This window comes from Pseudomonas sp. GW821-FHT10C09, from assembly GCF_059415465.1.
In genome coordinates, this window is record NZ_JBWKNG010000020.1 from 1 (window position 1) to 56,790 (window position 56,790).

Here is a 56,790-nt window from a genome sequence, read left to right on the forward strand (position 1 = left end):
TGGCGTACGGTTACCGGGATAGCGAATTCTTTTTCATGAAGATCAAGAGCGTCTTTCCCGGTAATCCGTGAAGAACCGAAAAAAAGCCCCGACTGTCCGGGGCTTTTTTTGTCAGCGCTATTATTTCGACGCCTCGACCACACCGCTCTGACGGTGCTTGAGGTTCTTGTCCGATTTGTACTGCAAGGCAACGGATGGCACTTCTGCGCCCTTGCCGGTTTCGACCCAGTTGCGGATACGGGTGGCGTCGGCAAAGTGGGTGTACTTGCCGTAAGCGTCAAGGATGACCAGCGCAACCTGGCGATTACCCATGCTGGTCACCAGCACCAGGCAGTGGCCCGCTTCGTTGGTGAAGCCGGTTTTCGTCAGCTGGATGTCCCAGTCCGGTTTGCGCACCAAATGGTCGGTATTGCGGAAACCCAAGCTGTAGTTGGGTTTACGGAACGACACGGTTTTTTCCTTGGTGGTACTCAGCTCGGTCAGCAGCGGGTACTTGTGTGCAGCCACCAGCAGTTTGCTCAAGTCGCGGGCGGTGGACACGTTACGCGGGGACAGGCCGGTCGGCTCGACGAAGTGGGTGTTAACCATGCCCAGCGCCTTGGCCTTGGCGTTCATCGCAGCGATGAATGCCGCATAGCCGCCCGGATAGTGGTGGGCCAGGCTCGCGGCTGCGCGGTTTTCCGAAGACATCAGGGCAATCAGCAGCATTTCCTTGCGGGGCATTTCGCTGTTGAGTTTGACTCGGGAGAACACGCCCTTCATTTCCGGGGTGTCGCTGATGTTGATGTTGATGTACTCGTCCATGTTCTGACGGGCTTCAACAATGACCAGGCCGGTCATCAGTTTGCTGACAGACGCAATCGGCACCACCACGTCAGGATTGCTGGCGTAGATGATTTTGTTGGTCTGCATATCCATGACTAACGAGCTGCCCGACGCAAGTTTGAGATGTTGCGCGTCTCGAGGCGCAGCGGTGGTATCGCCAGCGCTGGCGATTGGCGTGATGAAAGTCCCTGTAACTGCAAAAAATAGGCTCAGGATGGAATGACGGATTTTCACGCTGGCAGACTCATTATGTGTTGATACGCCGTTTTGTAACGGGCTATTTCGTAAAAGCGCGACATTCTGGAGTATGGCTGAATAACTGTCGATGGTTGTTCAAGTAACAGGCGAAAGTCCTGTGAAACATGAAAAAAATGTCATTTTCAGGCGGGTGGCAGGGCTTTTTCTTCGGGCAAAAAGAACCCCGCCATGGGGCGGGGTCTTTTGAATCGCTCTTTACGTCTGCTGTGAAACTCAGCTGTGCAGGGTTTCTGCCGCGTACAGCGTGTTTTCCAGCAGGCAGGCACGGGTCATCGGGCCAACGCCGCCCGGCACCGGAGTGATCCAGCCAGCGCGGGGCAGGGCGGTTTCATAAATCACGTCGCCGACCAGTTTGCCGTCTTCCTGGCGGTTGATCCCGACGTCGATCACGATCGCGCCTTCCTTGATCCACTCACCCTTGACCAGGCCTGGTTTGCCAGCGGCCACCACCACCAGATCGGCACGGCCGACATGGCCGGCCAGGTCCTTGGTGAAACGGTGAGTGACGGTCACAGTGCAACCGGCCAGCAACAATTCCATCGCCATCGGGCGGCCGACAATGTTGGACGCCCCGACAATTACTGCATCCATCCCGTAAAGATCGGCACCGGTGCTTTCCAGCAGGGTCATGATGCCTTTAGGGGTGCAGGGGCGCAGCAGCGGAATACGCTGGGCCAGACGACCGACGTTATAAGGATGGAAACCGTCGACGTCTTTGTCCGGACGAATGCGCTCCAGCAATTTGGAGGCGTCCAGATGTTCAGGTAGAGGGAGCTGAAGCAGAACGCCGTCGATTGCCGGGTCGTCGTTCAGACGATCGATCAGGTCGGTCAGCGCTTCTTGAGTGGTTTCGGAAGGCAGGTCATAGGCTTGGGAGATAAAGCCGACCTCTTCACAGTCTTTACGCTTGTGCGAGACATAAACCTGAGAGGCGGGATCGCTGCCGACCAGGATCACCGCGAGGCCGGGTGTACGCAAGCCTTGCTCGCGACGTTCGGCAACTCGTTTGGCGATCTGCTGGCGCAGGCTGGCGGCGATCGATTTGCCGTCGATTAGTTGTGCAGTCATTGCGCGTGATTAACCATCGAGAGGGGAAAAAAAGAGAACGCATTCTCGCATGTCATGAGGTGAGGGCAAAGGCGCTTGGTCTGCAAATTCCCCTAACTCCTTTAATTAAATGAATTTTTTTTAAAAAGGATTTGACGACCCTCAGGGGGCTCTATACTATTCGTCGCACTTGTCGGGCACAGCCTAGCACTGGTTAAGAAGGTCAAGCGTGACTGCGGTTTCGCAAGACTGGAAAGCACTTAGTTTGTAGTCCTCCAAGAGTACAAATTACAAGGCGCCCGTAGCTCAGCTGGATAGAGCATCCGCCTTCTAAGCGGATGGTCGCAGGTTCGAGTCCTGCCGGGTGCGCCATTTAGGCAGCTTTGGCACAAGTAGCGCAATATGGTGGGCGTAGCTCAGTTGGTAGAGCACGGGATTGTGACTCCCGTTGTCGAGGGTTCGATCCCCTTCGTCCACCCCATATTTCGAAAGGCGCCAGATTAACAGTCTGGCGCCTTTGCTTTAACAGCTTCAACCCGCGGATGTGGTGGAATTGGTAGACACACTGGATTTAGGTTCCAGCGCCGCGAGGCGTAAGAGTTCGAGTCTCTTCATCCGCACCAAATAAAGCTTCACTCATGCCGATTGGCTTGGTTGGGGTCAGCAGGGAAGTTGTTTACTTCTTTGTCACGCAATATGGTGGGCGTAGCTCAGTTGGTAGAGCACGGGATTGTGACTCCCGTTGTCGAGGGTTCGATCCCCTTCGTCCACCCCATATTTCGAAAGGCGCCAGATTTAACAGTCTGGCGCCTTTTTTGTTTTGGCGGGTTCAGCGACTGCAGGTTCTGGGTCGCAGGGGCAGGGCGTTTCGTCGTATTTGTTGCTCGATGATGCCGCGCTGCCCGCCGGCCTTGTTCGCAAGATCGGCTGTCAGGGAGATGATTGGCAATCTCTTCTATATATAGAAGGGTTGGCGCAGGGCCCTGGCGTGATCGGTTGTGTTTGCCATTGGAGCGAGGTGTATTCGTGCATTCGCTCCTATAAATTGCCTGCTGCGTTTTTACCCGTTTTCAGTAGGGTGACTTCTTGAGTTTGACCCACTAGAATGCATGCCCTTGATTCTGGGGTCGGAAACGGCCGGCTAACGTCTGTGCAACGAGGAATATCCATGCAAGTTTCTGTTGAAAATACTTCTGCTCTTGAGCGCCGCATGAGCATCACCGTGCCGGCTGAGCGCATCGAGACTCAGGTCAACAAGCGTCTGCAGCAGACCGCCCAAAAGGCCAAGATTGCTGGCTTCCGTCCAGGCAAAGTGCCAATGAGCGAAATCAAGCGCCGTTTCGGTGCTGATGCGCGTCAAGAAGCCGTGGGCGATGTAATCCAGTCTTCTTTCTACGAAGCTGTTGTTGAGCAAAAGCTGAACCCGGCTGGCGCACCTTCGATCGAGCCTAAGTCGATAGAAGCGGGCAAGGACCTGGAATACGTCGCTATTTTCGAAGTGTTCCCTGAGTTCACCGTTGCCGGTTTCGACGGTATCACCGTAGAGCGCCTGAGCGCTGACGTGGCTGATGCCGATCTGGACAAAATGCTGGACATCCTGCGCAAGCAGAACACCCGTTTCGAAGTGGCCGATCGCGCTGCCCAGAACGAAGACCAGCTGAACATCGATTTCGTCGGCAAGGTTGACGGTGAAGTGTTCGCTGGCGGTTCCGCCAAGGGTACTCAGCTGGTGCTGGGTTCCGGCCGCATGATCCCTGGCTTCGAAGACGGTCTGGTTGGCGCTAAAGCCGGCGAAGAGCGTGTTCTGAACCTGACTTTCCCAGAGGACTACCAGAACCTCGACCTGGCCGGCAAGACTGCCGAGTTCACCGTCACCGTGAACACTGTTTCCGAGCCAAAACTGCCAGAGCTGAACGAAGAATTCTTCGCTCAATTCGGCATCAAGGAAACAGGCATTGAAGGCTTCCGCACCGAAGTTCGCAAGAACATGGAGCGCGAACTGCGTCAGGCGATCAAATCCAAGGTCAAGAATCAGGTAATGGACGGTCTGCTGGCCACCAACCCGATCGAAGTGCCTAAGGCTCTGCTGTCCAACGAAGTTGACCGTCTGCGCGTGCAGGCTGTTCAGCAGTTCGGTGGCAACATCAAGCCTGACCAACTGCCGGCCGAGCTGTTCGAAGAACAAGCCAAGCGCCGCGTTGTACTGGGTCTGATCGTGGCTGAAGTGGTCAAGCAATTCGACCTCAAGCCTGACGAAACCCGCGTTCGCGAAATGATTCAGGAAATGGCCTCGGCCTACCAAGAGCCTGAGCAGGTTGTGTCTTGGTACTACAAGAACGACCAGCAACTGAACGAAGTTCGTTCGGTTGTGCTGGAAGAACAAGTTGTGGATACTGTTCTGCAGAAAGCTAGCGTGACCGACAAATCGGTCTCTTACGAAGAAGCAGTCAAGCCGGTAGAAGCTCCACAAGCCGACTGATCGTTTTTGCGGTAAGAAGCACACACCATAAGCCAGCCTTCGTGCTGGCTTATGCGTATTCAAGACATAACTATTTGGGAGTGACTGCAGAGCATGTTCCGTAATTCGTATATTCAGCAGAACTCTGATATCCAGGCCGCAGGCGGCCTGGTCCCGATGGTTGTCGAGCAGTCTGCTCGTGGCGAGCGCGCCTATGACATCTACTCGCGCCTTCTCAAGGAACGAGTGATCTTTCTGGTTGGTCCGGTAGAGGACTACATGGCCAACCTGATCTGTGCGCAATTGCTGTTCCTTGAAGCGGAAAACCCGGACAAGGACATCCATCTCTACATCAACTCGCCGGGCGGTTCGGTGACTGCGGGCATGTCGATCTACGACACCATGCAGTTCATCAAGCCAAACGTGTCGACCACCTGTATCGGTCAAGCGTGCAGCATGGGCGCGTTCCTGCTCACCGCCGGTGCGCAGGGCAAGCGTTACTGCCTGCCGAACTCACGTGTGATGATTCACCAGCCACTGGGCGGTTTCCAGGGCCAGGCTTCGGATATCGAAATCCATGCCAAGGAAATCCTCTTCATTCGTGAGCGTCTGAACACGCTGATGGCCAAGCACAGCGGGCGCACTCTTGAAGAAATCGAGCGTGACACCAACCGCGATAATTTCATGAGTGCAGAAGCTGCGCGTGATTACGGGTTGATCGATGAAGTGATCAGCCAGCGCCCCGCTTAAAATAAGCAGCTCAAAATAAGGTTGGTCGGCGGGTCCGATCACCTGCGGGCTTGAAAAAGCCCGCAATAGCCTTCATCTTGTGTTGCAAGCCTATCGGATTTGGATCGAACGAATGACTGACACCCGCAACGGCGAGGACAACGGCAAGCTGCTCTATTGCTCCTTCTGTGGCAAAAGCCAGCATGAAGTACGCAAATTGATTGCCGGCCCCTCGGTCTTTATCTGCGACGAGTGCGTCGACCTGTGCAATGACATCATCCGAGAGGAGGTGCAGGAAGCCCAGGCCGAAAGCAGCGCGCATAAATTGCCTTCGCCTAAAGAAATCAGCGGCATCCTTGATCAGTACGTGATTGGTCAGGAGCGTGCGAAAAAGGTTCTGGCCGTAGCGGTGTACAACCACTACAAGCGTCTGAACCAGCGTGACAAAAAGAATGACGACGTCGAACTCGGCAAGAGCAACATCCTGCTGATCGGCCCGACAGGCTCGGGTAAAACCCTGCTTGCTGAAACACTGGCTCGTTTGCTGAACGTTCCGTTCACCATCGCCGACGCAACCACCCTCACCGAGGCGGGTTACGTGGGTGAAGATGTCGAGAACATCATTCAGAAGCTGCTGCAGAAGTGCGATTACGACGTAGAAAAAGCCCAGATGGGCATTGTCTACATCGACGAAATCGACAAGATTTCGCGCAAGTCTGACAACCCGTCGATCACCCGGGACGTTTCCGGTGAAGGCGTGCAGCAGGCCTTGCTCAAGTTGATCGAAGGCACGGTCGCTTCCGTTCCACCTCAAGGTGGTCGCAAGCATCCGCAGCAGGAATTCCTTCAGGTCGACACCCGTAACATCCTGTTCATCTGCGGTGGTGCGTTCTCCGGTCTGGAAAAGGTTATTCAAAACCGTTCCACGAAAGGCGGCATCGGTTTCAACGCGGAAGTGCGCAGCAAGGAAGAAGGCAAGAAAGTCGGTGAATCCCTGCGTGAAGTCGAGCCTGACGATCTGGTCAAGTTCGGTCTGATCCCGGAATTCGTCGGTCGTCTGCCGGTACTTGCCACGCTGGACGAGCTTGATGAGGCTGCGTTGATGCAGATTCTCACCGAGCCGAAAAATGCTCTGACCAAGCAGTACGCCAAGTTGTTCGAGATGGAAGGCGTGGACCTGGAATTCCGGGCCGACGCACTGAAATCGGTCGCCAAACGTGCCCTGGAACGCAAGACCGGTGCCCGTGGACTGCGTTCGATTCTCGAAGGTGTATTGCTCGACACTATGTATGAAATCCCCTCGCAATCCGAGGTGAGTAAAGTAGTGATCGACGAAAGCGTTATAGAAGGCAAGTCCAAGCCACTGTATATCTACGAAAACAGTGAGCCTGCTGCCAAGGCCGCGCCAGACGCTTAAGCGTCACGCAGCTGGTACAAAGAAGGGGCCTTCGGGCCCCTTTGCTATTACTGCGTTTTATCACTGTCTTTGCGCTTGTTTTTTTTGAAGGCAGCCCCCATCTTGGTTTCAAGCTTACTTCCATCTGTTTCCGGCCTTATGGCCGCCGTAGAGGCGAAATCATGAAGACAACCATCGAATTGCCTCTCCTGCCATTGCGTGATGTTGTGGTTTATCCGCACATGGTTATCCCGCTGTTCGTGGGGCGCGAGAAATCCATCGAAGCCCTCGAGGCTGCGATGACGGGCGACAAGCAGATCCTTCTGCTGGCTCAGAGAAACCCTGCTGACGATGATCCCGGTGAAGATGCACTTTATCGCGTAGGTACGATTGCGACCGTTCTGCAGTTGCTCAAGCTGCCTGACGGCACTGTAAAGGTTCTGGTCGAAGGCGAGCAGCGGGGCGCCGTGGAGCGCTTCAGCGAAGTGGACGGCCACTGCCGTGCCGAAGTCTCGTTGATCGACGAAGTCGACGCACCAGAGCGCGAGTCGGAAGTATTCGTGCGCAGCCTGCTGGCTCAGTTCGAACAATATGTGCAGCTGGGCAAGAAAGTCCCGGCTGAAGTCCTGTCGTCGCTCAACAGCATCGACGAGCCAGGCCGCCTGGTCGACACCATGGCCGCGCACATGGCCCTGAAGATCGAGCAGAAGCAGGAAATCCTCGAAATCATCGATTTGTCGGCCCGGGTCGAGCACGTCCTGGCGTTGCTGGATGCCGAGATCGACCTGCTGCAAGTCGAAAAACGCATTCGCGGTCGCGTCAAAAAACAAATGGAGCGCAGTCAGCGCGAGTACTACCTGAATGAGCAGATGAAGGCCATTCAGAAGGAGCTCGGCGACAGCGACGAAGGCCACAACGAAATCGAAGAGCTGAAAAAGCGCATCGATGCCGCCGGCCTGCCAAAAGACGCCTTGGCCAAAGCCCAGGGTGAGCTGAACAAGCTGAAACAAATGTCGCCGATGTCCGCGGAAGCGACCGTGGTGCGTTCGTACATCGACTGGCTGGTTCAGGTGCCGTGGAAGGCCCAGAGCAAAGTGCGTCTGGACCTTGCGCGCGCCGAAGACATTCTCGATGCAGACCACTACGGTCTGGAAGAAGTCAAAGAGCGGATCCTCGAATACCTCGCCGTGCAAAAGCGCGTGAAGAAAATTCGTGGCCCGGTGTTGTGCCTGGTCGGTCCTCCTGGCGTGGGTAAAACCTCGCTGGCAGAGTCGATTGCCCATGCCACCAACCGCAAATTCGTGCGCATGGCCCTCGGTGGCGTGCGTGACGAAGCCGAAATCCGTGGTCATCGCCGTACTTACATCGGTTCGATGCCAGGAAGATTGATTCAAAAGATGACAAAGGTGGGCGTTCGCAACCCGCTGTTCCTGCTCGATGAAATCGACAAGATGGGCAGCGACATGCGCGGCGATCCGGCGTCGGCGTTGCTGGAAGTGCTCGATCCCGAGCAGAACCACAACTTCAACGATCACTACCTGGAAGTCGACTACGACCTGTCCGATGTGATGTTCCTGTGCACCTCGAACTCCATGAACATCCCGCCAGCATTGCTGGACCGGATGGAAGTGATTCGCCTGCCGGGCTACACCGAAGACGAGAAGATCAACATCGCTGTCAAATACCTCTCGCCGAAGCAGATCACTGCCAACGGCCTGAAGAAAGGCGAGCTGGAATTCGACGCCGAAGCGATCCGCGACATCATCCGCTACTACACCCGCGAAGCCGGTGTGCGTGGGCTGGAGCGCCAGATTGCCAAGGTCTGCCGCAAGGCAGTCAAAGAGCATGCGATGGAAAAACGCTTCTCGGTGAAGGTCACTGCCGAGATGCTCGAACACTTCCTGGGCGTGCGTAAATTCCGTTACGGCCTGGCTGAATCGCAAGATCAGATCGGTCAGGTGACCGGCTTGGCGTGGACGCAAGTGGGCGGCGAATTGCTGACCATCGAAGCCGCGGTAGTACCGGGCAAGGGCCAGTTGATCAAGACCGGCTCCCTGGGCGATGTGATGGTCGAATCGATCACTGCAGCACTGACCGTTGTCCGCAGCCGAGCGAAGAGCCTGGGGATCCCTCTGGACTTCCACGAGAAGCGCGACACGCATATCCACATGCCGGAAGGGGCGACCCCTAAGGACGGCCCTAGCGCCGGTGTGGGCATGTGCACGGCCCTGGTGTCGGCACTGACCGGGATTCCGGTGCGCGCAGACGTCGCGATGACGGGTGAAATTACCCTGCGTGGTCAAGTGCTCGCCATTGGCGGCTTGAAGGAAAAACTGCTCGCTGCTCACCGTGGCGGGATCAAGACAGTGATCATTCCTGAAGAGAACGTACGCGATCTGAAGGAAATTCCTGACAATATCAAGCAAGATCTGCAGATTAAACCGGTTAAATGGATTGACGAGGTCCTGCAAATTGCGCTGCAATACGCGCCGGAGCCCCTGCCTGATGTGGCTCCAGAGATAGTTGCAAAGGATGAAAAACGCGAGTCTGACTCTAAGGAAAGAATTAGCACGCATTAGTAGCATTTGGCCGGGTGGCTTCCTTGACAGCTTTTTAGAGCCCTTGTTATAAAGCGGCTCTTAAGTGTCTGTAGGCCATTCAGCACTCGTTTTTGTTTTCACCAAAAAAACTTAGAATCATACTCAAATAGATATAAGGGGACTTAGAGTGAACAAGTCGGAACTGATTGATGCTATCGCCGTATCTGCGGACATCTCCAAAGCCAGCGCTGGTAAAGCCCTGGATGCAGTAATCGAATCCGTCACTGGCGCTCTCAAGGCTGGCGACTCCGTTGTTCTGGTTGGTTTCGGTACTTTCTCCGTAACTGATCGTCCAGCTCGCATCGGTCGTAACCCACAGACTGGTAAGACTCTGGAAATCGCAGCAGCCAAAAAACCAGGTTTCAAAGCCGGTAAAGCACTGAAAGAAGCTGTCAACTAAGTTCGATTCAGGTTTTTGCCTATCCGGGTCGGGGTCATGCCTGACCTGGCAGCGGAGCGGTAGTCCAGTCGGCAAGTTGCCGGTCCGAGACACCGAGGGTCGCATGTTCGAACCCTCGGTCCGCTCCGCCAGTTACGAGAAGGCGCATCCCCGGATGCGCCTTTCTTCTATCCGGATTCTACCCACGCTCCACGGTTGCCTAATTTTTGAAGTTCAACCGTTTCTGGGGGACGCATGCTGCAGAATATCAGGGACAATTCACAAGGCTGGATTGCCAAGACCATTATCGGGGTCATCGTTGCACTGATGGCTTTGACCGGTTTCGATGCCATTTTCAAGGCCACTACGCACAGCAATGATGCGGCCAAGGTCAATGGCGAAGAAATCAGCCAGAACGAGCTGAGCCAGGCGGTTGACATGCAACGCCGTCAGCTCATGCAACAGCTGGGCAAGGATTTCGATGCTTCCTTGCTCGATGAAAAAATGCTGCGCGAATCGGCCCTCAAAGGCTTGATCGATCGCAAATTGCTGCTGCAAGGCGCACAGAACTCGAAGTTCGCTTTCTCCGAAGCTGCCCTGGACCAAGTGATCCTGCAGACGCCTGAATTCCAGGTCGACGGCAAGTTCAGCCCGGAGCGTTTCGACCAGGTGATCCGTCAACTCGGCTACAGCCGTATGCAGTTCCGCCAGATGCTGGCTCAGGAAATGCTGATCGGTCAGCTGCGCGCTGGCCTGGCCGGTAGCGGTTTTGTCACTGACGCTCAGGTACTGGCCTTCGCCCGTCTGGAAAAACAGACCCGCGATTTCGCTTCCCTGAACGTCAAGGTTGACCCGGCAGCTGTGAAGCTGACCGACGAAGAAGTCAAAGCCTACTACGACGAACACGCCAAGGAATTCATGACGCCGGATCAGGTGGTCATCGACTATCTGGAATTGAAGAAGGCTTCCTTCTTTGATCAGGTCGCCGTCAAGGACGAAGACCTGCAAGCGGCGTATCAGAAAGAAACCGCGAACCTGTCCGAACAGCGTCGGGCCGCGCACATTCTGATCGAAGTGAACGACAAGGTGACCGAGGCGCAAGCCAAGGCCAAGATCGAAGACGTGCAGGCGCGCCTGGCCAAAGGCGAGAAATTCGAGGCCCTGGCCAAAGAGTTCTCCCAAGACCCGGGTTCGGCCAACAATGGCGGTGACCTTGGTTACGCAGGTCCTGGCGTCTACGACCCGGCCTTCGAAAAAGCCCTGTATTCGCTGGCCAAGGATCAAGTCTCCGAGCCGGTTCGTAGCGACTTCGGTTTCCACCTGATCAAGCTGTTAGGTGTGGAAGCACCTGAAGTGCCGACGTTTGCCAGCCTGAAAGACAAGCTGACCCGCGAGCTGAAAACCCAGCAAGTCGAGCAGCGTTTTGTCGAGGCGACCAAGCAATTGGAAGACGCCTCGTTCGAAGCGTCCGATCTGGCCCAGCCGGCGCAGGACCTGAAACTGACCGTTCACACCTCCAAGCCATTCGGTCGTGAAGGTGGTGAAGGCATTGCAGCCAATCGCGCAGTGGTGACCGCTGCGTTCAGTCCTGAAGTGCTGGATGAGGGTGCCAACAGCACCGCCATCGAACTCGATCCGGAAACCGTGATCGTGTTGCGCGCCAAGGAACACCTGAAACCAGCACAGCTGCCGCTGGAAGCCGTAAACACGGCCATCCGCGCGCAATTGGCCAAGGAGCACGCCAGCGCTGCCGCCAAGACCAAGGCTGAACAGCTGATTGCCAGCCTGCGCGACGGCAAGACTCCGCTGGACAAGGCAATCGACGGCCAAAGCTGGAAAGTGACCGAAGCGGCTACCCGCGCTCAGGAAGGGGTTGACCCAACTGTGTTGCAGGCGCTGTTCCGGATGCCCAAGCCTGTGGCCAAGGACAAGCCGACCTTCAGCAACGTGACCCTGGCCGATGGAAGCCTGGTGATCGTGCGTCTGAACAACGTGAACGAAGCGGCCGCGCCGACCGAAGAAGAGAAGGCTCAATACCGCCGCTTCCTCGCCTCGCGCCTTGGCCAGCAAGACTTCGCGGCTTACCGCAAGCAGCTGGAAAGCGAAGCGGACATCAAGCGTTATTAATGCCTGATTGAGCGTCTCGCTACACAAAAACCCTGGCCGAAAGGCCGGGGTTTTTTATGCCTGAAGGGAAAGTGGAACGGTTATCCGTCGCCGGAGGCGGCTGTGGAGCGACCTTTTCCCGTCAATGGGAGTCTTTACACTTGTATCTGTTTTAAGACACTAATCGATGCTCCGCTAAGCATCGTTCTGTTGCACAATACGCCCCGGACCGTTTTCCTCAGGATGTTCAATGTTTAAATCAATTCCCATGCGTCTCGTCGGGTTGGCACTGGTGCTCGCTGCTGCTGCCGGCTGCTCCTCCAAGAAAGCCGCGATCTATGAGCATGAGAACTTCTCCGACTCCGGCACCTTTTCGCGCAACTACCCGGTGAGTGATGCGCAGACCTGCGAAGCCGCCCGCCGTGCCTTGCTCAGCCAGGGTTACATCATTACCAGCAGCGATCCCAAGCTGATCAGCGGACACAAGAGTTTCCAGCAGACCGGCGACACGCACATGGAGATCAGCTTCAGTGTGGTCTGCGCCGATGACGGCAGCGAAGGGCACCATGCAACCATGTTCGCCAACGCGTTGCAGGACCGCTATGCGCTGAAGAAAACCAACAACTCCGCCAGCCTGGGTGTCGGTGTGTTGGGCTCGGTGTCGATGCCGATCGGCTCGTCCGACGACTCGATGGTCAAGGTCGCCAGCGAAACCGTTTCGTCGGCCAAGTTCTACGAGCGTTTTTTCACCCTGGTCGAATTGTTCCTGCCACCGGAAGCGAAGAAAGCCGCGCACATCGTCGAGAAGCCGAAGACCGACCTGGGTGTGCCTGAAGCCAAAGCGGCGCCTGCAGCACTGGCACCGACTCCTGCGGAGCCGACGCCATCCCCTGCACCGGCTGCTGAGCCTGCACCGGCGCCAACGGCCTCCGAACCGGTTACACCGCCGGCTGAAACCGCTCCAATTACCCCGGCACAAAACAGCGAGCCGGCACCGACTACAGAAGCGGTCACGCCGCCACCCCAGTCGGACCTGCCGCCACCCAGCGAACCGATTCCGGCCATGCCCGTCTCTGGTCAGTAAGCGTTTATCCACGGGATCGGGTCAGACGACACCGATCCCGTAGGCGCTTGACGTTGATCTGCGTCAGCCGGGCCGTAGTCCTACAGCCTGTATCGAAAAAAACCTGTGATAAATTCCTGACCGCCTGCTACGTTTTATTGAGTAGCCGCTGAGCGGTGCACCTGCGTCATTTTTCTTTCATGGGGGCACTTTATGCTCAAGGCGTTGGTCATTTATTCAGGCATTTTTTAAACGAGCGCTGGGGGATTCAAAAATGGACGATTATCAAGAAGAGCTGCTCGAGTACCAAGCGTTTGAACTGGACCCGCTGGAACCCGCCGAAGACGCTACCGAGCTGTAAGCGTCAAGCGGATTGGCGATGGCTGCGGCGAAACTCGCCGGGTGTCTGGCCATTCCAGCGTTTGAAAGCCCGTTGGAAGGCTTCAGCTGAAGCGAAACCCAACAGGTAGGCGATTTCTCCGAACGCCAGTTCGGTATCGCGGATGTAGGTCATGGCCAGGTCGCGACGGGTGTCGTTGAGAATCGCGCGAAATTGCGTGCCCTCTTCGGCCAGTTTGCGGCGCAAGGTCCAGGTGGGCAGCTTCAGGCGTGTCGCCACTTCTTCCAGGTCGGGTTCCCGGCCACCATTGAGCAACGGTCCCAGTAACTGAGTGATGCGTTCACGCAGGCTACGGGTGCGTGTCAGCTGTTCCAGTTCCCGTTCACAAAGTTGCAGCAAATGCCGCCAGGTGCTCGGACAGTGTTCCGGGTTGCGTTGAGCGAGGCTGGCCAGGCTCAGGCGCAGTTGATTGTGCTCGGCAGCAAACTGGATGGGGCAATCACCCAACAGGGCATAGACCTCACGGTAGTCCGGCGCGTCGAATTCGATCTCGATGCGCTCTGCGCGCAGCGGGGCAGGGCTGATGCTCGACAACTGGTGCAACCAGCCGGCGATGATCGAATCCACCACAAAGCGGTTGTAGGCGTTGTAGGGGCTGATCGAATAGAAGCGCAGCCATGCGCCCTGAGCGTCTTCATGAAAGCTCGACTGACCGCGATAGTTGGAGCCGTACAAGGCTTCGAAGCGAATCAGGCAGCGTGCGGCTTCCCGAACCGTCGGTGCCTGCGCGGCGGTCACGCCGGCCAGTCCGGCCTGGCTCAGGCGACTGAGCTGGCCCATGCGCAAACCCAACGCGGGGTCGTCCGTCAGTTGAATCGCCCCATGGCCCAAACGCATATAGCGCGGGATCGACAGCCGGGCGCCGGGCTCCGCCAACCGGGCCGCATCCAGCCCGTATTGATCGAGCAACGGTTGCGGGTCGACACCGTGGCTGTGTACGGCATCGGCCAGGCTATGGACGAAACCCACCGATAAATCCCCGAGGCGCATCGGTAGCGGTTTCATGGGTCACAACCAGAGGTTCAGCAACCGCGCGCCACGGGCGTTGCCGTCGGCGAACTGTTGACCGTTGTTGCTGAGAAAACTTTGCCCGGCGCTACCCTTGTCCCAGAACTGCCCACGCAGGAACACGCTCATGCCGGCAATGGCCTGGCTCGCGGGTGGTTGGGCGGTCAGGGTCAGACGATGCCAGGCCTGACCTTCGCTCAGTTCGCCAGGCTTGAGGCTGACGGCGGCGGGTGTCGGTAATCCACGGTAACCGCGCCACGGTTTATCCCAGGTATCTCGGCCGATGACGTATGCCGGAACGGCCACCAATTGCACGCCCTGATCATCGAGCTTGCGGTAATTGTCCGGGTACCAGCTGTCGCTGCCGATCAACACGCCCAAGCGTCCGGCCGGTGTATCGACGACGGTGAGTGCCTGTTGTTCGTTGGCCTTGATGTCCTCAGGTTCCTCGAACACCGGGTGCATCTGGCGTTGAGGCTGGCCAATCGGCACGCCATCACGACCAAAGATCACACTGCTGTTGTACAGCGCGCCGCGGCCGATTTTCAGTGTGCCGTCGATCACGCTGGGTTCCGGCAACACGATGGTGCCCGCCACCAGCGTTACATGAAATTCTTTCGCCAACCCGCCGAACAGGGCCTGATAATTCTTGGCCATGCCTTTGGCCTTCATCCGCAAATGGGCATCGTCGATCCGACTGTCGCCCTTGGCGCTGATCAGCGCACGAACGAACTGCAATGGATTGCTCGCCGCCAGCCAGTTCATCGCTTCCTGGAGCGTCGTGGCCTGGTAGAGCTCATCTTTCTCGCCGCTGACCATCAGCCAGGTACCGACATGTTCAGGCAGCACGACGATGGTCTTGTCGTTCAGCAGGCCCTGGTCCTGGGCCTTCTGCAAATAGGCCGCAAGTTTGCGGTGCAGGCGTTCGGGGCTTTGATAATCGGTGGGGAAGAGTTCTGGCTGGATGCCCAGGAGGTTGCCGCGATCGGCGGGTGTGCCTTGATCGATGGCCAGGTTGATGCGCAGGTCCGACAGGTAATGGCCCACCGGGCGATCCGCGGCCCACATCGCGTAAGTGGTAAGGGCGGCAATGATCGCCATGGAAAAGGTCAGGTACAAAAGTTTGCGCATGGGGAAGCAGTCAACGGCCGTGTGCAGGGTTCGCGACTAGGGTAGGGCCCATGTCCGCACTTGCCAAGGGGCGCTGCGCATTTTGATCATTAACTTGTCAGTTTCGGTCATTGAGTGACAGCGATGCGACTCTTAGTCTGTCCACCATGACTGACGGGAGCCAAAGAGCTCCTGCACTTTTTCCGTGATCGCTCGATGTGGAGTTACAAATGGCCGCCGCTCACTACCCGCACCTGTTGGCCCCGCTGGACCTGGGTTTTACCACGCTGCGCAACCGCACCCTGATGGGGTCGATGCACACCGGTCTTGAGGAGAAACCCGGCGGTTTCGAACGCATGGCGGCGTACTTTGCCGAACGCGCGCGCGGCGGCGTTGGCCTGATGGTCACCGGCGGCATCGGCCCTAATGACGAGGGCGGGGTGTATTCCGGTGCAGCCAAGCTGACCACCGAGGAAGAAGCGCTCAAGCACCAGATCGTGACGCGCGCCGTGCACGAGGCGGGCGGCAAGATCTGCATGCAGATCCTCCACGCCGGGCGTTATGCCTACAGCCCGAAACAGGTCGCACCGAGCGCCATCCAGGCACCGATCAACCCGTTCAAGCCTAAAGAGCTGGACGAGGAAGGCATCGAGAAACAGATCAGCGATTTCGTCACCTGTTCGGTACTGGCGCAAACCGCCGAATACGACGGCGTCGAGATCATGGGCTCGGAAGGTTATTTCATTAACCAGTTCCTCGCCGCCCACACCAACCACCGCACCGACCGTTGGGGCGGCAGCTACGAAAACCGTATGCGCCTGCCGGTGGAAATTGTCCGTCGCGTGCGCGAAGCAGTAGGTCCGAATTTCATCATCATCTTCCGCCTGTCGATGCTCGACCTCGTGGAAGGCGGCAGCAGCTGGGAAGAAATCGTCACCCTGGCCAAGGCCATCGAACAGGCCGGTGCCACGATCATCAACACCGGTATCGGCTGGCACGAAGCGCGGATCCCGACCATCGCCACCAAAGTGCCGCGCGCGGCGTTCAGCAAAGTCACGGCCAAGCTGCGTGGCTCGGTGAGCATTCCGCTGATCACCACCAACCGCATCAACACCCCGGAAGTGGCCGAGCAGATTCTGGCCGAAGGCGATGCCGACATGGTGTCGATGGCGCGGCCGTTCCTCGCCGACCCGGACTTCGTCAACAAGGCCGCTGAAGGCCGCGCCGATGAAATCAACACCTGCATCGGTTGCAACCAGGCGTGCCTGGATCACACCTTCGGCGGCAAGTTGACCAGTTGCCTGGTCAACCCGCGTGCTTGCCACGAAACCGAGCTCAACTACCTGCCGGTGCAGCAAATCAAGAAAATCGCCGTGGTCGGTGCCGGTCCTGCCGGGCTTTCCGCTGCGACGGTGGCCGCCGAGCGCGGGCATCAGGTGACGCTGTTTGATTCGGCCAGCGAAATCGGCGGTCAGTTCAACGTTGCCAAGCGCGTACCGGGCAAGGAAGAGTTCTACGAAACCATCCGCTATTTCAATCGCAAGCTGCAGACCACCAATGTCGAGGTGTGCCTGAACACCCGCGTCGACGTGGCTCGACTGGTCGAGGGCGGTTACGACGAGATCATTCTCGCCACCGGCATCGCGCCACGGACCCCGGCGATTCCCGGCGTTGAAAACGCCAAGGTGTTGAGCTACCTGGACGTGATCCTGGAGCGCAAACCGGTGGGCAAGCGGGTTGCGGTGATCGGCGCGGGCGGCATCGGTTTCGACGTGTCGGAATTCCTCGTGCACCAGGGCGTAGCCACCAGCCAGGACCGCGACGCGTTCTGGAAGGAGTGGGGCATCGATACTCACCTTGAGGCGCGCGGTGGCGTGGCGGGCATCAAGGCTGAGCCGCATGCACCGGCGCGTGATGTGTTCCTGTTGCAGCGCAAGAAATCCAAGGTCGGCGACGGCCTCGGTAAAACCACGGGCTGGATTCACCGCACGGGGCTCAAGAACAAGCAGGTGCAGATGCTCAACAGCGTCGAGTACCTGAAGATCGACGACGAAGGCCTGCACATTCGTATTGGCGAAACCGGTGAGCCGCAAGTGCTGTCGGTGGACAACATCGTGATCTGCGCCGGGCAGGATCCGCTGCGTGAATTGCAGGACGGGTTGGTCGCGGCCGGGCAGAACGTGCATTTGATTGGTGGTGCGGACGTGGCGGCGGAGCTGGATGCCAAGCGGGCGATCAATCAAGGTTCTCGGTTGGCTGCTGAGTTGTAATCAACCCTGTGGTGAGGGGGCAAGCCTCCTCGCCACAGGTTCGCTGCTAAGATGCTGGGTCTTTACCCAGAGCCGGCATCGATGCTTCTCCCTCCCGACGACTGGCTACCCCAAGCCCCTCTCGACCCCCTCCATCTCGACTGGCTCACCGCCGCCGGCATCGAAGTCGCGATCCTGCGCCTGGACCAAATCGACCCGCTCATCAGCGGCAACAAGTGGTTCAAACTCATCAAACACCTCAACGCCGCCAACCTCGCCGGCGCCAAAGGCATCATCAGCCTCGGCGGTGCCCACTCCAATCACCTGCACGCGTTGGCTGCCGCCGGTAAACGCTTCGGTTTCAACACCGTGGGACTGCTGCGCGGCCATCCACAAGACACCCCGACGGTGAAGGACTTGCAGGCATTCGGCATGCAATTGCACTGGTTGGGCTACGGCGGTTATCGGGCGCGGCATGAACCGGGTTTCTGGCAACCTTGGCAGGCGCAATACCCCGATGTGTATCCGGTGCCCGAAGGGGGCGGCGGTCTGCGTGGCGCGCGAGGGTGCGTGTCGTTGAAGGCAATGGTCGACGATCAATTGAATCGTTTGGGATGGAGCGACTTCGACGGCTGGTGGCTGGCCTGCGGAACCGGCACCACCCTGGCCGGCCTGGTGCTGGCCGAGGCGGGTGAGCGCAAAGTGTATGGCGCGATGGCGGTGCCCGACGATCACGGCGTTGCGCAACAGGTCGAATCGATACTGCAAGAGGCCTTTGAGCCGCAGCGTAACTTCGAACTACTGGATGCGAGCCGTGGCGGCTTTGCCAAAGTCGATCAGTCGTTACTCGACTTCATCGATCAAACCGAACACGCCAGCGTCGTGCCTTTGGAGCCGCTGTACACCGGCAAGGCGTTGCTGATGCTCAAGCAGCACGTCGAGGCAGGGCATATTGAAAAGGGTACACGCTTGATCTTCATCCACACCGGCGGCTTGCAAGGCCGCCGGGGATTTCAATAAGTACAGGCTGTGTTCAACCGCGCTTGGGCATCATCCGCAGCAAGGTGTTATCCCGCACCACGTAATGGTGATAGATCCCGGCCAGTGCGTGCAGGCCGATCAGCCAGTAGCCGATGGTGCCGCCCAGTTCATGCCAGCCCTGAATCTGCTTGGCCAGTTCCTTGTTTTCCGAGACCAGCAGCGGCAGGTCAAAGCCGTAGAACATCACTTGATTACCCTTGGCGCTGGTGACCAGCCACCCGAGAATCGGCATCGCGATCATGAAAATGTACAACGCCCAGTGCATCAATTTCGCCAGTGTGGTTTGCCACTTGGGCGAGGCGGGGAAGATCTGCGGTGCGGGGCCCAGGCTTCGGGCGAACAAGCGCAGCCAGACCAGCACGAACACGGTCAGGCCCAGCATGAAGTGCGATTCAACGATCAGCGCGCGACCGCCACTGCCTTTGGGAAAGATCCCGCGAAACTCGATACAGGCGTAAACCAGCGCCAACAAGACCAGCATCAACCAATGCAGCGTGATCGATACGGTGCTGTAGCGTGATTCGGAATTCTTCCAGGGCATACGGTGTTCCTCACAGGTCTGGTCGAGCCACCGTTCTTGACCGACGGTGTTCCTTAACTGTAATCCGCTTTGGCGGATTTGCCTTGAGTGATTGTGCCGTATAACGCTCTGGTTCAGCTGATTGACATCAAAAAAGCGCCAGTTCCGTAATGGAACTGACGCTTTTTTATGCTCGGAAAACCGCGATCAACTGCTTTGCGGCATTTCGCCTTTTGCCAGGCGCTTGTTGATGTCCGCGATCACCTCAGGCAAGTCGGTGATGGTGTCGATCATGTAGTGCGGACGCGAGCTTTCGAACATTGCGTGGATGCGCTTGCGTTCGCTGTCCAGCTTGTCGCTGCCGAGGGCGCGATAGCCTTCGTAGTCCAGGCCCAGCGCGTTGCCCGAGCAGATCAGCGCGACGGTCCACATGCCGGCACGACGACCTTCGAGAATGCCCGGCACGGTGTCGTCGATCTTCACGCAGGCGGCGACGTCGTCGATGCCCAGCGCGATCACGTTGGCCAGAGCCTGAGCCGGCCACGGGCGACCGTTAGGGACTTCGTCGGTGGCGACCACGTGGTCGGCGACGTAACCGTTGGTGGCGGCCAACTCGACCACTTTGTCCATGACCTGTTTCGGGTAACCGGAGCACGAACCGATCTTGATCCCTTGTTGGCGCAAGTTAGCGATGGTGTCCAGTGCGCCCGGAATCAGCGCCGAGTGTTCGGCGATTTTTTCGATTTGCAGCGGCATGAAGCGTTTGTAGATGGCGGTGACATCATCGTCGGTCGGTGCCCGGCCGAACACGGCGCGATAACGCTCGGCGACTTGTGGCTGATCGCACAGGGTGCGGATGTGGTCCCATTTGCCCATGCCCATCGGCCCACGGGCTTCTTCGATGGAGACCTGGACGTCGAACTCGGCGAAGGCTTCGACGAAAATCTGGGTGGGAGCGAAGGAGCCGAAGTCAACGACGGTACCGGCCCAGTCGAGGATGGCGGCTTGGAGTTTGGTTGGGTTGTTGTAGTTCATGGTGATCAAATCCTGTGGAAAAGAACTATTCGGGAGTCCGGTTTACCTGTGGGAGCGAGCCTGCTCGCGAAGGCGATGGAGCAGCCGACATTAATGTTGAATGTCAGTACGCTTTCGCGAGCAGGCTCGCTCCCACAGGGGAAGGTGGTGTGGTTTAGATCTCTAACACTTCCATCTCGCGCAATACTTCGGCAACCGCCGCCACGGCCGCGTGCATCTCGGCCTGGTTGACGTGACCGATGCAGCCGACGCGGAAGGTTTCAACCTGGGTCAATTTGCCTGGGTAGAGGATGAAACCCTTGGCCTTGACCCGTTCGTAGAACTCCTTGAACTGGTAGCGCGGATCTTTCGGTGCGTGGAACGTGACGATGATCGGCGCCTGAATCGCGGCGGGCAGGAAGCTGCGCAGGCCCAGTTGGGCCATGTCTTCCAGCAACACTCTGCAGTTGTCGGCGTAGCGCTGATGCCGCGCCGGCAAGCCACCTTCTTCGTTGTATTGCAGCAAGGCTTCGTGCAGCGCCGCGACCACGTGGGTCGGCGGGGTGAAGCGCCATTGACCGGTCTTGGCCATGTAGGTGTGCTGGTCGAACAGGTCCATCGCCAGCGAGTGCGAGTTGCCGGCGGCGTTGGCCAACGACTCTTTGCGAGCGAAGACGAAGCCCATGCCCGGTACGCCTTCCAGGCATTTGCCCGACGCGGCGATCAGGGCGTCGAACGGCACCTGTTGCGCATCCACCGGCAGGGCGCCGAACGAACTCATGGCGTCGATGATCAAGCGCTTGCCGTGTTGCGCAATGACGTTGGCGATTTCCGGCAGCGGATTGAGGATGCCGGTGCTGGTTTCGCAGTGAATCAGTGCGACGTGGGTGATGCTGGTGTCGGCGTGCAGCAGGCGGTCGACGTCGGCGGCGGTGGTCGGTTCGTCTTCAGCGGTTTCGAAGGTGCTGAAGGAGCGACCGAGCACTTCGCAGATTTTCGCCAGGCGTTTGCCGTAGGCGCCATTGATCAGCACCAATACTTTGCCATCACGGGGCACCAGTGTGCCGATCGCTGCCTCGACCGCGAAGGTGCCGCTGCCTTGCAGGGGCACGCAGTGGTGGCTGGCGCCGCCGTTGATGATCGCCAGCAGTTGCTCGCAGAGGCTGGCGGTCAGTTGATTGAAGCGGTCATCCCATGAACCCCAGTCGACCATCATCGCCTGACGGGTGCGGGCCGATGTGGTCAGTGGGCCGGGGGTGAGCAGGATGGGTTCGGCAGTACTCATTCTCGTGTCCTCGCATTCGATGGGATGAAGCTACGGGACATAAATTGCAATTTGCCGTGCTATCAATCAAATTGTTTGTTGTTATGCCAGCCATCAGTGAGAGTTATTCATGAACCTGTTCCAGCTTCGGGCCTTTGATGCCGTGGCCCGCGAGGGCAGCTTCACCCGCGCCGCGGAGCGGTTGTTCATCAGTCAGCCGGCAGTGACCGGGCACATCAAGGCCCTGGAAGAGCATTACCAGATCACCTTGTTGCGCCGTACCGCACGACGGGTGGAGCTGACTGAGGAGGGCACCAAACTGGCGGCGATTACCCGGGCCATGTTCGGCCTGGCGGAAGAGGCGCAGGTGATGCTCGAAGCGAACCGGCAGTTGCTGACCGGGCGCCTGGAGGTGGCGGCAGACGGGCCGCACATGGTCATGCCGATGTTGGCCAGCCTGCGCGCGCGTTATCCGGGGATCACCGTGAACCTGCGGCTGGGCAATGCCCAGGAAACCCTGGCAGCGTTGTTGTCCGAGCACGCCGACGTGGCGGTGTTGACCGAGGTTGAACCGCGCAAGGGCCTGCATTTGCAGGCGCTGAGCGAATCACGGATTTGCGCGTTGGTGCCGCAAAGTCATCTTTGGGCGAAGGCATCCCGCGTGAAGCTCAAGGAACTGGATCAGGTGATCATGGTGTTGCGTGAGCCGAGCTCGATCACCCGACGCACGTTCGATCAGGCCTGCGATCAGGCGAAGGTCAGTCCACGGGTGTTGCTGGAGCTGGACAGTCGTGAAGCGGTGACCGAGGCGGTGGCGGCGGAGTTGGGGGTGGGCGTGGTGTCGTCGGTGGAAGTCAGCCATGACCCTCGGGTGGCGGCGGTGCCGATTGTGGGTGAGGGGCTGGTGAACCGGCACATGATCGGGTGCATGGAGCGGCGGCGGGATTTGAGGTTGATTCAGGCGTTTTTTCAGTTGGCGCCGGTCAGTTAGACCGAGGTGCGGCCTTCGCGAGCAGGCTCGCTCCCACACTGGATTTGTGGCGTTCACCTAACCCCTGTGGGAGCGAGCCTGCTCGCGAAGGGGCCAGACTCGCCTACACCAGACTCTCGCGAACCATCGCCAGAAACGTCGCCACCACCCGTCGCGAACTCTGCTCGCGCAAGCACACCAGCGTCTCCGTCAGCCGCCGTGTGCAATCAGTAATCGGCAACGCGCAAACCCTTGAGTCGGCACCGAACTCGGCGGCTGAAACTACGCCAACCCCAATCCCGACCACCACCGCTTCCCGCGCCGCTTCCCGTCCTTCCACCTGAATCGCCGGGCGAATGCGAAACCCGGCCCGGGCCATTTCCTCTTCCAGTGTCTGGCGTGTCACCGAACCGATTTCCCGCAATACCAACGGCGTGTCATCCAGGTCCGCAAGACAGATCGATTCGCGATCCGCCCACGGATGATGGCGTGAAACAAACGCCACCATCGGGTCATTGCGCAGGGGTAGCGAGATCAGCCGTTCATCACTGACATCCCGGCCCAGCAACGCGAGGTCGGCCTGATAGTTGAACAGACGAAACAACGACTCATCGGTGTTGCCGGTTTCAATCTTCACGCTGATGCCCGGATAACGTTCGCAGAACCGCGCGATCTGCGGCAGCACATGCACCGGCGCATCCACCGCGAGGATCAGGCTGCCGGTCTGCAAGGCCTGGGAGTCCTGCAGCAGCTCCTGAGCTTCGGCCTCGATCACGAACAGCCGCTGCGTGATGGCGAGCAAGCGCTCGCCCAGATCCGTCAGGCGCACCGAGCGTTTGTTGCGATGGAACAGCAACACGCCGAAGCGTTCTTCGAGTTTGCGCACCTGGTCGGAAATCGCCGGTTGCGTGAGGAATAGCCGCTCGGCGGCTTTGGTAAAGCTTCCGTGAACGGCCACGGCGTGGAAGGCTTTGAGTTGGGCGTGGGAAACCGACATCGAAACCTCCAGTAACAAGCTGAGCTTATTTTGGAAATACGATAAATCGATTTCACTTATTAATCAGTAATTGTTTTTATCCACCTCAGCCCCGGTGACTGCTCAGTCGAACAGCAGCGGTGGCCATGAGCCTGTGCGTGCAACAGCAGGACTCATCTGACCGGTATCGCCACAGGGAATCCGCGATACCGCAGTGCTCAACAATAAAAACACAGGCGTTTTCTACCAATTCTGCCGGCACACTCACACCCTGAGGTCAGAACCACAATGAACAATCCCATCGGCACCATCAAGCGCTGGCGCGTGCAGATCTTCGCGATCACCTGGCTCGCCTACGCCGCTTTCTACTTCACCCGCAAAGCGTTTTCCGTGGCGAAACTGGGGATCGCCGAAGACCCCACCTTCATGCTCGACAAAATGGCCATGGCCAACCTCGACGCGATCTACCTGGCGGCGTACGCCCTCGGGCAGTTCACCTGGGGCATGCTCGCCGACCGCTTTGGCCCACGGGTCGTGGTGCTCGGCGGGTTACTGATTTCGGCGGCAGCGGCGCTGGTGATGGGCACTTACGCGACACTGCCGATCTTCGCGACCTGCATGTTGATTCAAGGGTTGGCGCAGTCCACCGGCTGGTCCGGACTGTGCAAAAACCTCGGCAGTTTCTTCCCTGCGCAACAGCGCGGCAGAGTGCTGGGGTTATGGAGTTCCTGCTATGCCTTTGGTGGGCTGGTGGCATCGCCGTTTGCAGGCTGGTGGGCGTATACGCTGATCGGTACCTGGCATGCGGCGTTCATTTCCAGTGCGGCGGTGGTTGGGCTGGTCGCCGTGCTGTTTTTTATTTTTCAACGCAACACACCGCAAGACGTCGGCCTGCCGGCGGTGGACATCGAACCCGAGTTGACCGCTGAAGAGGCTGACGCCCAAAGCAAGATCAGCATTCTGGAACCCTTGAAGGAAATCCTGCGCAACCGCACGGTGCTGGTGCTGGGCCTGGCGTACTTTCTGCTGAAACCGGCGCGTTACGCAATTCTGCTGTGGGGCCCGGTGATCGTGTTCGAGCAAATGCCGACGGTGGGCAAGGTTGGCGCAGCGATCATCCCGACCGCGTTTGAACTGGCCGGGCTGCTCGGGCCGATCCTGCTCGGTCTGGCCTCGGACAAAGTGTTCGGGGCCCGCCGCATGCCGGCCTGCGTCCTCAGCCTGTTGGCGCTGACCGTGACCCTGGCCTTGTTCATGGGCGCCCTGCACACCGGCAGCGTCTTGCTGGTGGTCGTGCTGTTGTTTGTCATGGGCCTGACCTTGTACGGGCCGGATTCGATGATCAGCGGCGCGGCAGCGATTGATTTCGGCACCGCCAAGGCCGGTGCGACGGCGGCGGGTTTCGTCAACGGTTGCGGTTCGGTCGGGGCGATTCTCGGCGGATTGCTGCCGGGCTACTTCGACTCGGTCACCGTGTTCATCGTCTTCGCCGGCTGCGCCTTGTTCTCGGCCCTGGTGTTGATCCCCCACTGGAACAGCCGCCCGGCTGGCCTACGTGTTAACTACCCCTTCGTGCCCAATCGGGCGATGGCGATCAAACCCCTGCGTACCTGACCCCTGTCCCTCGCAGCCTGCTGCATTGGCGGCGGGCTTGCGTGTGGGCTTCTGACTGGAGATTTCCCCATGAGACCCTTTTGGCTGGACCAGGCCTTAAAGGCTGATACGTCCGACGCCTGTCCGGCGCTGGACGGCGATGCCCGTGCAGACGTGTGCATCGTCGGTGGCGGCTACACCGGTTTGTGGACGGCGATCATGCTCAAGGAGCAGAACCCGGAACTGGATGTGGTGCTGATCGAGGCCGACATCTGCGGTGCTGGCGCCAGTGGCCGCAACGGCGGTTGTGCGTTGTCGTGGTCGGCCAAGTATTTCACTCTGGAGCGGTTGTTCGGCGTCGAAGAAGCCGTGCGCCTGGTCAAGGAATCCGAGCGCAGCATTTACGCGATTGGCACCTTCTGCGAACAGTACGGCGTTGAGGCCGATTACCGTCTCGATGGCACGCTCTACACCGCGACCAATCAGGCCCAGTGCGGCTCGACCGATGCGGTGATTGCCGCACTGGAGCGCAACGGCATCAACTCGTTTACCCAGCGCCCGGTCGCTGACGTGCAACGCATGGCCGGTTCCAGCAAGCATCTTGAGGGCTGGTTTTCCCCGGCGGCGGCCAGTGTGCAGCCCGGAAAACTGGTGCGCGGCTTGCGGCAAGTGGCGTTGCAGTTGGGCGTGAAGATTTACGAAAACACCGCGATGACCGGGCTGGAGGGGGGCAAGCCAGCGGGCATTCAAACCCGCCACGGCACCGTTCGCGCAGACCGCGTGGTGTTGGCGATGAACGCCTGGATGGCCCGGGCGTTCCCGCAGTTCGAACGCAGCGTGGCGATTGTTTCCAGCGACATGCTGATCACCGAACCGCGGCCTGATCTGCTCAACGAAATCGGCCTGACCAGCGGCGTCACGGTGCTCGATTCGCGGATTTTCGTGCACTACTACCACAACACCCCGGACGGGCGAATCATGCTCGGCAAGGGCGGCAACACCTTCGCCTATGGCGGGCGGATGTTGCCGGTGTTTGATCAGCCGTCGCCATACGCCGGGTTGTTGAAAGACAGCCTGAACGCATTCTTTCCTGCATTTGCCGACGCCAAGGTCGAGGCGACCTGGAATGGTCCGTCGGATCGCTCGGTCACCGGTCTGCCGTTCTTTGGCCAGATGAGCGCCAGCGGGAATGTGTTCTACGGGTTCGGTTATTCCGGCAGCGGTGTTGGCCCGTGCCACATGGGCGGTCAGATTCTGGCCTCGATGGTGCTGGGGCTGGACAACGCCTGGACCCGTTCGCCGCTGGTGAACGGTCCCTTGGGTTTCTTTCCACCGGAGCCGATTCGTTACCTCGGCTCCCTGATGGTGCGCAACGCCATCCGCCGCAAGGAGCGCGCCGAAGATCACGGCCGCCGGCCACGGCACCTGGACGTGCGCCTGGCCAAATTTGCCGCAGCGGCCGGCAAGGCGGACAAGGGCTAGCGATTGATCAGCCAGTCGAGCAGCAACCGGCCATCGCTGCGGGGTCGATAGGCGGCGCGAGGCTTGGTCGGGTTGAAGACAGTGGCGCACAACACCGGGCGATCCGGGTCGCTGTCGAGAAAGCTGATCAGCACTTCGGAGCCTGCGAGGGGCAGGCTGGAGGGATCAATCCCGCGCTCTGGTGTGGCGAAGGCTACGGGAAGCCACAGGCCGCTGGGTTCATCCGCATCCTCTTGCAGTGCTGGCCACAACCGTACGTGGATTCGATGTTGCTCATCCAGCACTGCCGGTTGCCCGGCGACGCCCAGCACCAATGCCGTCTGATAGCCCGGAATGCTCGGCCGGGGTTGCGCGAGCGCGGGCCTGAACTCCGTTGACCAGGGGATGGCGGTGAACTGATTGCTGTAGCGACGCGGACGTTGCTCGGCGAGGATTGAAGGCTGTTGCCCGCCGTGCTGGACGTCGGTGATCAGCCACTGATCGTTGAAACCGGACAGCGGATGTTCCATCACTTGCACGATGCTGCCGCTGCGCAAGCCGGCGTGATTGCTTTGCCCTTCAATCTGTCGATGCTGGCAGCGCAGGCGCTCCAGTGACCGCCGACTGAGCTGTTCGCAGTGCGCCTGCTCGGGGGCGGGGCGACCGGTGAAGGGGGATGTCTTGGCGAAGGCATGGTTGGCGGCGCCGTCACCCGATGCCTGAAATCCGCGATGGTTGGCAGCGCGGCGGGCGGGCAGGGCGCGCGCATTGTGACGTTGGGACAGCTCGCTGATCACCGGTAAAGAAGTCTCGCTGAGCGCATCCTCTTGAAAGGGCAGCACGAGAGGCTCCTGGGGGAATGCCTGACTGTCATCCGCCAGCACCAGCACATGCCCGTCACACCGCTGCTCGAAGTGATAGTGGATGCCTTCTTCTTCGCAGAGTCGCTGCATCAGTGTCAGGTCGGACTCTTCGTATTGAATGCAAAACGGCCGGGGCGGGTAGTGCACGGTGGCCAGTTCCAGGCGATAGCTGTCCTCGGGCAGCGCATGCTCCAGGAACAATTGACGCAGGATGGCCGGCACGCTGAGGTGATGAAACACCCGACGACAGCGGTGACGGTCGAGGGTTTGCAGGTAAGGCACCAACACCAGGTGATAGCCGATGCAATGCGGGCCGCGGTGTTCACGGCTGGCGCTGTGAAGAATGCCGTGAACGGCAATGCCATCGCCCATCGTCAGAAGGGCCGGTTGCTGCAGCAACGGATCGAGGTTCATCGCCGGTGCCAGGCCAATCACTTCAATGTCGAACCGGTAGGGCCGGTTCAGGCCTTCGGTACCACTGAATCGCAACACCTGCAGGCTTAAACCGCTGTCGAGGAGGGTCAGGGTGGAGAGACTTTCCTTGTCGTTGTGCATCGAGTGCGCTTCTGCCATGGATTCCGGAAGCGAAGGGTACGAAACCGCGCCCCTCAATGGTCACCGCAAATCGCTGTTTCAGAATCGCCCTACGAGTGCTGGCGAAAATGTCGATGCGTGAAGCCGGTGGATCCGTCCGCATTTTTTGGTCGATTGCCAACTTTAGGCCGTATAAACTTGCGCAATGCGTCGGCCAATAGATGTCTCGGCGCCACAGATCAAGAGAGTGAGTAATGGGCGCACAGTGGAAGGTTAAACACAAAGAAGCGGCATCCAACGCCAAGGGCAAGATTTTCGGCAAACTGGTGAAAGAAATCACCATTGCTGCGCGCAACGGCGCCGATACCGCCACCAACGCACACCTGCGACTTGTGGTTGAACAGGCCAAGAAAGCCTCGATGCCCAAGGAAACCCTTGATCGCGCGATCAAGAAGGGCGCGGGCCTGCTGGGCGAAACCGTGCAATACCATCGCGTGACTTACGAAGGCTTCGCCCCGCATCAAGTGCCGCTGATCGTTGAATGCGTGACCGACAACATCAACCGCACCGTGGCAGAAATCCGCGTGGCGTTCCGTAAGGGCCAATTGGGCGCTTCCGGTTCCGTGGCATGGGACTTCAACCATGTCGGCATGATCGAAGCGTCCCCGGACAGCCCGGACGCCGACCCGGAAATGGCGGCGATTGAAGCCGGTGCCCAGGATTTTGAACCGGGTGAAGAAGAGGGCACGACCCTGTTCCTGACCGAACCTGCGGACCTGGACGCGGTGCAAAAAGCACTGCCGGAGCAAGGTTTCACGGTGTTGGCGGCGAAACTGGGCTACCAGCCGAAGAACCCGGTCAGCGGTTTGAGCGATGAGCAGATGGCTGAGGTGGAAGCGTTCCTGGAAGGGCTCGACAACCATGATGATGTGCAGGATATGTTTGTCGGTCTGGCTGGGTAATTTGTTTCTTTAGTGACACCGCTATCGCGAGCAAGCTCGCTCCTACATTGGATCTCCGTCATACACAGATCCAATGTGGGAGCGAGCCTGTCTCCGGGCGGCGTTCCGACGATTGACCGCGCAGCGGTCACCTATCTTGAAGTTCCCGCAAAATCTCGCCAAACCCCGGCCGCTTCAGCACCTCAGCGTGACAGCAGCGCTCCTGCAAAACCTCCAGCTCCTCGCGCGCCACATCGCTCAACCCCGAGTCGATGCGCTCCAGCAATTCCCCCAGCAACACCCCAAACGCCCGCACCTCGATGCGTTGCAGCGCCCGGCTTTCTGGGCTGTCGCAGGTCGAGTGGAAAGACGCCGCGCCAAAATCCCCCAGCAGGCAATCACCGTCCTCGTTCCACAAGATGTTGTGGCCGTAGAGGTCGCCGTGGGTGATGCCGTGCTGGTGCAAATGCCTGGCCACCGAGGCGACGCCATGGGCGATGCGCAATGCGACGCCGGCGCTGAAGCGGGTGTCATCGGTGTAGACGTCCCGCGTGCACGACGCCAGGCTCGGCAGCGCGGCGAGGTTGCGGTAACTCGGATCGATCAGTTGCATGACCAGCCCGGCCTGCTGCTCGGGATGATCGACGATTCGGCCTTCGACGCGGATCAGGTTCGGGTGAAGGCCGGCGGTGATGCAGGCGTTCATTTCGTGCAGGGGTGAACCATCGCTGGTCATTTCACCCTTGTAGAGCTTGACCGCGACCTGCGTGGCCGGTTGCCCCGGTTGCGTCCAGGTGGCCCGATGAATCACCCCCGAAGCGCCTTCGCCCAACTGCTGCTCCAGGTGCAATTGCTCCCAGGGAATCCGCGGAGTGGCTTCCAGTGCGGCGGCATCCGCTTCGGTTTCCAGCGGATTACCGGCATACGCCAGCCACGTCAGGCTGGGCAGGGCCAGCAGCCATTCGGGCAGTTCCTTGAACTGATTGGCGGCGATGCGGATCAGCTCGAGTCGATGGCACTGGCTCAGGCTGCGAGGCAGGCGCTGCAAGCGGTTGCCGGCGAGCATGAGTTTTTGCAGGTTCGGGCGGTCGCCCAGTTCGCTGGGCAGCTCAGCGATGTGGTTGTCAGTCAGGATCAACCAGCGCAGCAACGGCGGCAGCGCCGCGGCGGGGACCGTTTCGATGGCATTGGACCGGAAGCCGATCATCGTCAGCGCGGCGCATTGGCCCAGGCACGCTGGCAGTTCGGTGAACAGATTGTCCGAACAGAACAGCACGCGTAAACGGGTCAGGCGATGCAGGTCATCCGGCAGGCTGCGCAAGGCGTTGCCGCTGAGGTTGAGCACTTCCAGCGAGTCCGCGAGGTCGAAAATTTCCCGCGGGAATTCTGTCAGGCCGCAGGCCAGGTCCAGGCGAGTGATACCAGTCAATTGGCCGGCGCGCAGTTGGGCGAGGGTATCCATGGGCGGGTTCGCTATTGATCAGGGGAAGGCGCGGAGGCCTGGAAATGGGCGACATGATAACGGTAAAGGTGGCTTGCCTGTCAGGTCGGTGCGCGCACTTCGAGCAACTGGCCCAAGCGGCTGCGCGTACGTGCCAGATCGATGGCATCGCCGCCCAGGCTTTCGCGCAACGATTGCTGGCCGAGCAGCGTCAGTTGTTTGTCCTGATCGTATAGAACGTCGATCAGGTTGATAAACCGCTGCTGTGCGGCAATCGAACAGTCGGCGAGGTTGGGCAGTTCGTCGATGATCCAGTGATCGAAGCGCCGGCACAGCTCCAGGTAATCCATGACGGCCGTGGGGTGTTCGCACAGATCGTCAAAGGTGAAGCCGATAGTCCGTTCTGCGCAGTGTTGCGCTTGAAGGTGCCGAGTGCCGACCGCCAGTTGCAAGGGTGGGCAGACGCGTTCGGGCAGGTTCAGCGCCTGACGTTGCGCCGTGCTGCCCGGCCAGACATACCGGCCTTGGGTAAACACCTGCTGCGCGTGGGTCCTGGCCTGACTGCGGTAGTCATGCGGGCCACCGACTTCCATCACTTGCATGCGCGCGTGGATCAGGTCGATGACCGGCTTGAAACGCGCGTGGTAGAGCGGGTTGGGCAGCAAACCTTCCGGCGGATAATTGGACGTCACCAGCAGCAGGATGCCGCGACGGAATAGCGCCTTGAACAGCCGCGTGATGAGCATCGCATCGCCGATGTCATGGACGTGAAACTCGTCGAAACACAGCACCCGGCAATCGCTCAGCAGGTCGTCGAGGGTGGCTGCCAGCGCATCGGGCTGATCGCGGTGGGTGAACATGCCCTGATGCAAGCGGGCAAAAAATTCGTGGAAGTGCAGTCGCTGCTTTTGCTCGACAGCAATCGCCTGGAAAAAGCCGTCGAGCAACCAGCTTTTGCCGCGTCCGACTGCGCCATGCAGGTAAAGACCGGGGAGCGTTTTCGTCGACGCGCCGAGCAGGGCCGTGGCGTGTTGCGCCATGCAGTCGATCACGCGTTGCTGGCTGTGACTGAGGGTGTAGCCCTGGGCATGGGCTTTCTGGCGGAAGTAATCGTGGACGGCTTTACCCGCGGCCATTCCGTTGGCAGGCGCGGCAAGTGCCTTGCCGAAAAGGCTGCGCAAGGAAAGAAAGCGTGGTGTCAGTCGCGAACGGTTGGGCGGTCGAGCAGCCATTGTCATGTCACCCCGAAGTCGTCAGCCGGCTCCCCGAGCAGCGGCGGCGTAGTGTAACCAGATGGGTAATTGCCCATCCAGTCATGTCGACGGGTGAAACGGATTCAACGGGATGTCAGAGTCGGCAGGGCTGTTGTGGCGAGGGAGCAAGCTCCCTCGCCACAGTGGTTTCGTTAGTTATCTAGCGTTCAATGCTGCGATTCCAGCGTGCGTTCCACGCCGGACGCTGTTCGTTGACCTGGTCCCAATCGATGGCAATCGCTGTTTCCAGGTACTGCTTCATCGCCTCGACCTGGCCGCGCGTCTTGTCGGTGGTCGGGGTGTTCGGGTTGGACGGGATCTGGTCGCCGTCTTCCAGTGCAGCGGCTTGCGCTTCAGGTGTCAGCAAGAACGCGGCGAGTTTTTGTGCCAGTTCCGGCTGGGTGTTGTTGGCGATGGCGCACTCCGCGACGTTGAGCACCACGGCGCCTTCCTTCGGTTGTGCGTATTCGACCGGCATGCCTTTGAGTTTCAGCGCAGTGACCTGAGTCGGGGTCAACGGGAACAGCGCGGCTTCGTCGGTCTGGAGCATTTCGGAAATTTTCGCCGAGCTCGGAATGTATTCCAGCACGTTGCGTCCGACGGTGTTTGGCCAGGCCTTGAAACCCGGCTCGACGTCGGTTTCGCTGCCGCCCTGAATGCGGTTGAACATCAGGAAACCGTGCAGGCCGAAGGTCGACGAGGCCATCGACTGGAACACCAGTTTGTCCTTGAAACGCGGGTCGGCCATGTCCATCCACGACGTCGGTGCGCTCCAGCCTTTCTCCTTGAACAACCGGGTGTTGTACGCCAGCCCGGTGACGCCGAGGCTGACTGCCACGGCCTGATCCTTGATCCGGCCCTTGGCGGGAATCTGCGCCAGGGTCGGGCTGTCCTCAAGCTTGTCGCACAGGCCCATGGCGATGGCGCGGTACATGATGCCGTCATCCAGGAACATCACGTGCAATTGCGGGTTGCCTTTGCTGGCCTGGACCTTGGCCAGGATGTCGGCAGAGGTACCGGGCACGATGACCACTTTGACGTTGTTGGCTTTTTCGAAAACCGGCAACACCTTGTCGGCGTACAGCCGCTCCATGGTCCCGCCGTTCATGCCCAGGTAAAGCGTCGGCTCGGCGTGAGCCTGGGTCACCGTGAACAGGGCGCTCAGGCATGAAAATCCGAGCAGTGCAGTGCGTTTGAACTGGTTCATTGGCGCGACCTTCCTCTATCAAGCTACGGAAACGGAGTGAAACCGGGTGATGGAAAACGCATCCAGCGACGTCGACGGGGCGCCGTTGCAGATGATCTCGGTGAGCGCCTGGCCCACCGCGGGCCCGATCTGGAAACCCGCGCCGGCAAAGCCGAACGCGTGCAACAGACCGGGTTGAGTGCTGCTGTGCCCGATCACCGGCTGGCGGTCGGGCAGATAACCTTCGGTGCCGCTCCAGGTGCGAATCGCCTGGGCGCCTTCAAGAAACGGATAGAGCTCGACGGCCTGGCGCAGGATTTCGATCACCGCCTGCTGACCGGGCCGTGCGCGGGCCGCGTCGAGGGCAAACCCCTGGCCACCGCCGAGCACGCAATTACCGCGGGCGACCTGACGGGCATAAATGCCACCGCCTTCGACGCCGGTGCTGGCGTTCATCACCAGCGGTAACGGTTCGGTGACCAGCATCGCCGGGTGCCCGGCGTGCATGGGCACCGCTTCGCCGAACTGTTCGGCGAGGCGGCCGGCCCAGGCGCCAGCGCAGTTCAGCAGCCACGGCGCGTGCAGTTCCAAGCCGTTTTGAGTGTTGACGCGAAAGCGCTGGCCGTCGTGCTCCACCGCAGTCACGGCGCACTGTTCATGCACCTGTGCGCCGTGGCGCCGCGCGGCGTGGGCGAAGGCGGGGGAAACCAATCGCGGGTTGGCGTGGCCATCGTCGGGGCAATATGAAGCACCGACGGCGACATCGCCGACCCAAGGGAAACGTGCGCGTAATTCAGTGCGATCCAGCACCTGCAAGTCGAGGCCGAAACCCTGGCTGCTGGCGGCGTAATCCTGCAAGGCGCGCAAGTCGTCGAGGCTGCGGGCGAGCTTCAAATGGCCGCTGCGTTGATATTCGCCGTCAATGCCAATCAACTGTGGCAGTTGTCCCCAGATCTCGTGCGCCCGTTGTGACAAGGGCAGTTGTGACAGCGGCCGACCCTGTCGTCGCACGCCGCCATAGTTCACGCCGCTGGAGTGTGAACCGCAAAAGTCCCGCTCCAGCAACGCCACGCGACGTCCGGCTTTGCTCAGAAACAGGGCGGCCGAGGCACCGACAATGCCGCCGCCGATGATGATGGCGTCGACTTCGATCACGATTCGACCTCCAGGCCAAACGGCAGCGGCTTGACTGGCGCCTGTGCACGTAGCCGACCGATCTGCGACACGCCACGCCGGCTCTCGCTGGCAATGATTTCTGCGGTGGCCGCGCCGCACATCCGCCCCTGGCAGCGGCCCATGCCGGCGCGGCAATGGGCTTTGACCCGGTTGATTTCCCAGTGGCCTTCGCGCACGACCTGACGGATGTCACCGGCGCGCACTTCTTCGCAGCGGCAGATCATCACGTCGTCAGCGGTTTCGGTGGCCCAGTGTTCGGGGAAAATGAAGGCCTGTTCCAAGCCTTTGCGAAAGGTGTTTATCCGGGTGAGCGATTGCTCCAGCTGGACGCAGCGCTGTGGCGCAATCAGGTGGCCGCTGTCTTCCAGCACGGCCAAGGCTGCGCGTTCTCCGGCCATTTCCGCGGCATCGGCGCCCATGATCCCGGCACCGTCACCGGCCAGGTACACCTCGGCGACACTGCTGCGTCCAGTGCTGTCACGTTGTGGCAGCCAGGCGCGGTTGAGCGGGTTCCAGGCAAATTCGCAGCCGAGCAAATCGGCGAGTTGGGTTTCGCTGCGCAAGCCATGGGCGAATGCGACGGCGTCACACACCAGTGGGTGTTCGCCCTTTGCGTCGGACCAGTTCAGCGATCGCACACGGTGTTCGCCATCGATGCCTCGCAAGGTGGCGCCCTGATGCACCGGGATGCCGTGAGCGGTCAGCCAGCTGCGGTAATAAATGCCCTTGGCCAGCGTCGCCGGTTGTGAGAGCAAGCCGGGCAGGGCGCGGACCTGGGCACTGAACGGCGAACTGTCGAGCACCGCGACCACCTTCGCACCGGCCTTGGCGTATTGGTATGCAACCAGGTAGAGCAATGGGCCGCTGCCGGCGAACACCACGCGTTCGCCGATGGCGCAGCCCTGGAATTTCAGGGCAATCTGCGCGGCGCCGAGGCTGTAGACGCCTGGCAGTGTCCAGCCTTGCACCGGCAGAATCCGGTCGGTGGCGCCTGTGGCGACAATCACGCGGGAGAACTCGATCCGTGCGGCGCGACCTTCATGCAGTGTGTCGAGCGCATCCGCTTCGGCGTTCCACACCAGGGTGTCGGGCCGATAGTCGAGCTGTTCGCGCAGGGTATCGAGGGTCTGATGCAGCGCCTTGGCCTTGCGCGCTTCGAAGCCATACAACTTGACCGCCGAACGCTTGAAGTTGGCCGGCTGACGCCGATAAATCTGCCCGCCACCGCGCGCGGCTTCATCCAGCAACACCGGGCGAACGCCATGCGCGACCAGCGTCTGCGCCGCCCGAATCCCGGCGGGGCCGGCACCAATGATGACTACCGGCTTCATACCCACCACCCATTAGATGACTGCTGCAAAACCCCTGTGGGAGCGAGCCTGCTCGCGATGGCGGTTGTACATTCAAAATGAATGTTGGCTGACACTCCGCTATCGCGAGCAGGCTCACTCCTACAGGGGATTCGGTTGCGGCAGATTGGCAAGGTGTTCATAACGAGCGCCCCGGTTCGCGGGTGATGTGGTGGTCGGTCTCAAGTAGCGTCGAGCACGCGCGTACGCGTCGGCCGTCGCCCAGGCGGACCCAGCAGTCCTGGCACGCGCCCATCAGGCAGAACCCGGCGCGGGGTTCGGCGCTGAAGTCGCTGCCGCGCAGGTGCTCGCTGCAGGTCAGCACCGCCGTCAGCACGGTGTCGCCGAGCAGGGCGCTGGCCGGTTGGCCGTCGAGGGTAAAGTTCACGGCCGGGCGGTCGCCCTCGGCCAGTCGTTTCAGCAAAGCCATGGCGCCCTCATTGTTTACCCACCAGCACCCGATCAAGGCCGTAGACCCGATCAAGCAGAATCATCGTCAGCGCAGTCAGCGCGATCACCAGGGCCGACACCGCCGCCATCATCGGATCGATGGATTCGGTGGCGTACACGTACATGCGCACTGGCAAGGTTTGCGTGGCCGGCGAGGTGACGAAAATCGACAGCGTGACCTCATCAAAGCTGTTGATGAACGCCAGCAACCAGCCCCCCGCAACGCCCGGCAGAATCATCGGCAAGGTGATTTCCCGGAACAGCGTGAAGCGCCCGGCACCGAGGGATTGCGCGGCATGTTCGGCGCTGCGGTCCAGGCCAATGGCCGACGCCAGCACCAGTCGCAGTACGTATGGCGTGATCACCAGCACGTGGGCGAAAATCAACCACGCAAAGCTGCCGTTGACCCCCATCAGCGCAAACAGACGCAGCAAGGCAACGCCCAATACCAGATGCGGAATGATGATCGGTGACAGGAACAGCCCGTTGAAAAAGTCCCGTCCCGGAAACTCGAAACGGGTGATTGCCAACGCCGCCGGCACCGCAATCAGGGTCGCCAGGCTGGCGGCGCAGAACGCCAGGATCAAACTGTTGTAGAACGCATCGACAAAGTCGGCGCGCTCGAACACCGCGCGAAACCAGCGCAGGGAAAACTCGGTGGTCGGCAGGCTCAGGGTGTTTTCCGGGGTGAACGCGACGAGGCAGACCACCACCAGCGGCGCGAGCATGAACAGCACCACCAGGGCATGAAACAGCAGGGCGAAAGGACCGTTCTTGGACATGACGAGTTATCCCAATGACTTCTTGTAGCGGCCTTCGATCATCCGGTTCCACGACAGCATGATCAGCAGGTTGAGCACCAACAGCGCCACGGCAATCGCCGCGCCCATCGGCCAGTTCAGCTCCGACAGGTACTGATCGTAGATCAGTGTCGCGACCATTTTCAGGCGACGCCCGCCGAGCAGGCCGGGGATGGCAAATGAGCTGGCGGCCAGGCCGAACACGATTAAGGTGCCGGAAAGAACGCCGGGCATGATCTGCGGCAGAACCACCTGGCGCATCACCGTGAAGTGACTGGCGCCGAGGGACATCGCGGCTTGTTCGGCGGCCGGGTCGAGTTTTTGCAGCGAGGTCCAGACCGGAATAATCATGAACGGCAACATCACGTGGACCAGCGCAATTACCACCGCAAACGGCGTGTACAACAGCTTCATCGGCGAACCGCCGAAAGCCTGCAGGGTTTGATTGACCAGGCCGTCGGCGCCGAGCAACAGGCTCCAGCCGAACGCCCGCACCACCACCGAAATCAGCAGCGGCGTGAGGATCAGGATCAGAAAGATCGAACGCCACGGCGCGCCCATGCGGCTGAGGATGTAGGCCTCGGGCACGCCGATCACCACACACAGCAGGGTGGTCAGGGCGCTGATCCACATCGTGCGCAGAAAGATTTCGTAGAAGTACGGGTCGCCCAGCAGGCTGCTGTAGTGACTGAGGGTGTAGGCGTCGCCCTTGATCCCCGAGCTGTAGTCGAAGACGTTGAACGACAACACCAGCGTCAGTAGTAGCGGAATGGCCAACAGGCTGATGTACAACGCCAGGGCCGGTGCCGACAACAAATAACCCTGGCGTCCCTGGCGAACGGCGGCCAACGCACTCATGCCGACACCTCGTCGACCGTCAGCACTCGCAGGAGTTTGGCATCCCAATCAAGGCCGACCGCCGTGCCTTCGTTCAGCGGCGTCGAACCGTCGTTGCGGCGCACCACGCTGATGTCGCCCAGGGCCGTTGAGACGCCGTACAACCATTGGCTGCCGAGGAAGAAGCGGCTGGCGATCTTGCCTTGCAAACGCCCGTGATCTTGTTCGCGCAGGTCGATTTTTTCCGGGCGCAGGCTCAGGGTCAGGTCGCCGCCACTGCGCACCTGTACCACGCCGGCGCTGTCACGCTCGCCGGGCAGCAGGTTGGCTTTGCCGACGAAACCGGAAATGAACTCGGTGCGCGGATGTTCGTAGAGGGTGTAAGGCGCGTCGATTTGCGTGATGCGTCCGGCCTGCATCACCACCACGCGGTCGCTGATGGACAGCGCTTCGGATTGGTCGTGGGTGACCATCAACGTGGTGATCCCGACTTCGCGCTGGATGCGGCGGATTTCGAACTGCATTTCTTCGCGCAGGTTGGCGTCGAGGTTGGACAGCGGTTCGTCGAGCAGCAGCACCGGCGGCTCGATCACCAAGGCCCGTGCCAGTGCCACACGCTGGCGCTGGCCACCGGAAAGCTCGCGGGGATAGCGCTCGGCGTGTTGATCCAGGCGCACCAGTTTCAGCACCCGGGCCACGCGCTGCTGCAACTCGGCGGCGGGCACTTTGCGCATCCGCAGGCCGAAGGCGACGTTGTCCTTGACGGTCATGTGCGGGAACAGCGCGTAACTCTGGAACACCACGCCCAGGCCACGGCTGGCGGGTTTGGCGTGGGTGATGTCGCGGCCGTCGAGCAGGATGCGACCGCTGGTGACTTCGACGAAGCCGGCGATCATTTGCAGGGTGGTGGTCTTGCCGCACCCGGACGGACCGAGCAGCGACACGAACTCGCCTTTTTCCACCGAGAGGTGGGTGGCCACGACGGCGTCGATCTCGCCGTAACGTTTGCCGAGTCCTTCAAGTTGCACAAAAGCCATGACTGCGCTCCACCTGAGATTGTTATGCGTCACCCGAAGGCGCGCTTTTTTGTATGGGCAGATACGAAAAGGTCTTGCTGGGTGCGTTGGCGCTCGACTGGAGTCGGCTGCCGCTGTTGTTCGAATCGCCCCTGTGGACGCAGATTAGGACGAAGACTAGGATGGGCTCAATGGCCTATTTCACTGAAGCGAAGACTATTTTCGATTTCATTCAGTGAGTAAATTTATTGTCGAGAAACCACATGTCAGATTCCACTGATCGGAATGAAAACAAAAATGAAGTCGGTGTCGGTGCGGTCTCCCGATTGTTTGCGGTGCTGCGCAGCCTCGGTGACTCCGTCGAGGGCGGGGAACGTGTGACGCAACTGGCGCAGCGCATCGGTTTGTCGCAACCGACCACGCACCGTTTGTTGCGCAGCCTGATGGACGAGGGCATGGTCGAGCAGGATGTGCGCAGCAAACGCTACCGCCTGAGCCTGGATTTTTTTGCCTTGGCGGCGCGTGCGGGCAATACCGGCAACCTGCGCGAACTGGTGCGACCGTCGCTGCTGCGGCTCTCGGCGTCGTTGGGGGATTCGTTGTTTTTACTGGCGCGCAGCGGTTTCGACGCGATTTGTCTGGACCGCAGTGAAGGGCCGTTTCCGATCCGCACGTTCACCGGCGATATCGGCGGGCGCGTGGCGCTGGGCGTGGGGCAGGGCAGCCTGGCGATTCTGGCTTTTCTGCCGGAGGAGGAGCGCGACACGGTGATCCATTACAACTTGCCGCGACTCAAGGATTTCCATCTGTACGACGAAGTGTTCCTGCGCTCGGAGGTCGAGAACGTGCGCGCGCTGGGGTATGCGGGGCGTAATACCGGGGTGCTGCAAGGCATGGCCGGGGTGGCGGTGCCGATTCTGGATCGAGAGGGGCGGGCGGTGGCGGCGTTGAGTGTGGCGACGGTGAGTGATCGGTTGGGTCCGGATCGATTGCCTACGGTGGTGGAAATGCTCAAGCGCGAAGCGGCGATGATCGGGCCGCGGATCAATCCGTTCGATCCGCTGCTGCGACGGCCTTCGCAGGTTTTTGGACAGGGCTGAACACCATCTCCAGATAACCGCTGACCCACCTGTGGGAGCGAGCCTGCTCGCGAAAGCGGAGTGTCAGTCGACATCAATGTTGGATGTGCTGGCCTCTTCGCGAGCAGGCTCGCTCCCACAGTTGATCGGTGGTGTGGTCAGAACTGCTCCGTCTGCCTGAGCATCTGCGCCGCCGGTGTGTCGCTCGGGCTGACCATCGCGTAGTTGTAGCCGCTGCCGGACCAGTATTCGGCCTGCAACTCGCCATCGCTGCGACTGCCCCGCGGCAGGAAAATGTTTTTCGGCCCTGGTGGGCGCACGTAGAAGCTGATCTTGTGCCCGCCCTGATCCTCGTAAACCACCATCGCCGCCGGCCCTTGCTCGGTGCTGAGCAAACGGCCGCTGACCGGTTTGAAGCCTGCATTCGACAGGTCCGGCAGGCGATTGGCACGGGTGAAATAACGATCGAGCCAGCCCTGCATGTCGCCATCGTCGCTGACTTTGTAGTCCGCTGGCAGGATGCCTTGCTGGGCGAACAGGCGATAAGCCTGCAGCGCATCGGTCATCGGCAGCGGGGGACTGGGCAGGGTCATCTGGCGCGCTTGCCAGCCGCTCAATCCTCCCACGCTGACGGCAATCAACAGCACGGCCGCGCTGGCCAGATGACGACGTGACTGGCGTTTGAGGCGCTGGCGAATCAGCGCCGGGTCGAGGTCCGGGTTGACGGTGTCGTGCAGGGCGCCGCTCATGGCTGCGCGCAGTTGTTGGGCGTCGTGTTGCCAGGCGCGCACTTGCGCCGCCATTGGCGGGTTGCTGGCCAGATACGTTTCCACCAGACGTCGGTCGGCGTCGTTGAGTTGGTGATCGACGTAGGCGTGCAGGTCACGCTCGCTCGGGGGCATGCTGATCATTTGAGTATCCGCAAAGAAGGGCTGGTGATTTCGCCGTCGCTGAGCTGGCGCAAGGCCTGGCGGGCGCGGGACAGACGAGACATCACGGTGCCGGTGGGGACGTCGAGAATCTCGGCGACCTCTTTATAACTCAACCCTTCCACCGACACCCAGAGCAGCAACGCGCGCTGTTCGGTGCTGAGTCGGTCGAAGGCTTGCAGCGTCGATTGAGCAATCACCGTGCGTTCAACCGAGGGCTGTGCGTCATCACGCCCGGTAAAGAATTCGAGCATCCGCGCATAGCGCCGGGAACGGCGGTGGGCATCCAGAAACTGCCGGTACAGTATCGAAAACAGCCAGGCGCGCAAGTCGCCTTCGGGGCGTTTGTCCGCCCAACTCGACAGCGCTCGCTCCAGGCTCGACTGCACCAGATCGTCGGCGCTGCTGGGATTGCGCGTCAGCGACACGGCGAAACGCCGGAGCCTGGGAATGATTTCTCTGAGTTGTTCGTCGATATCGTTCATGGGAAAGGGCGGGTTCTGAGTCAGTGAAGGGCGGCAGTGACAAGGAAGACGCCGTCTAACGCAGGTTATTCCCTCTGCCGTAAAAGAAAATCCCACCGCCTGTTTTTTGTAGGACCTTTCCTCTTTGGTTGTAATCCATGTAATGGCATCAAACGTCGTCGCTCAACCCTCGTAGCAAGCGCAAGCGGCATTGCGTCCAGCCACTCAATTGGCTCGGCGCAACCGTCCGGTCTTGAGCTTAAACATTGAGCCCGATGAGATTTTTGACATGCAAGAGCACGCAATCACCCTCAAACCTGCATTGGCCTATTCGTCGATGCCTGCGCCTGCGGTTGATCAGGACCTTTGGCAGACAATGGGTCGTGGGCCGACGGTCCAGCCCGCGTTCTCCTTGATTCATCACGCCATCGAAGCGCACGCCGTGACCCACCCTCAAGGTGTTGCGGCCCTTTGGCAAGGTGAATCCATCACCTACAACGAATTGAACAGGCAGGCCAATCGACTGGCTGCCGTGTTGATCAGCCAGGGCGTCAAGCCCGGTGATCACGTTGCCCTGTTCGTGGAACGCTCGATCCCCATGCTGGTGGGCATGTTGGCCGTATTGAAGGCGGGCGCGGCCTACATTCCCCAGCACGTGGGGATCACCCCCGCGACGCAATTGCGCCACATCATGGAGGTTGCCGCCACGCGTCTTGTGCTGACGCTGTCGAACCTCGAGTCGCAGATTCCCCTGACAGCGGCGCAGCACTGCATTTGCCTTGATGATTTCATGGCAGTGCCGACCACCTCATCGGACGAATTGAACGTGGCCGGTACGCCGTCAACGACCGCGGATCAACTGTGCTTCCTGTTGTTCACCTCCGGCACCACCGGGCAACCCAACGGGGTTCGGGTTACCCACCGCAATGTCTGCAATATTCTGCTGACGGAGCCGGGCAACCTCGGCATGAAGCCCGGGCTCAAGGTCGGGCAGATTCTGAACATCGCCTTCGATATGGCCGCGTGGGAGATTCTGGGTTGCCTGGCTCATGGCGCGACGTTGATGATCCGGGGCAAAGACATTGGCCAGACCGCCGAGCAATGCGACGTGCTGATCGCCACGCCGTCGATTCTCGGCACACTCGATCCCGCGCGTTGCCATCAGGCCAAGGTCGTGGCCGTTGCCGGCGAGCCGTGTCCCCAGCCACTGGCCGATCGCTGGTCGTCGTTTTGCATTTTTTACAATGCCTGCGGCCCGACCGAGACCACCATCGTCAACACCATGCAGCGGTATCAGGCCGGAAGGCCCCTGACCATCGGCAAACCCACGCCCAATAACACGGTGTACGTACTTGATGAAGAGGGTCGACCGTGTGCCATCGGGGTGCAAGGGGAGATGTGGGCAGGCGGGGATTGCGTAACAGCGGGTTACCTGGGGAATGCGGCACTCACCGCGGAACGTTATCGACCCGATCCGTTTCTTGGTCAGGACCGGATGATGTTTCGTACTCGCGACTTGGGGCGCTGGACGGAGGAGGGCGAGCTCGAACACTTGGGGCGCGTCGATGATCAGGTCAAGGTGCGGGGTTTTCGGGTTGAACTCGACAGTGTGTCGGCGGTGCTGGAGTCGTGCGACGCCTGCGAGCGAGCGGTTACGCTGAAACTCGATAGTCGTCATCTGGTGGCTTTCGTCAGTCCTGCGTCCACCGACATCGAAGCGGCGCGACGTCGCTGTGAGGCGCGCCTCGCCTACTATTGCGTCCCGTCGTTGATCATCGCTGTGGACCACATTCCCCTGACTTCACGGGGCAAAGTCGATAAGCGGCTGCTGCTGGCCCAGGCGCAACAGGCCAACCTTGATGTCAACGCTGTACCGAAGGTGAGCGCATGAGCGCCGCCAGCGGCTTACCCGCCAAGCGTGCGCTGTGGCGACGCCTTGGAACGCTGCCGTGGTTTTCCCATTACAACCGTCTTGTGGCACTGGTCCTGGTACTGAATGGTGCCGCGCTGGCGCACGGGTTGAACGCCGGGCAATGGTGGACATCCTCCGGTATTGAGCTGGAAACGCTGGCGGGACTGGTAGTGGCGAATCTGTCGATGGCGATTTTGATTCGCCAGCAATACGTTATCAATCTGCTGTTCTGGCTGGCCACCCGCGCCCCCACCCATTGGCCGCTGATGATTCGTCGCTCATTGGCCAAGGTCTATCACTTGGGGGGCCTGCACAGTGGCGGCGCCTTGGCCGCCATTGGTTGGTTCGTGGCATTGCTGGGCTCATCGGGTTGGCACTGGATTGACGGCAAAGGAGGCGTTTCGACCGCGCTGCTTTGGGTGAATGCAGGGCTGTTGGGGGTGTTGCTGCTGGTGGCGACCATGGCGCATCCCTGGGTTCGTTCCCGTTTTCACAACGGGTTCGAGCGCACTCACCGCTTCGGTGGCTGGACGGCACTCGCATTGTTTTGGGTCTCGACCCTGCTGTTTGCCCGTGATCAGAACCCGCAAGCGCCGCTGCAGGAAGTACTGGCCACCTCGGTGCCCTTCTGGATGCTGATGGTGCTGACGTTCAGCATTGCGTTGCCATGGTTGCGTTTGCGCAAAGTACCGGTGCAGTTACTCAGGACTTCATCCCACGCCGTCATTGCCCGGTTCGGGCATGTCACGCCGTTTGCCGGTTCGTCCAACGCCATCAGTCTCAACCCGCTGTTGGAATGGCATTCGTTTGCCAACATTCCCACGCCGGGGCAGGCCGGTTTTCGACTGATCATTTCCCGGGCCGGGGACTGGACCGGCGAATTCATCGAACAAATGCCGACTCACGTCTGGGTCAAAGGCATTACCACCGCCGGCGTGGCGCACATCGAAACCCTGTTCAAGTCAGTGGTGTATATCGCAACCGGTAGCGGTATCGGCCCGGTACTGCCTCATCTGCTTGCCAGGCAGGTGCCGATCCATCTGATCTGGTCGACCCGCAACCCACGAAAAACCTACGGTGACGAGTTGGTGGAGGAGATTCTCCAGGCCGAGCCCGATGCGTTGATCTGGGACACCGATGTGCTGGGCAAACCCGATCTGGTGCAACTGGCCTATGACGCGGTTCAAGCGACCGGTGCAGAGGCCGTGATCTGCATTTCCAACCAGACACTGACTCAGCGAGTGGTCGAGGAAATGGAAAGTCGCGGCATTCCGGCCTATGGCGCGATCTGGGATTCCTGACGTGAGCGCTGGCTATTAACCCTTCAACCATTTTTCAAAGAGGTCACCATGCACACATTGATCGAACGTCATGATCGCGTCGTCTTGATTCGTCTCAACCGCCCGCAAGCCCGGAACGCCCTGAGCGATGAGGTCATGCGCGAACTGCTGGACATCCTGCAACGGTTGGATCGGGATCCAGGCGTGGGGTGTTTCGTCCTGACCGGTACCGTGGATTATTTCGCGGCCGGTGCCGATATCAAGGAAATGAGCCAAAAGTCCCATCTGGACATGGTCCACGAGGATTATTTTGCCGGGTGGGACGCCTTTGCCACGTTACGGACCCCCACGCTGGCCGCGGTCGCCGGTTATGCGTTTGGCGGCGGCTGTGAGTTGGCCATGATGTGCGATTTGATTTTCGCTGCCGATACAGCGCGATTTGCTCAACCGGAAATCAAACTGGGCGTGATGCCCGGCATGGGCGCCACCCAGCGCCTCACGCACCTGATCGGCAAATCGAAAGCCATGGACATGATCCTGACCGGTCGCCCGATGTCTGCCCAGGAGGCCGAACGGGCAGGGCTGGTGTCGAGAGTGATTGCCGCCGCCGACCTGCTGGAGGAGTCCATGGCGGCGGCGCAGACCATCGCCGGTTTCGCCAAAACCGCCACGATGGCAGCGCGCGAAGCGGTTGATCGTGCGCTGGAGCACGGATTACGCGAAGGCCTGTTGTACGAGAGAAGGGCGTTCCATGGGTTGTTTGCAACCCCCGGGCAAAAAGAAGGCATGCAGGCTTTTCTCGATAAACGTGAGGCGTGTTTCAACCCCGTGTGATGGGGGGTTGAGCATTCGTCGCTCGCGGTGCGATGAAAGAAACTACAGTTCAGGGGGAATAATCCTACGTGACGTTCGTCTCATAGCTCCTTCCCCCTGTGGCCGATGGCCCTGGAGTCTTTCATGGTTGATCGCTCAACACCGCCAACCGGGCCCACCCGGCCACCGCTGAGTGGCGCAAGCCTGACGTTACGCCTGGCCGGCATTGCCGTGGTGGTCGCCGCGCTGGCCGGGGCCTTTGCCTACGTCAACGGCACCTTTGACCCACAACGACTAACGCCGAACAAACTGATCAATGTGCTGGAAACCAACAACGGCGTGCACCCGGGTTTCCGGCGCAATCACGCCAAGGGCGTGTGCGTGATCGGCCATTTCGAAAGCACGGCCCAAGCACGCACCTATTCCAGTGCCCAAGTGTTCAGCGAAGCCCAGACCCCGGTGGTTGGACGTTTTGCGTTGCCCGCGGGCAATCCTTACGCGCCGGACAGTGCCGTACCGATTCGTAGCATGGCGTTGCGCTTCACCCAGGCCAACGGCCAGCAGTGGCGTACCGGGATGAACAGCATGCCGGTGTTCCCCGTGGGCACGCCAGAAGCGTTCTATCAATTGCAGCAAGCCCAGTCGCCGCTTCCTGCCACCGGTAAACCTGACCCTGCGGCAGTTCCGGCATTTTTCGGTTCTCATCCGGAAACGGCGCCGTTCCTGGCCTGGATCAAAACCGCCAAGCCGTCGGCCAGTTATGCGACCGAGACGTACAACAGCGTCAACGCGTTCTACCTGGTGAATGCGGCCGGTCAACGCCAGGCGGTGCGTTGGAACATGGTGCCGGTGGCACAGGACGCGGCGGGAGCCACAGCGCCCGAGGGCAGTGATTTTCTGGAGAAGGATCTGGTTCAGCGCTTGTCGGCCGGACCGTTGCGTTGGCAGTTGATGATGACGCTGGCCAACGCGGGGGATCCGGTCAACGACGCCAGCAAGGCCTGGCCCGACGGTCGCAAAGTGCTGAACGCCGGCACCCTGGTCCTTGAACGCACCCAGCCGCAACTCAATGGAGAGTGCCGCGACATCAACTACGATCCGCTCGTATTACCCAACGGCATCGAAGGTTCCGACGACCCGTTGCTCGCGGCTCGTTCAGCCGGTTACGCCAGTTCCTACTTGCGCCGCACCAGTGAAGTCAGTCAGTTGCCCGCCGCTAAACAGGAGGCTCAACAATGAGCGCCCAACCGAACCATTTCGCGCCGTTGGCGCGGCTGCTGCATTGGCTGATGGCGCTGATGATCATTGCGATGCTGTTTATCGGCGCGGGGATGGTGGCCTCGGTGTCCGAGCGCCATGAGTGGCTGATCCATCTGCACAAGCCGTTGGGCATTGCGATTCTGCTGCTGGTGATCGTGCGTTTGTTCGTGCGTTTCTCCACGCAACAACCGCCGTTGCCGGCAGACTTGCCGAGCTGGCAGGCGCTGGCGGCCAAGGCCTCGCACGTCTTGCTGTACGCCTTGATGTTCGTCTTGCCGTTGCTCGGCTGGGCAATGATTTCGGCGGCGGGTGATCCGGTGATGCTCAGCAACTCGTTCCAGTTGCCATCGATCCTGCCGGCCAATGCGCAGGTGTTTGCGTTTTTGCGCAAGGCGCATGGGTATCTGGCGTATCTGCTGTTTTTGACCGTGCTGCTGCATTTGGCGGCAGCGTTGTTTCACGGTTGGGTGCGACGCGATGATGTGCTGGACAGCATGTTGCGGGGCAAGGATCGCGGCTGATCTGTTGTAGCCGCTGGCGCAGTCAGCGCCAACGGCTACATGAACCGAGTAATCAGCGCAAAGTATCGATCATGTCGGCGACGGTGGTCAGCACGTCTTTGCCCAATTGCTTGGAGCGCTTGCCGGACCAGCCTGTCAGCGCGTTCGGAGCATCGTCGTTGTCCTTGAACGGCATCTCCAGGGTCAATGACAGGCAGTCGAATTTCTGACCGACGCTGTTGCAGGCCAGGGTCATGTTGGCTTTCCCCGGCTCGTCGCGGGTGTAGCCGTGCTTGGTCTGGAAATCCTTGGTCAGGTGTTTCAGATGGCTGCGGAAATGCTCTTCGAGTTTTTCGATGCGCGGCGTAAAGCCCGGGTTGCCTTCGCAACCAGCGGTGAACACGTATGGGATTTCTTCATCGCCATGGATGTCGAGGAACAGGTCGACGCCATATTTTTCCATCTGCTGTTGCGCGAACAGCACTTCCGGGCTGATCTCCTGACTGGCGCTCTGCCAGGCACGGTTCAGGTCCTGGCCCATGGCGTTGGTGCGCAGGTGACCGTGGAAGGCGCCGTCCGGGTTCATGTTCGGTATCAGGTACAGGTCGGCGCTGGCCAGCAGTTTGTTCATCACCGGGTCGTCGTGTTTTTCCAGGCGCTCGATTACGCCTTCCATGAACCATTCGGCCATGTGTTCGCCAGGGTGTTGCTGCGCGATCATCCAGACCTTGCGTCGGCCTTCGGCACCGGTGCCTTTGCGCAGCAATTGAATGTCACGTCCTTCAACACTCTTGCCGGTGGCCAGTAGCTCGGTGCCGGCCTTGGTCAGTGCCTGCTCGATCAGCCAGTCATGACGACCACGGCTGTAAGGTTCGAAATAGGCGAACCAGGCGTGGGTGGCGGTAGCTTCGAGGCTGAAGCGCAGGCAGTCGCCTTCGAAAATGGTCGGTACGCGGAACCAGTTGACGTGGTCGTACGACGCAACAGCCTGGTAACCATCCCAGGCTTTGTTGTACGAGGACTTGCTGGCGTTGTTCAGACGGAACCAATGCTCCTGACCCACGTGCAGACCGCTGGCCTTGAAGTGGAACCATTGAAAGTGTGGGCTGCGAGTGTCGGGCTTGATGGCCAGCAGCGCTTGAAGCGGGTTGCTGATGTCCAGCACTTCAATGTTGCCGCTGTCGAAGTTTGCACTGATGTCGAAGGAAGATTTGGCCACGGTCATAGTCGGTTCCTGAATATGATTTTATGGCGGCTACTTTACACGCAAGGCAGGGGGGAAACCGAGGGAAATTGCGGGGTGCAGAGGGGGCGTCCTCCATGACGCCGACGCAGCTTAGTGACTGTGCGATTGATTCTCAAGTGCTATTTTTACATTCGTTTGGCCCAATGATGCCGGGCTTCTCTTGCCAATCGATATTCTTTTGATATTATCCGCGCCATCGAATTTGCAGCACCCAAAGACTTCATTAGCCTGAAGGTAAAAGCCAGAATAACTGGCAAAAAAAAACCCGGCAAAAAGCCGGGTTAAAAACCGTGATTAGCCTGATGAGGAGATAGTCCAGGAGACCGACCTAAGGTCACTTGGACAATCGACTGATCTCGCGACCAGCTGCATGCAATAATAATCATTCTCGTTTGCAAGTCAAATGATTTTATCTGTTCGATAGGAAAACTCTTTCCTGTCCTCCCAAAACGCTCGCCCGTTTCATGCGTTCCGATGCTCTTGCAAAGACCGATCGATCATCGCCTTGGCCATGTCGATCATGTGCACCGTCGAATAGGCCAGGTCGCGGCTCGGACCGTTCAGGTTGCTGGCCGATTCATGTGCAGTCGCCGCGGCGCATCGCAACAAATCCGAGGCATGAACCAGCGCTTCTTCTGCGCTGATACCCGGGTTCACATCGAAGAACCGCTCCGTTGCAGCGGGTTCGGACACAGTTGGTTTCAAGTAATAATCCAGCGCTCGCTGTGCGGCGGCATTGCCTTTGGGCGAGGTCAGCGTGGTATCGATTTGCATATCTGGCAGGTCATTGCTGGGTAACGTCATGACGATGGCAAGCTCCGTGATAGATTCAGATCCGTGAATCCATCCTAGTACGAACTGTATTTGTGACTGGAATTTAAATACTACAAGTTGTGTTTTGTTGGTCGGAGTACCCCACGTATCGTGCCGCACATGGATAAATGGATTGAGTTGGTCAAAGCCAAGATGAGTGACCTCAAAGTCACTCAAGAAGTACTCGCCGACCGCCTGGAGATGTCCCAGGGTGGCGTGGGTCACTGGCTGAATAAACGCCGTCAGCCGAGCATTCAAGACATGAATCGTGTCTTGCGCGCGCTCGGGATGGATTTTCTGGAAGTGGCGATGGTGATTCGCGAGGTCTTGCAGGACGACGAGCCTTGCCTTACGCACAAGTACAACCCGTACTTCCGTTACCCGGTCAGTGAATGGCGCGAGCCGATGCAGGTGCGTGACGGTGAGCTGGCCGTCTACGGCAAGCCGCGCTTCGAACTGACGGATTACCATGCCCAGGGCGCGGCGTTCTGGCTGGTGGTCGTGGGCGATGCGATGACGGCGCCCACGGGCGTGAGCATCGCCGAGGGCATGATGATCCTGGTGGATCCGGCCATCGTGCCCGAGCCCGGAAAGCTGGTGATCGCGCAGTGGTCGGACAGCACCGAGGCGACGTTTCGCAAGCTGATCGAAGAGGGCGGGCAGCGTTACCTGGTCCCGCTCAATCCGACGTATCCGAAGGCCCTTTACACCGATGAATGTCGAATTCTCGGTGTAGTGGTTCAGGCAACGGCCAAATTCTAATCAGATCGGTCCTCGTAGAACGTAGGACCGATCTTCATTTCACGCTTCTTCCAGTTCGACCAATGCACTGCCTTCGCTGACCATCTCGCCTTCCTGGCAATACAAGGCCTTGATCACACCCGCGTGGGGCGCACGAATGCTGTGCTCCATTTTCATCGCCTCCAGCACCACCAATTGCGCCCCGGCTTCGACCGTTTGCCCGGCCTCCACCAGCACACGCACGATGCTGCCGTTCATTGGGGCGGTGAGCCCACCCTGATGGCTGTGGCTGGCCTCGACGGCGCTGATCGGGTCGTAGGATTCGATGCGGCGCAGTTCACCTTCCCATTGCAGATAAACCGAGTCACCACGGCGGATCGCCCGGTGCTGGCGGCGTACGCCGTGGAGCTCGGTCAGCAATTGCTCGCCTTTAAGCTGAGCCGTGCAGACATCGCCCAGGGTCAACGCGCGATCCTGGCCTTCGCAGCTCAAGTGCAAAGTGATTTCTTTCGGCAATCCAGCCCGGAAACCATTGCTGATGGCCCATGGCGAACTGACGTCATCTGCACGCGGTGAAGCGACCTTGCTCTGAGCAACCGCTTGGGCGGCCGCTTGCCAGAATGCATCGCTGAGGTCCGACGGCGCGGGCAACAATTGCTCCTGGAAGCGCGGGATAAACCCGGTGTCCAGTTCTGCCGCGGCAAACGCCGGGTGCGCGATGATCCGGCGCAGGAAGTTGATGTTGGTCTTGAGTCCGCCAATCGCAAACTCATCAAGCATGCTCAACAGGCGCAACCGCGCCTGTTCGCGATCCTCACCCCAGGCAATCAGCTTGCCGAGCATTGGGTCGTAGAACGGCGAAATCTCATCGCCTTCTTCAACACCGCTGTCGACCCGACGTCCCGGGCCTTCGGCCGATTCACGGTACAGTTCCAGACGCCCGGTGGCCGGCAGGAAATCATTGGCCGGGTCCTCGGCGTATAGCCGCACTTCAATCGCGTGACCGATCAGCGGCACTTCGTCCTGGGTCATCGGCAACGCTTCACCACGGGCCACGCGAATTTGCCAGGCCACCAGGTCGAGGCCGGTGATGGCTTCGGTGACCGGGTGCTCTACCTGCAGTCGCGTGTTCATTTCCATGAAGAAAAACTCGCCGCGCGAATCCAGCAAAAACTCCACGGTGCCGGCGCCGACATAACCAATGGCTTGCGCCGAACGCACGGCCGCTTCGCCCATGGCGCGACGCAGCTCTGGGCTTAAGCCTGGCGCAGGTGCTTCTTCGACGACTTTCTGGTGGCGACGCTGGATCGAGCAGTCGCGCTCATTCAAGTACAGGCAGTTGCCATGCTGGTCGGCGAAAACCTGTATTTCCACATGGCGCGGTTTGAGCAGGTACTTCTCCACCAGCATCCGTGAGTCGCCGAAGGAGGATTTTGCTTCACGCTGCGCCGAGGCCAGGGCTTCCGCCAACTGGCTGACGTCCTCGACCACTTTCATGCCCTTGCCACCACCGCCGGCGGTGGCCTTGAGCAGCACCGGATAACCGATGCGCTCACACGCGTCGCGGAAGGTGTCGAAGTCCTGCGCTTCGCCGTGATAACCCGGTACCAATGGCACGCCGGCAGTTTCCATCAGCGCTTTGGCGGCGGATTTGCTGCCCATGGCGTCGATGGCCGAGGCGGGTGGGCCGAGGAAGATCAGGCCGGCGTCTTCAATCGCACGGGCAAACCCGGCGTTCTCCGACAAAAAGCCGTAACCCGGATGGATCGCCTGAGCGCCGCTGGCCTTGGCTGCCGCAATCAGCTTGTCGATTTGCAGGTAACTGTCGGCGGCTTTGCTGCCGCCGAGGTCGACGCGGATATCCGCTTCACGGCTGTGTCGCGCTTCACGGTCAGTGGCGCTGTGCACGGCCACGGTGGTCAGGCCCAGGGCCTTGGCGGTGCGCATGACCCGGCAGGCGATTTCGCCACGGTTGGCCACCAGCAAGGTGGTGAGAACAGGTGCGCTCATCAACGCGGCTCCTTGGTGGTGGGGGCTTGCCAGCTCGGCGGACGCTTTTGCAAAAAGGCACGCAGGCCTTCCTGACCTTCAGGGCTGACGCGGATGCGGGCGATGGCATTTTCGGTGTAACGGCGCAGGGCCGGGGTCAGCGCGCCGTGCCCGACTTCACGCAACAAGTCTTTGCTGGTGCGCATGGCGGCGGGGCTGTTGAGCAGCAGGTTGTCGATCCACTGTTCGACTTTTTGCTCAAGCTCGGTAGCCGGATAGCTTTCCGACAACAAACCGATTTCCCGCGCCCGTTGCCCGCCGAAGCGTTCAGCGGTCAGCGCATAACGGCGGGCCGCGCGCTCGCCGATGGCTTGCACCACGAACGGGCTGATCACCGCTGGCGCCAGGCCGATGCGCACTTCCGACAGGCAGAACTGCGCGTCGTCGGTGCCAATCGCCATGTCGCAGCAACTGATCAGGCCCAGCGCACCGCCGAACGCGGCGCCTTGCACCACGGCCAGGGTCGGGATTTTCAGTTTGGCGAGGTTGTACATCAACTCCGCCAGTTCCCGGGCGTCGTCGAGGTTGGTGTGGTAATCGAGCTCGGCCGATTGCTGCATCCACGCCAGGTCCGCGCCGGCGCTGAAATGCTTGCCGCGTCCACGCACCAGCAAAAAGCGCAGGCTGGCGTCGCTGGAAACGGTGTCCAACGCGAGGATCAGTTCGCGGATCATTTCAGCATTGAATGCGTTGTTCTTTTCTTCACGGCTGAGCCACAGGGTGGCGAAACCCCGTGGGTCGGTCAGCAGTTCGAGGGTCTTGAAGTCGCTCATGGTTTTCTCCCGATCACATCCGGAACACGCCGAAGCGGCTCGGTTCGATAGGCGCGTTCAACGACGCGGACAAGGCCAGGGCCAGCACATCACGGGTCTGAGCGGGGTCGATGACGCCGTCGTCCCACAGCCGTGCGCTGGAGTAGTAGGGGTGACCCTGTTCTTCGTATTGATCGAGGATCGGTTGCTTGATCTCGGCTTCCTGCTCGGCGCTGAAGCCTTGGCCACTGCGCTCGGCCTGCTCGCGTTTGACCTGCACCAACACGCCCGCGGCTTGCTCGGCGCCCATCACGCCGATGCGTGCGTTCGGCCACATCCACAGGAAGCGCGGGTCATAGGCCCGACCGCACATGCCGTAGTTACCTGCACCAAAGCTGCCGCCGATGATCACGGTGAATTTCGGCACCTTGGCGCACGCCACGGCGGTCACCAGTTTCGCGCCATGCTTGGCGATGCCGCCGGCCTCGTACTTCTGGCCGACCATGAAGCCGGTGATGTTTTGCAGGAACAGCAACGGGATGCCGCGCTGACAGGCCAGTTCGATAAAGTGCGCGCCTTTCTGCGCGGCTTCGGCGAACAGGATGCCGTTGTTGGCGAGGATCGCGATCGGGTAACCGTGCAGGTGGGCAAAACCGCACACCAGTGTGGTCCCGAACAGTGCCTTGAATTCATCGAACACCGAACCGTCGACCAGACGCGCGATCACTTCGCGCACATCGAACGGCTGCTTGGCGTCCGCCGAGACTACGCCATATAGCTCGTCGCTGGCGTAGAGCGGGGCAATCGGGGCGCGTTGTTGCAGCTCACCGAGCTTGCGCCAGTTGAGGTTGGCAACGCTGCGTCGGGCAATGGCCAAGGCGTGTTCATCGCTTTCGGCGTAATGGTCGGCGACTCCGGAAATCTTGCAGTGCACATCGGCCCCGCCGAGGTCTTCGGCGCTGACCACTTCACCGGTCGCCGCTTTCACCAGCGGCGGGCCGGCGAGGAAAATCGTCGCTTGCTGGCGCACCATGATCGCTTCGTCCGCCATCGCGGGTACATAAGCACCGCCGGCGGTGCACGAGCCCATCACCACGGCAATCTGCGGAATGCCCATGGCGCTCATGTTGGCCTGGTTGAAGAAGATCCGCCCGAAGTGCTCGCGGTCCGGGAACACTTCATCCTGACGCGGCAGGTTGGCGCCGCCGGAGTCCACCAGATAGATGCACGGCAGGCGATTCTGCTGGGCGATGGTCTGGGCGCGCAGGTGTTTTTTCACGGTCAGCGGGTAGTACGAACCGCCTTTCACCGTGGCATCGTTGGCGACGATCATGCACTCGACGCCTTCCACGCGGCCGATCCCGGCAATCACGCCCGCGGCTGGAACGTCTTCACCGTACACCTCGTAGGCCGCCAGTTGGCTGATCTCAAGGAACGGCGAGCCCGGATCGAGCAAGCGATTGATGCGCTCGCGGGGCAGCAATTTGCCCCGCGAGGTGTGGCGTTCTTGGGCCTTCGGGCCACCACCGAGCTGCACTTGGGCGAGCAGGGTGTGCAGGGCGTCGACCTGTTTGAGCATCGCCGCGCTGTTGGCGGCGAACTCCGCCGAACGGGGGTTGAGCTGGGTATGCAGGATAGCCATGGACAACTCCGTTTAGCGGGTTTCGTTGAACAGTTCGCGACCGATCAGCATGCGACGGATCTCACTGGTGCCGGCGCCGATTTCGTACAGCTTGGCGTCACGCAGCAGACGACCGGCCGGGAATTCGTTGATGTAGCCGTTGCCACCGAGAATCTGGATCGCGTCGAGGGCCATTTGCGTGGCGCGTTCGGCGCTGTAGAGGATCACGCCGGCAGCGTCCTTGCGCGTGGTTTCGCCACGTTCGCAGGCCTGGGCCACCGCGTAGAGGTAAGCGCGGCTGGCGTTGAGCTGGGTGTACATGTCGGCGACTTTGCCCTGGATCAGCTGGAATTCGCCGATGCTTTGGCCGAACTGCTTGCGGTCGTGGATGTACGGAACAATCAGGTCCATGCACGCCTGCATGATCCCGGTCGGGCCACCCGAAAGGACGACGCGCTCGTAGTCGAGGCCGCTCATCAGCACTTTCACGCCGCCATTGAGCACGCCGAGGATGTTTTCTTCCGGCACTTCAACGTCATCGAAGAACAGCTCGCAGGTGTTGGAGCCGCGCATGCCGAGCTTGTCGAACTTGTTGCTGCGGCTGAAACCTTTCCAGTCGCGTTCGACGATGAACGCAGTGATGCCGTGCGGACCTTTTTCCAGGTCGGTCTTGGCGTAGATCACGTAGGTGTTGGCATCAGGCCCGTTGGTGATCCAGGTCTTGCTGCCGTTGAGCACGTACTTGTCGCCGCGTTTGTCGGCGCGCAGTTTCATCGAGACCACGTCGGAACCGGCATTCGGTTCGCTCATGGCCAGGGCGCCGATGTGTTCGCCGCTGATCAGCTTCGGCAGGTACTTGGATTTTTGCTCGTGGTTGCCGTTGCGGTTGATCTGGTTGACGCAGAGGTTGGAGTGGGCGCCGTAGGACAGGGCAACCGACGCCGAGCCGCGGCTGATTTCTTCCATGATCACCACGTGGGCCAGGTAACCCAGGCCAGCGCCGCCGTACTCTTCCGGAACGGTCACGCCGAGCAGGCCCATGTCGCCGAATTTGCGCCACAGGTCAGCGGGGAACAGGTTGTCGATGTCGATCTGAGCGGCGCGCGGGGCGATCTCTTTGGCGACGAAGGACTGAACCTGATCGCGCAGCATGTCGATGGTTTCACCGAGGGCAAAATTCAGGGATGGGTAGCTCATGGGGCACCTTTTGGCTTTTTTGTAGGGTGGGGAGGGCAGTGATTCGGCTCTCACCTTTACGTTAACGTAAGCCTGTGACGAATGGCTGTCAATCACCCTTTACGTTAACGTCAACTTGAGCGAGAGTAGAGCCAGTTCAAGATAGAACGCGGACACCCTGTGGGAACGAGCCTGCTCGCGAAAGCGTCGGATCAGTCGACATCATTGTTGAATGTGCCGAACTCTTCGCGAGCAGGCTCGCTCCCACAGGTGACCGTCGCCAACCCACTAAATAAAGACAATAGGGGTCGTCATGGATCAACCCAGTGCAAGCCCGCAGCGCAGCTATACCCGTGGTTCCCAGGACAAAGCCTTGCTGGCGATGACCATCGGCCAGGCGTTCGATCACACCGTCGCGCAGCATGCGACCGGGGAGGCGCTGGTCGTGCGCCATCAACAGCTGCGCTACACCTGGCAGCAACTGGCCGAGGTCGTTGACCTGCATGCCAGAGCGTTGCTCGCGCTGGGCTTGCAGGCCGGTGATCGTCTCGGCATCTGGGCGCCGAACTGCGCGCAGTGGTGCATCAGCCAGTTTGCCAGCGCGAAAATCGGCGTAATTCTGGTCAACATCAACCCGGCGTACCGCAGTTCCGAACTCGAATACGTGTTGAAGCAATCCGGTTGCCAATGGCTGGTCTGCGCCGGCGCCTTCAAAACTTCCAACTATCACGCGATGCTGCAAGGCCTGGTTCCCGAGCTGGCCGAGCAATCCATCGGACAGTTACACAGTGAACGCCTGCCTGATCTGCGCGGCGTCATCAGCCTGGATGCGCAGCCACCGTCAGGTTTTCTGCCGTGGTCGCAATTGGCTGATCTGGCCGCCAGCGTTTCGATTGAACAGCTGCGCGAACGCCAAGACAGCCTGCATTTCGATCAGCCGGTGAACATCCAGTACACCTCCGGCACCACCGGGTTCCCGAAAGGCGCGACCCTCAGTCACTACAACATTCTCAATAACGGTTACATGGTCGGCGAAAGCCTTGGCTTGACTGCTAACGATCGCCTGGTGATTCCGGTGCCGCTGTATCACTGCTTCGGCATGGTCATGGGTAACCTGGGCTGCATCACCCACGGCAGCACCATGATTTACCCGAACGATGCCTTCGATCCCTTGCTGACCCTGACCACTGTCGCTGAAGAAAAAGCCACGGCGCTGTATGGCGTACCAACGATGTTCATCGCCATGCTCGATCAACCCAAACGTGCCGAATTTGATCTGTCGAGCCTGCGTACCGGGATCATGGCCGGTGCCACATGCCCGATCGAAGTGATGCGCCGGGTCATCAATGAAATGCACATGAACGAAGTGCAGATTGCCTATGGCATGACGGAAACCAGCCCCGTGTCTTTGCAGACCGGACCGTCAGACGAATTGGAATTACGCGTGACCACCGTCGGCCGCACCCAGCCGCAGCTGGAAAGCAAAATCATCGACGAGGCCGGTAATCTCGTGCCGCGCGGCACCATTGGCGAACTGTGTACCCGTGGCTACAGCGTGATGCTCGGCTACTGGAACAACCCGCAAGGCACCGCAGAAGCCATCGATCAGGCCGGCTGGATGCACACCGGCGACCTGGCGAGCATGAACGACGAAGGCTACGTGTGCATTGCCGGACGCAACAAGGACATGATCATCCGTGGCGGCGAGAACGTTTACCCACGGGAGCTGGAAGAGTTTTTCTTTACCCACCCGGCGGTGGCGGACGTGCAGGTGATCGGCATTCCGTGCTCGCGCTATGGCGAAGAGATTGTTGCCTGGATCAAGTTCCACCCGGGCCACAG

At 60.1% G+C, this 56,790-nt stretch carries 47 protein-coding genes and 4 tRNA genes (1 of these 51 only partly in view); 25 read left to right on the top strand and 26 right to left on the bottom strand.

Annotated elements, in window-relative coordinates:
* Nucleotides 1-120: 120 nt before the first annotated feature.
* Together pbpG and folD are read right to left on the bottom strand one after the other, a co-directional pair.
* Entirely contained in the window at nt 121-1,059 is a 939-nt protein-coding gene (pbpG, locus tag AC07N8_RS20710; RefSeq protein ID WP_483842692.1) for a D-alanyl-D-alanine endopeptidase, read from the bottom strand.
* A gap of 237 nt (nt 1,060-1,296) precedes the next feature.
* Nucleotides 1,297-2,151 (bottom strand): bifunctional methylenetetrahydrofolate dehydrogenase/methenyltetrahydrofolate cyclohydrolase FolD, encoded by an 855-nt coding sequence (gene folD, locus AC07N8_RS20715; RefSeq protein ID WP_027925381.1) that lies wholly within the window; start codon nt 2,149-2,151, stop codon nt 1,297-1,299.
* A gap of 274 nt (nt 2,152-2,425) precedes the next feature.
* Between folD and AC07N8_RS20720 the strand changes: the two genes are divergently transcribed.
* From AC07N8_RS20720 to AC07N8_RS20770, 11 genes are all read left to right on the top strand, one after another.
* Nucleotides 2,426-2,502: transfer RNA gene (locus tag AC07N8_RS20720), tRNA-Arg, on the top strand.
* A 33-nt stretch (nt 2,503-2,535) separates the two neighbouring features.
* Nucleotides 2,536-2,611, top strand: a tRNA-His gene (locus tag AC07N8_RS20725).
* Nucleotides 2,612-2,668: 57 nt separating this feature from the next.
* A tRNA-Leu gene (locus AC07N8_RS20730) sits at nt 2,669-2,753 on the top strand.
* Between the two features lie 76 nt (nt 2,754-2,829).
* Nucleotides 2,830-2,905: transfer RNA gene (locus AC07N8_RS20735), tRNA-His, on the top strand.
* A gap of 393 nt (nt 2,906-3,298) precedes the next feature.
* Nucleotides 3,299-4,609 (top strand): trigger factor, encoded by a 1,311-nt coding sequence (gene tig / locus AC07N8_RS20740; RefSeq protein WP_483842693.1) that lies wholly within the window; start codon nt 3,299-3,301, stop codon nt 4,607-4,609.
* Between the two features lie 93 nt (nt 4,610-4,702).
* Entirely contained in the window at nt 4,703-5,338 is a 636-nt protein-coding gene (gene clpP / locus AC07N8_RS20745) for an ATP-dependent Clp endopeptidase proteolytic subunit ClpP (protein WP_027926070.1), read from the top strand.
* 112 nt (nt 5,339-5,450) lie between these two features.
* Entirely contained in the window at nt 5,451-6,734 is a 1,284-nt protein-coding gene (gene clpX / locus AC07N8_RS20750) for an ATP-dependent Clp protease ATP-binding subunit ClpX (RefSeq protein WP_007946893.1), read from the top strand.
* Nucleotides 6,735-6,895: 161 nt separating this feature from the next.
* Nucleotides 6,896-9,292, top strand: a complete 2,397-nt coding sequence (gene lon / locus AC07N8_RS20755) for an endopeptidase La (protein ID WP_027926069.1) — start codon at nt 6,896-6,898, stop codon at nt 9,290-9,292.
* A gap of 148 nt (nt 9,293-9,440) precedes the next feature.
* Entirely contained in the window at nt 9,441-9,713 is a 273-nt protein-coding gene (locus AC07N8_RS20760) for an HU family DNA-binding protein (protein ID WP_027926068.1), read from the top strand.
* 234 nt (nt 9,714-9,947) lie between these two features.
* A complete protein-coding gene (locus AC07N8_RS20765) occupies nt 9,948-11,819 on the top strand; it encodes a SurA N-terminal domain-containing protein (RefSeq protein ID WP_493145300.1) in 1,872 nt (623 codons plus the stop codon).
* Nucleotides 11,820-12,048: 229 nt separating this feature from the next.
* Entirely contained in the window at nt 12,049-12,882 is an 834-nt protein-coding gene (locus AC07N8_RS20770) for a DUF2242 domain-containing protein (protein ID WP_493145302.1), read from the top strand.
* Between the two features lie 343 nt (nt 12,883-13,225).
* Here AC07N8_RS20770 and AC07N8_RS20775 read toward each other — a convergent pair whose 3' ends face one another.
* Both AC07N8_RS20775 and AC07N8_RS20780 read right to left on the bottom strand, forming a co-directional pair.
* Entirely contained in the window at nt 13,226-14,266 is a 1,041-nt protein-coding gene (locus AC07N8_RS20775) for an AraC family transcriptional regulator (protein WP_493145304.1), read from the bottom strand.
* 3 nt (nt 14,267-14,269) lie between these two features.
* A complete protein-coding gene (locus AC07N8_RS20780; protein WP_483842697.1) occupies nt 14,270-15,400 on the bottom strand; it encodes a carbon-nitrogen hydrolase family protein in 1,131 nt (376 codons plus the stop codon).
* Nucleotides 15,401-15,609: 209 nt separating this feature from the next.
* Here AC07N8_RS20780 and AC07N8_RS20785 point away from each other — a divergent pair, with 209 nt between their 5' ends.
* The gene (locus AC07N8_RS20785) at nt 15,610-17,649 is read left to right on the top strand and encodes an oxidoreductase (RefSeq protein WP_493145308.1); all 2,040 of its coding nucleotides are present in this window, start codon (nt 15,610-15,612) and stop codon (nt 17,647-17,649) included.
* Between the two features lie 81 nt (nt 17,650-17,730).
* Nucleotides 17,731-18,648 carry a 1-aminocyclopropane-1-carboxylate deaminase/D-cysteine desulfhydrase gene (locus AC07N8_RS20790; RefSeq protein ID WP_493145311.1) on the top strand — a complete coding sequence of 306 codons (918 nt, stop codon included), beginning with the start codon at nt 17,731-17,733 and terminating at the stop codon, nt 18,646-18,648.
* A 13-nt stretch (nt 18,649-18,661) separates the two neighbouring features.
* Here AC07N8_RS20790 and AC07N8_RS20795 read toward each other — a convergent pair whose 3' ends face one another.
* The 3 genes from AC07N8_RS20795 to AC07N8_RS20805 all read right to left on the bottom strand — a co-directional run bounded on the left by AC07N8_RS20795 (nt 18,662) and on the right by AC07N8_RS20805 (nt 21,488).
* Nucleotides 18,662-19,210 carry a cytochrome b gene (locus AC07N8_RS20795; protein WP_483842700.1) on the bottom strand — a complete coding sequence of 183 codons (549 nt, stop codon included), beginning with the start codon at nt 19,208-19,210 and terminating at the stop codon, nt 18,662-18,664.
* Nucleotides 19,211-19,396: 186 nt separating this feature from the next.
* Nucleotides 19,397-20,224 carry a phosphonoacetaldehyde hydrolase gene (phnX, locus tag AC07N8_RS20800; RefSeq protein WP_483842701.1) on the bottom strand — a complete coding sequence of 276 codons (828 nt, stop codon included), beginning with the start codon at nt 20,222-20,224 and terminating at the stop codon, nt 19,397-19,399.
* Between the two features lie 154 nt (nt 20,225-20,378).
* The gene (locus AC07N8_RS20805; RefSeq protein ID WP_493145314.1) at nt 20,379-21,488 is read right to left on the bottom strand and encodes a 2-aminoethylphosphonate--pyruvate transaminase; all 1,110 of its coding nucleotides are present in this window, start codon (nt 21,486-21,488) and stop codon (nt 20,379-20,381) included.
* A gap of 109 nt (nt 21,489-21,597) precedes the next feature.
* Here AC07N8_RS20805 and AC07N8_RS20810 point away from each other — a divergent pair, with 109 nt between their 5' ends.
* Nucleotides 21,598-22,458: a LysR substrate-binding domain-containing protein gene (locus AC07N8_RS20810; protein ID WP_493145315.1), complete on the top strand. Its 861-nt coding sequence runs from the start codon at nt 21,598-21,600 to the stop codon at nt 22,456-22,458.
* A gap of 103 nt (nt 22,459-22,561) precedes the next feature.
* On the opposite strand, the gene AC07N8_RS20815 is transcribed toward AC07N8_RS20810, so the two are convergent.
* Nucleotides 22,562-23,434, bottom strand: coding sequence for a LysR family transcriptional regulator (locus tag AC07N8_RS20815; protein WP_483842704.1), 873 nt, complete (start codon nt 23,432-23,434; stop codon nt 22,562-22,564).
* Nucleotides 23,435-23,701: 267 nt separating this feature from the next.
* Between AC07N8_RS20815 and AC07N8_RS20820 the strand changes: the two genes are divergently transcribed.
* Together AC07N8_RS20820 and AC07N8_RS20825 are read left to right on the top strand one after the other, a co-directional pair.
* Entirely contained in the window at nt 23,702-25,027 is a 1,326-nt protein-coding gene (locus tag AC07N8_RS20820; RefSeq protein WP_493145316.1) for an MFS transporter, read from the top strand.
* Nucleotides 25,028-25,096: 69 nt separating this feature from the next.
* Nucleotides 25,097-26,488, top strand: a complete 1,392-nt coding sequence (locus tag AC07N8_RS20825; RefSeq protein WP_493145318.1) for an FAD-dependent oxidoreductase — start codon at nt 25,097-25,099, stop codon at nt 26,486-26,488.
* Here the strand turns inward: AC07N8_RS20825 and AC07N8_RS20830 are convergent.
* Nucleotides 26,485-27,885 carry a type VI secretion system Vgr family protein gene (locus AC07N8_RS20830; RefSeq protein WP_493145496.1) on the bottom strand — a complete coding sequence of 467 codons (1,401 nt, stop codon included), beginning with the start codon at nt 27,883-27,885 and terminating at the stop codon, nt 26,485-26,487. The genes AC07N8_RS20825 and AC07N8_RS20830 overlap by 4 nt on opposite strands.
* 233 nt (nt 27,886-28,118) lie before the next feature.
* Here AC07N8_RS20830 and AC07N8_RS20835 point away from each other — a divergent pair, with 233 nt between their 5' ends.
* The gene (locus tag AC07N8_RS20835; RefSeq protein WP_123432313.1) at nt 28,119-28,826 is read left to right on the top strand and encodes a YebC/PmpR family DNA-binding transcriptional regulator; all 708 of its coding nucleotides are present in this window, start codon (nt 28,119-28,121) and stop codon (nt 28,824-28,826) included.
* A gap of 127 nt (nt 28,827-28,953) precedes the next feature.
* Here AC07N8_RS20835 and AC07N8_RS20840 read toward each other — a convergent pair whose 3' ends face one another.
* The 9 genes from AC07N8_RS20840 to AC07N8_RS20880 form a co-directional block, all read right to left on the bottom strand.
* On the bottom strand, nt 28,954-30,267 hold the full coding sequence (locus AC07N8_RS20840) for a leucine-rich repeat-containing protein kinase family protein (protein WP_493145320.1): 1,314 nt from the start codon (nt 30,265-30,267) through the stop codon (nt 28,954-28,956).
* Between the two features lie 80 nt (nt 30,268-30,347).
* Complete coding sequence (gene zapE, locus AC07N8_RS20845) at nt 30,348-31,478, bottom strand: cell division protein ZapE (RefSeq protein ID WP_493145322.1); 1,131 nt, start codon at nt 31,476-31,478, stop codon at nt 30,348-30,350.
* 181 nt (nt 31,479-31,659) lie between these two features.
* Nucleotides 31,660-32,706 (bottom strand): ABC transporter substrate-binding protein, encoded by a 1,047-nt coding sequence (locus tag AC07N8_RS20850; protein WP_483842709.1) that lies wholly within the window; start codon nt 32,704-32,706, stop codon nt 31,660-31,662.
* Between the two features lie 18 nt (nt 32,707-32,724).
* Nucleotides 32,725-33,840 carry an NAD(P)/FAD-dependent oxidoreductase gene (locus tag AC07N8_RS20855; protein WP_483842710.1) on the bottom strand — a complete coding sequence of 372 codons (1,116 nt, stop codon included), beginning with the start codon at nt 33,838-33,840 and terminating at the stop codon, nt 32,725-32,727.
* Nucleotides 33,837-35,192, bottom strand: coding sequence for an FAD/NAD(P)-dependent oxidoreductase (locus tag AC07N8_RS20860; RefSeq protein WP_493145324.1), 1,356 nt, complete (start codon nt 35,190-35,192; stop codon nt 33,837-33,839). Before AC07N8_RS20860 ends, AC07N8_RS20855 begins: the two co-directional genes overlap by 4 nt.
* Nucleotides 35,193-35,349: 157 nt before the next feature.
* Nucleotides 35,350-35,640: a (2Fe-2S)-binding protein gene (locus AC07N8_RS20865; RefSeq protein ID WP_027925044.1), complete on the bottom strand. Its 291-nt coding sequence runs from the start codon at nt 35,638-35,640 to the stop codon at nt 35,350-35,352.
* 7 nt (nt 35,641-35,647) lie between these two features.
* Nucleotides 35,648-36,442, bottom strand: coding sequence for an ABC transporter permease (locus AC07N8_RS20870; RefSeq protein ID WP_027925045.1), 795 nt, complete (start codon nt 36,440-36,442; stop codon nt 35,648-35,650).
* A 6-nt stretch (nt 36,443-36,448) separates the two neighbouring features.
* Entirely contained in the window at nt 36,449-37,318 is an 870-nt protein-coding gene (locus AC07N8_RS20875) for an ABC transporter permease (protein ID WP_493145327.1), read from the bottom strand.
* Nucleotides 37,315-38,334 carry an ABC transporter ATP-binding protein gene (locus tag AC07N8_RS20880; RefSeq protein ID WP_493145329.1) on the bottom strand — a complete coding sequence of 340 codons (1,020 nt, stop codon included), beginning with the start codon at nt 38,332-38,334 and terminating at the stop codon, nt 37,315-37,317. Before AC07N8_RS20880 ends, AC07N8_RS20875 begins: the two co-directional genes overlap by 4 nt.
* 242 nt (nt 38,335-38,576) lie before the next feature.
* On the opposite strand from AC07N8_RS20880, the gene AC07N8_RS20885 reads away from it, so the two are divergent.
* Nucleotides 38,577-39,413, top strand: coding sequence for an IclR family transcriptional regulator (locus AC07N8_RS20885; RefSeq protein WP_493145330.1), 837 nt, complete (start codon nt 38,577-38,579; stop codon nt 39,411-39,413).
* A 137-nt stretch (nt 39,414-39,550) separates the two neighbouring features.
* Here AC07N8_RS20885 and AC07N8_RS20890 read toward each other — a convergent pair whose 3' ends face one another.
* Together AC07N8_RS20890 and AC07N8_RS20895 are read right to left on the bottom strand one after the other, a co-directional pair.
* On the bottom strand, nt 39,551-40,303 hold the full coding sequence (locus AC07N8_RS20890; RefSeq protein ID WP_483842715.1) for an anti-sigma factor family protein: 753 nt from the start codon (nt 40,301-40,303) through the stop codon (nt 39,551-39,553).
* On the bottom strand, nt 40,300-40,806 hold the full coding sequence (locus AC07N8_RS20895; protein WP_123432303.1) for an RNA polymerase sigma factor: 507 nt from the start codon (nt 40,804-40,806) through the stop codon (nt 40,300-40,302). Before AC07N8_RS20895 ends, AC07N8_RS20890 begins: the two co-directional genes overlap by 4 nt.
* A 268-nt stretch (nt 40,807-41,074) precedes the next feature.
* Here AC07N8_RS20895 and AC07N8_RS20900 point away from each other — a divergent pair, with 268 nt between their 5' ends.
* From AC07N8_RS20900 to AC07N8_RS20920, 5 genes are all read left to right on the top strand, one after another.
* Nucleotides 41,075-42,676, top strand: a complete 1,602-nt coding sequence (locus AC07N8_RS20900; protein WP_493145333.1) for an amino acid adenylation domain-containing protein — start codon at nt 41,075-41,077, stop codon at nt 42,674-42,676.
* Nucleotides 42,673-43,998 (top strand): ferredoxin reductase domain-containing protein, encoded by a 1,326-nt coding sequence (locus AC07N8_RS20905; RefSeq protein WP_483842717.1) that lies wholly within the window; start codon nt 42,673-42,675, stop codon nt 43,996-43,998. Before AC07N8_RS20900 ends, AC07N8_RS20905 begins: the two co-directional genes overlap by 4 nt.
* A 48-nt stretch (nt 43,999-44,046) precedes the next feature.
* Nucleotides 44,047-44,811 carry an enoyl-CoA hydratase-related protein gene (locus AC07N8_RS20910; RefSeq protein ID WP_493145337.1) on the top strand — a complete coding sequence of 255 codons (765 nt, stop codon included), beginning with the start codon at nt 44,047-44,049 and terminating at the stop codon, nt 44,809-44,811.
* Between the two features lie 123 nt (nt 44,812-44,934).
* Nucleotides 44,935-46,029 (top strand): catalase family peroxidase, encoded by a 1,095-nt coding sequence (locus AC07N8_RS20915; protein WP_493145338.1) that lies wholly within the window; start codon nt 44,935-44,937, stop codon nt 46,027-46,029.
* The gene (locus tag AC07N8_RS20920; RefSeq protein WP_123432298.1) at nt 46,026-46,571 is read left to right on the top strand and encodes a cytochrome b; all 546 of its coding nucleotides are present in this window, start codon (nt 46,026-46,028) and stop codon (nt 46,569-46,571) included. The genes AC07N8_RS20915 and AC07N8_RS20920 overlap by 4 nt, the downstream gene beginning before the upstream one ends.
* A gap of 52 nt (nt 46,572-46,623) precedes the next feature.
* On the opposite strand, the gene AC07N8_RS20925 is transcribed toward AC07N8_RS20920, so the two are convergent.
* Complete coding sequence (locus AC07N8_RS20925; RefSeq protein ID WP_493145345.1) at nt 46,624-47,775, bottom strand: M14 family metallopeptidase; 1,152 nt, start codon at nt 47,773-47,775, stop codon at nt 46,624-46,626.
* A gap of 483 nt (nt 47,776-48,258) precedes the next feature.
* Nucleotides 48,259-48,600 carry a DUF6124 family protein gene (locus AC07N8_RS20930; protein WP_483842721.1) on the bottom strand — a complete coding sequence of 114 codons (342 nt, stop codon included), beginning with the start codon at nt 48,598-48,600 and terminating at the stop codon, nt 48,259-48,261.
* A gap of 129 nt (nt 48,601-48,729) precedes the next feature.
* Here AC07N8_RS20930 and AC07N8_RS20935 point away from each other — a divergent pair, with 129 nt between their 5' ends.
* Nucleotides 48,730-49,371, top strand: a complete 642-nt coding sequence (locus AC07N8_RS20935; RefSeq protein ID WP_483842722.1) for a LexA family transcriptional regulator — start codon at nt 48,730-48,732, stop codon at nt 49,369-49,371.
* Nucleotides 49,372-49,410: 39 nt separating this feature from the next.
* Here AC07N8_RS20935 and AC07N8_RS20940 read toward each other — a convergent pair whose 3' ends face one another.
* The 4 genes from AC07N8_RS20940 to AC07N8_RS20955 are packed head-to-tail and all read right to left on the bottom strand — an operon-like array spanning nt 49,411 to nt 54,969.
* Nucleotides 49,411-51,360 (bottom strand): acetyl/propionyl/methylcrotonyl-CoA carboxylase subunit alpha, encoded by a 1,950-nt coding sequence (locus AC07N8_RS20940; protein WP_493145347.1) that lies wholly within the window; start codon nt 51,358-51,360, stop codon nt 49,411-49,413.
* Nucleotides 51,360-52,172 carry a gamma-carboxygeranoyl-CoA hydratase gene (locus AC07N8_RS20945; RefSeq protein WP_483842724.1) on the bottom strand — a complete coding sequence of 271 codons (813 nt, stop codon included), beginning with the start codon at nt 52,170-52,172 and terminating at the stop codon, nt 51,360-51,362. The genes AC07N8_RS20940 and AC07N8_RS20945 overlap by 1 nt, the downstream gene beginning before the upstream one ends.
* A gap of 13 nt (nt 52,173-52,185) precedes the next feature.
* Nucleotides 52,186-53,793: a carboxyl transferase domain-containing protein gene (locus tag AC07N8_RS20950; RefSeq protein ID WP_027925065.1), complete on the bottom strand. Its 1,608-nt coding sequence runs from the start codon at nt 53,791-53,793 to the stop codon at nt 52,186-52,188.
* 12 nt (nt 53,794-53,805) lie between these two features.
* Nucleotides 53,806-54,969, bottom strand: a complete 1,164-nt coding sequence (locus AC07N8_RS20955; protein WP_046032531.1) for an isovaleryl-CoA dehydrogenase — start codon at nt 54,967-54,969, stop codon at nt 53,806-53,808.
* Nucleotides 54,970-55,261: 292 nt separating this feature from the next.
* Between AC07N8_RS20955 and AC07N8_RS20960 the strand changes: the two genes are divergently transcribed.
* A protein-coding gene (locus AC07N8_RS20960; RefSeq protein WP_483842725.1) for an AMP-binding protein crosses the window boundary here: on the top strand, nt 55,262-56,790 show its 5' portion. 169 nt of this gene lie beyond the right edge of the window; only the first 1,529 of its 1,698 coding nucleotides appear in the window; its start codon is at nt 55,262-55,264; its stop codon lies beyond the right edge, outside the window.

What these genes read in the sequence shown, in the direction of transcription:
- AC07N8_RS20785 (WP_493145308.1), top strand. Translation starts at nt 15,610, where the DNA reads ATGGCCGCCGCTCACTACCCGCACCTGTTGGCCCCGCTGGACCTGGGT.
- AC07N8_RS20810 (WP_493145315.1), top strand. Translation starts at nt 21,598, where the DNA reads ATGAACCTGTTCCAGCTTCGGGCCTTTGATGCCGTGGCCCGCGAGGGC.
- AC07N8_RS20840 (WP_493145320.1), bottom strand. Translation starts at nt 30,267, where the DNA reads ATGGATACCCTCGCCCAACTGCGCGCCGGCCAATTGACTGGTATCACT.
- clpX (WP_007946893.1), top strand. Translation starts at nt 5,451, where the DNA reads ATGACTGACACCCGCAACGGCGAGGACAACGGCAAGCTGCTCTATTGC.
- AC07N8_RS20770 (WP_493145302.1), top strand. Translation starts at nt 12,049, where the DNA reads ATGTTTAAATCAATTCCCATGCGTCTCGTCGGGTTGGCACTGGTGCTC.
- AC07N8_RS20910 (WP_493145337.1), top strand. Translation starts at nt 44,047, where the DNA reads ATGCACACATTGATCGAACGTCATGATCGCGTCGTCTTGATTCGTCTC.
- AC07N8_RS20795 (WP_483842700.1), bottom strand. Translation starts at nt 19,210, where the DNA reads ATGCCCTGGAAGAATTCCGAATCACGCTACAGCACCGTATCGATCACG.
- clpP (WP_027926070.1), top strand. Translation starts at nt 4,703, where the DNA reads ATGTTCCGTAATTCGTATATTCAGCAGAACTCTGATATCCAGGCCGCA.
- AC07N8_RS20930 (WP_483842721.1), bottom strand. Translation starts at nt 48,600, where the DNA reads ATGACGTTACCCAGCAATGACCTGCCAGATATGCAAATCGATACCACG.
- AC07N8_RS20780 (WP_483842697.1), bottom strand. Translation starts at nt 15,400, where the DNA reads ATGCGCAAACTTTTGTACCTGACCTTTTCCATGGCGATCATTGCCGCC.
- AC07N8_RS20895 (WP_123432303.1), bottom strand. Translation starts at nt 40,806, where the DNA reads ATGAACGATATCGACGAACAACTCAGAGAAATCATTCCCAGGCTCCGG.
- AC07N8_RS20920 (WP_123432298.1), top strand. Translation starts at nt 46,026, where the DNA reads ATGAGCGCCCAACCGAACCATTTCGCGCCGTTGGCGCGGCTGCTGCAT.
- AC07N8_RS20835 (WP_123432313.1), top strand. Translation starts at nt 28,119, where the DNA reads ATGGGCGCACAGTGGAAGGTTAAACACAAAGAAGCGGCATCCAACGCC.
- AC07N8_RS20875 (WP_493145327.1), bottom strand. Translation starts at nt 37,318, where the DNA reads ATGAGTGCGTTGGCCGCCGTTCGCCAGGGACGCCAGGGTTATTTGTTG.
- tig (WP_483842693.1), top strand. Translation starts at nt 3,299, where the DNA reads ATGCAAGTTTCTGTTGAAAATACTTCTGCTCTTGAGCGCCGCATGAGC.
- AC07N8_RS20765 (WP_493145300.1), top strand. Translation starts at nt 9,948, where the DNA reads ATGCTGCAGAATATCAGGGACAATTCACAAGGCTGGATTGCCAAGACC.
- AC07N8_RS20870 (WP_027925045.1), bottom strand. Translation starts at nt 36,442, where the DNA reads ATGTCCAAGAACGGTCCTTTCGCCCTGCTGTTTCATGCCCTGGTGGTG.
- AC07N8_RS20935 (WP_483842722.1), top strand. Translation starts at nt 48,730, where the DNA reads ATGGATAAATGGATTGAGTTGGTCAAAGCCAAGATGAGTGACCTCAAA.
- AC07N8_RS20865 (WP_027925044.1), bottom strand. Translation starts at nt 35,640, where the DNA reads ATGGCTTTGCTGAAACGACTGGCCGAGGGCGACCGCCCGGCCGTGAAC.
- AC07N8_RS20945 (WP_483842724.1), bottom strand. Translation starts at nt 52,172, where the DNA reads ATGAGCGACTTCAAGACCCTCGAACTGCTGACCGACCCACGGGGTTTC.
- AC07N8_RS20825 (WP_493145318.1), top strand. Translation starts at nt 25,097, where the DNA reads ATGAGACCCTTTTGGCTGGACCAGGCCTTAAAGGCTGATACGTCCGAC.
- AC07N8_RS20850 (WP_483842709.1), bottom strand. Translation starts at nt 32,706, where the DNA reads ATGAACCAGTTCAAACGCACTGCACTGCTCGGATTTTCATGCCTGAGC.
- AC07N8_RS20900 (WP_493145333.1), top strand. Translation starts at nt 41,075, where the DNA reads ATGCAAGAGCACGCAATCACCCTCAAACCTGCATTGGCCTATTCGTCG.
- AC07N8_RS20820 (WP_493145316.1), top strand. Translation starts at nt 23,702, where the DNA reads ATGAACAATCCCATCGGCACCATCAAGCGCTGGCGCGTGCAGATCTTC.
- AC07N8_RS20955 (WP_046032531.1), bottom strand. Translation starts at nt 54,969, where the DNA reads ATGAGCTACCCATCCCTGAATTTTGCCCTCGGTGAAACCATCGACATG.
- AC07N8_RS20815 (WP_483842704.1), bottom strand. Translation starts at nt 23,434, where the DNA reads ATGTCGGTTTCCCACGCCCAACTCAAAGCCTTCCACGCCGTGGCCGTT.
- AC07N8_RS20950 (WP_027925065.1), bottom strand. Translation starts at nt 53,793, where the DNA reads ATGGCTATCCTGCATACCCAGCTCAACCCCCGTTCGGCGGAGTTCGCC.
- lon (WP_027926069.1), top strand. Translation starts at nt 6,896, where the DNA reads ATGAAGACAACCATCGAATTGCCTCTCCTGCCATTGCGTGATGTTGTG.
- phnX (WP_483842701.1), bottom strand. Translation starts at nt 20,224, where the DNA reads ATGAACTACAACAACCCAACCAAACTCCAAGCCGCCATCCTCGACTGG.
- AC07N8_RS20885 (WP_493145330.1), top strand. Translation starts at nt 38,577, where the DNA reads ATGTCAGATTCCACTGATCGGAATGAAAACAAAAATGAAGTCGGTGTC.
- AC07N8_RS20775 (WP_493145304.1), bottom strand. Translation starts at nt 14,266, where the DNA reads ATGAAACCGCTACCGATGCGCCTCGGGGATTTATCGGTGGGTTTCGTC.
- AC07N8_RS20880 (WP_493145329.1), bottom strand. Translation starts at nt 38,334, where the DNA reads ATGGCTTTTGTGCAACTTGAAGGACTCGGCAAACGTTACGGCGAGATC.
- folD (WP_027925381.1), bottom strand. Translation starts at nt 2,151, where the DNA reads ATGACTGCACAACTAATCGACGGCAAATCGATCGCCGCCAGCCTGCGC.
- AC07N8_RS20790 (WP_493145311.1), top strand. Translation starts at nt 17,731, where the DNA reads ATGCTTCTCCCTCCCGACGACTGGCTACCCCAAGCCCCTCTCGACCCC.
- AC07N8_RS20915 (WP_493145338.1), top strand. Translation starts at nt 44,935, where the DNA reads ATGGTTGATCGCTCAACACCGCCAACCGGGCCCACCCGGCCACCGCTG.
- AC07N8_RS20925 (WP_493145345.1), bottom strand. Translation starts at nt 47,775, where the DNA reads ATGACCGTGGCCAAATCTTCCTTCGACATCAGTGCAAACTTCGACAGC.
- AC07N8_RS20805 (WP_493145314.1), bottom strand. Translation starts at nt 21,488, where the DNA reads ATGAGTACTGCCGAACCCATCCTGCTCACCCCCGGCCCACTGACCACA.
- zapE (WP_493145322.1), bottom strand. Translation starts at nt 31,478, where the DNA reads ATGGCTGCTCGACCGCCCAACCGTTCGCGACTGACACCACGCTTTCTT.
- AC07N8_RS20940 (WP_493145347.1), bottom strand. Translation starts at nt 51,360, where the DNA reads ATGAGCGCACCTGTTCTCACCACCTTGCTGGTGGCCAACCGTGGCGAA.
- AC07N8_RS20890 (WP_483842715.1), bottom strand. Translation starts at nt 40,303, where the DNA reads ATGATCAGCATGCCCCCGAGCGAGCGTGACCTGCACGCCTACGTCGAT.
- AC07N8_RS20830 (WP_493145496.1), bottom strand. Translation starts at nt 27,885, where the DNA reads ATGCACAACGACAAGGAAAGTCTCTCCACCCTGACCCTCCTCGACAGC.
- AC07N8_RS20860 (WP_493145324.1), bottom strand. Translation starts at nt 35,192, where the DNA reads ATGAAGCCGGTAGTCATCATTGGTGCCGGCCCCGCCGGGATTCGGGCG.
- AC07N8_RS20905 (WP_483842717.1), top strand. Translation starts at nt 42,673, where the DNA reads ATGAGCGCCGCCAGCGGCTTACCCGCCAAGCGTGCGCTGTGGCGACGC.